41 protein-coding genes, 1 other RNA gene and 1 pseudogene are annotated in these 56,558 nt (G+C 71.7%); 10 read left to right on the top strand and 33 right to left on the bottom strand.

Annotated elements, in window-relative coordinates; translation table 11 throughout:
- Positions 1 to 90: 90 nt before the first annotated feature.
- From AB0J04_RS25500 to AB0J04_RS25450, 11 genes are all read right to left on the bottom strand, one after another.
- Positions 91 to 1,335: an SUKH-4 family immunity protein gene (locus AB0J04_RS25500; protein WP_363170860.1), complete on the bottom strand. Its 1,245-nt coding sequence runs from the start codon at positions 1,333 to 1,335 to the stop codon at positions 91 to 93.
- 188 nt (positions 1,336 to 1,523) lie between these two features.
- A complete protein-coding gene (locus AB0J04_RS25495) occupies positions 1,524 to 1,691 on the bottom strand; it encodes a hypothetical protein (protein ID WP_363170859.1) in 168 nt (55 codons plus the stop codon).
- Positions 1,688 to 3,997: a molybdopterin cofactor-binding domain-containing protein gene (locus AB0J04_RS25490; RefSeq protein ID WP_363170858.1), complete on the bottom strand. Its 2,310-nt coding sequence runs from the start codon at positions 3,995 to 3,997 to the stop codon at positions 1,688 to 1,690. The genes AB0J04_RS25495 and AB0J04_RS25490 overlap by 4 nt, the downstream gene beginning before the upstream one ends.
- On the bottom strand, positions 3,994 to 5,763 hold the full coding sequence (locus tag AB0J04_RS25485; RefSeq protein ID WP_363170857.1) for a 2Fe-2S iron-sulfur cluster-binding protein: 1,770 nt from the start codon (positions 5,761 to 5,763) through the stop codon (positions 3,994 to 3,996). The genes AB0J04_RS25490 and AB0J04_RS25485 overlap by 4 nt, the downstream gene beginning before the upstream one ends.
- Positions 5,760 to 6,653: an FAD binding domain-containing protein gene (locus tag AB0J04_RS25480; protein WP_351911802.1), complete on the bottom strand. Its 894-nt coding sequence runs from the start codon at positions 6,651 to 6,653 to the stop codon at positions 5,760 to 5,762. Before AB0J04_RS25480 ends, AB0J04_RS25485 begins: the two co-directional genes overlap by 4 nt.
- 237 nt (positions 6,654 to 6,890) lie before the next feature.
- A complete protein-coding gene (locus AB0J04_RS25475; RefSeq protein WP_363170856.1) occupies positions 6,891 to 8,507 on the bottom strand; it encodes a beta-N-acetylhexosaminidase in 1,617 nt (538 codons plus the stop codon).
- A gap of 6 nt (positions 8,508 to 8,513) precedes the next feature.
- Positions 8,514 to 9,338, bottom strand: a complete 825-nt coding sequence (locus AB0J04_RS25470) for a carbohydrate ABC transporter permease (protein WP_363170855.1) — start codon at positions 9,336 to 9,338, stop codon at positions 8,514 to 8,516.
- The gene (locus AB0J04_RS25465; protein WP_363170854.1) at positions 9,335 to 10,210 is read right to left on the bottom strand and encodes a sugar ABC transporter permease; all 876 of its coding nucleotides are present in this window, start codon (positions 10,208 to 10,210) and stop codon (positions 9,335 to 9,337) included. The genes AB0J04_RS25470 and AB0J04_RS25465 overlap by 4 nt, the downstream gene beginning before the upstream one ends.
- A gap of 104 nt (positions 10,211 to 10,314) precedes the next feature.
- Positions 10,315 to 11,610 carry an extracellular solute-binding protein gene (locus tag AB0J04_RS25460; RefSeq protein WP_363170853.1) on the bottom strand — a complete coding sequence of 432 codons (1,296 nt, stop codon included), beginning with the start codon at positions 11,608 to 11,610 and terminating at the stop codon, positions 10,315 to 10,317.
- 248 nt (positions 11,611 to 11,858) lie between these two features.
- Complete coding sequence (locus tag AB0J04_RS25455; RefSeq protein ID WP_351911809.1) at positions 11,859 to 12,146, bottom strand: DUF3039 domain-containing protein; 288 nt, start codon at positions 12,144 to 12,146, stop codon at positions 11,859 to 11,861.
- Between the two features lie 64 nt (positions 12,147 to 12,210).
- Complete coding sequence (locus tag AB0J04_RS25450) at positions 12,211 to 12,783, bottom strand: YqgE/AlgH family protein (RefSeq protein WP_363170852.1); 573 nt, start codon at positions 12,781 to 12,783, stop codon at positions 12,211 to 12,213.
- A 293-nt stretch (positions 12,784 to 13,076) separates the two neighbouring features.
- On the opposite strand from AB0J04_RS25450, the gene murA reads away from it, so the two are divergent.
- Positions 13,077 to 14,423 (top strand): UDP-N-acetylglucosamine 1-carboxyvinyltransferase, encoded by a 1,347-nt coding sequence (gene murA / locus AB0J04_RS25445; protein WP_363170851.1) that lies wholly within the window; start codon positions 13,077 to 13,079, stop codon positions 14,421 to 14,423.
- A gap of 123 nt (positions 14,424 to 14,546) precedes the next feature.
- Here the strand turns inward: murA and AB0J04_RS25440 are convergent, their stop codons facing one another.
- The 18 genes and pseudogenes from AB0J04_RS25440 to ftsE form a co-directional block, all read right to left on the bottom strand.
- Complete coding sequence (locus tag AB0J04_RS25440) at positions 14,547 to 14,828, bottom strand: HU family DNA-binding protein (protein WP_004000874.1); 282 nt, start codon at positions 14,826 to 14,828, stop codon at positions 14,547 to 14,549.
- A gap of 312 nt (positions 14,829 to 15,140) precedes the next feature.
- On the bottom strand, positions 15,141 to 16,559 hold the full coding sequence (locus AB0J04_RS25435) for an NAD-dependent malic enzyme (protein WP_363170850.1): 1,419 nt from the start codon (positions 16,557 to 16,559) through the stop codon (positions 15,141 to 15,143).
- Positions 16,560 to 16,943: 384 nt separating this feature from the next.
- On the bottom strand, positions 16,944 to 19,340 hold the full coding sequence (locus AB0J04_RS25430; RefSeq protein ID WP_363170849.1) for a UvrD-helicase domain-containing protein: 2,397 nt from the start codon (positions 19,338 to 19,340) through the stop codon (positions 16,944 to 16,946).
- A gap of 69 nt (positions 19,341 to 19,409) precedes the next feature.
- Complete coding sequence (locus AB0J04_RS25425) at positions 19,410 to 20,192, bottom strand: zf-HC2 domain-containing protein (protein ID WP_363170848.1); 783 nt, start codon at positions 20,190 to 20,192, stop codon at positions 19,410 to 19,412.
- 50 nt (positions 20,193 to 20,242) lie between these two features.
- Positions 20,243 to 20,764, bottom strand: coding sequence for a sigma-70 family RNA polymerase sigma factor (locus tag AB0J04_RS25420; RefSeq protein WP_010039908.1), 522 nt, complete (start codon positions 20,762 to 20,764; stop codon positions 20,243 to 20,245).
- A gap of 318 nt (positions 20,765 to 21,082) precedes the next feature.
- Positions 21,083 to 21,661, bottom strand: a complete 579-nt coding sequence (locus tag AB0J04_RS25415) for an ABATE domain-containing protein (protein WP_363170847.1) — start codon at positions 21,659 to 21,661, stop codon at positions 21,083 to 21,085.
- Between the two features lie 195 nt (positions 21,662 to 21,856).
- Positions 21,857 to 23,032 carry a uroporphyrinogen-III synthase gene (locus AB0J04_RS25410; RefSeq protein ID WP_363170846.1) on the bottom strand — a complete coding sequence of 392 codons (1,176 nt, stop codon included), beginning with the start codon at positions 23,030 to 23,032 and terminating at the stop codon, positions 21,857 to 21,859.
- A gap of 101 nt (positions 23,033 to 23,133) precedes the next feature.
- Positions 23,134 to 24,531 carry a nitrate/nitrite transporter gene (locus tag AB0J04_RS25405; RefSeq protein WP_363170844.1) on the bottom strand — a complete coding sequence of 466 codons (1,398 nt, stop codon included), beginning with the start codon at positions 24,529 to 24,531 and terminating at the stop codon, positions 23,134 to 23,136.
- A 162-nt stretch (positions 24,532 to 24,693) separates the two neighbouring features.
- Positions 24,694 to 25,600, bottom strand: a pseudogene (locus AB0J04_RS25400) (hypothetical protein).
- A 159-nt stretch (positions 25,601 to 25,759) separates the two neighbouring features.
- Entirely contained in the window at positions 25,760 to 27,034 is a 1,275-nt protein-coding gene (locus AB0J04_RS25395) for an acyltransferase family protein (protein ID WP_363170843.1), read from the bottom strand.
- Complete coding sequence (locus AB0J04_RS25390; protein WP_363170842.1) at positions 27,034 to 29,160, bottom strand: bifunctional polysaccharide deacetylase/glycosyltransferase family 2 protein; 2,127 nt, start codon at positions 29,158 to 29,160, stop codon at positions 27,034 to 27,036. Before AB0J04_RS25390 ends, AB0J04_RS25395 begins: the two co-directional genes overlap by 1 nt.
- Before the next feature lie 462 nt (positions 29,161 to 29,622).
- The gene (locus AB0J04_RS25385) at positions 29,623 to 30,330 is read right to left on the bottom strand and encodes a hypothetical protein (RefSeq protein WP_363170841.1); all 708 of its coding nucleotides are present in this window, start codon (positions 30,328 to 30,330) and stop codon (positions 29,623 to 29,625) included.
- 659 nt (positions 30,331 to 30,989) lie between these two features.
- Entirely contained in the window at positions 30,990 to 31,592 is a 603-nt protein-coding gene (locus AB0J04_RS25380; protein WP_363170840.1) for a hypothetical protein, read from the bottom strand.
- A 69-nt stretch (positions 31,593 to 31,661) separates the two neighbouring features.
- Positions 31,662 to 32,049: a transfer-messenger RNA gene (ssrA, locus tag AB0J04_RS25375) on the bottom strand.
- A 90-nt stretch (positions 32,050 to 32,139) separates the two neighbouring features.
- On the bottom strand, positions 32,140 to 32,676 hold the full coding sequence (smpB, locus tag AB0J04_RS25370) for an SsrA-binding protein SmpB (protein ID WP_363170839.1): 537 nt from the start codon (positions 32,674 to 32,676) through the stop codon (positions 32,140 to 32,142).
- An 86-nt stretch (positions 32,677 to 32,762) separates the two neighbouring features.
- Positions 32,763 to 33,947 carry a S41 family peptidase gene (locus AB0J04_RS25365; protein WP_363170838.1) on the bottom strand — a complete coding sequence of 395 codons (1,185 nt, stop codon included), beginning with the start codon at positions 33,945 to 33,947 and terminating at the stop codon, positions 32,763 to 32,765.
- A 67-nt stretch (positions 33,948 to 34,014) separates the two neighbouring features.
- Positions 34,015 to 34,932 (bottom strand): permease-like cell division protein FtsX, encoded by a 918-nt coding sequence (gene ftsX / locus AB0J04_RS25360; protein WP_351917128.1) that lies wholly within the window; start codon positions 34,930 to 34,932, stop codon positions 34,015 to 34,017.
- 30 nt (positions 34,933 to 34,962) lie between these two features.
- Positions 34,963 to 35,652 (bottom strand): cell division ATP-binding protein FtsE, encoded by a 690-nt coding sequence (gene ftsE, locus AB0J04_RS25355; protein WP_351917130.1) that lies wholly within the window; start codon positions 35,650 to 35,652, stop codon positions 34,963 to 34,965.
- A 270-nt stretch (positions 35,653 to 35,922) separates the two neighbouring features.
- On the opposite strand from ftsE, the gene AB0J04_RS25350 reads away from it, so the two are divergent.
- Positions 35,923 to 36,117 carry a hypothetical protein gene (locus AB0J04_RS25350; RefSeq protein WP_363170837.1) on the top strand — a complete coding sequence of 65 codons (195 nt, stop codon included), beginning with the start codon at positions 35,923 to 35,925 and terminating at the stop codon, positions 36,115 to 36,117.
- Positions 36,118 to 36,217: 100 nt separating this feature from the next.
- Here AB0J04_RS25350 and AB0J04_RS25345 read toward each other — a convergent pair whose 3' ends face one another.
- Complete coding sequence (locus tag AB0J04_RS25345) at positions 36,218 to 36,412, bottom strand: LPXTG cell wall anchor domain-containing protein (RefSeq protein ID WP_363170836.1); 195 nt, start codon at positions 36,410 to 36,412, stop codon at positions 36,218 to 36,220.
- A gap of 22 nt (positions 36,413 to 36,434) precedes the next feature.
- Here AB0J04_RS25345 and AB0J04_RS25340 point away from each other — a divergent pair, with 22 nt between their 5' ends.
- The gene (locus tag AB0J04_RS25340; protein WP_363170835.1) at positions 36,435 to 37,184 is read left to right on the top strand and encodes a hypothetical protein; all 750 of its coding nucleotides are present in this window, start codon (positions 36,435 to 36,437) and stop codon (positions 37,182 to 37,184) included.
- A 241-nt stretch (positions 37,185 to 37,425) separates the two neighbouring features.
- On the opposite strand, the gene prfB is transcribed toward AB0J04_RS25340, so the two are convergent.
- The 3 genes from prfB to AB0J04_RS25325 all read right to left on the bottom strand — a co-directional run bounded on the left by prfB (position 37,426) and on the right by AB0J04_RS25325 (position 41,721).
- Positions 37,426 to 38,532 (bottom strand): peptide chain release factor 2, encoded by a 1,107-nt coding sequence (gene prfB, locus AB0J04_RS25335; protein WP_363170834.1) that lies wholly within the window; start codon positions 38,530 to 38,532, stop codon positions 37,426 to 37,428.
- 78 nt (positions 38,533 to 38,610) lie between these two features.
- Entirely contained in the window at positions 38,611 to 39,849 is a 1,239-nt protein-coding gene (locus AB0J04_RS25330; protein WP_363170833.1) for a serine/threonine-protein kinase, read from the bottom strand.
- 156 nt (positions 39,850 to 40,005) lie between these two features.
- Positions 40,006 to 41,721 (bottom strand): serine/threonine-protein kinase, encoded by a 1,716-nt coding sequence (locus AB0J04_RS25325; RefSeq protein WP_363170832.1) that lies wholly within the window; start codon positions 41,719 to 41,721, stop codon positions 40,006 to 40,008.
- A 338-nt stretch (positions 41,722 to 42,059) separates the two neighbouring features.
- Here AB0J04_RS25325 and AB0J04_RS25320 point away from each other — a divergent pair, with 338 nt between their 5' ends.
- The 7 genes from AB0J04_RS25320 to AB0J04_RS25290 all read left to right on the top strand — a co-directional run bounded on the left by AB0J04_RS25320 (position 42,060) and on the right by AB0J04_RS25290 (position 56,455).
- Positions 42,060 to 45,530, top strand: a complete 3,471-nt coding sequence (locus AB0J04_RS25320) for an FHA domain-containing protein (protein ID WP_363170862.1) — start codon at positions 42,060 to 42,062, stop codon at positions 45,528 to 45,530.
- Between the two features lie 304 nt (positions 45,531 to 45,834).
- Complete coding sequence (locus AB0J04_RS25315; protein ID WP_363170831.1) at positions 45,835 to 47,217, top strand: ABC transporter substrate-binding protein; 1,383 nt, start codon at positions 45,835 to 45,837, stop codon at positions 47,215 to 47,217.
- Between the two features lie 7 nt (positions 47,218 to 47,224).
- Positions 47,225 to 48,568 carry a sugar ABC transporter permease gene (locus tag AB0J04_RS25310; protein WP_363170830.1) on the top strand — a complete coding sequence of 448 codons (1,344 nt, stop codon included), beginning with the start codon at positions 47,225 to 47,227 and terminating at the stop codon, positions 48,566 to 48,568.
- A gap of 71 nt (positions 48,569 to 48,639) precedes the next feature.
- Positions 48,640 to 49,497 (top strand): carbohydrate ABC transporter permease, encoded by an 858-nt coding sequence (locus AB0J04_RS25305; protein WP_363170861.1) that lies wholly within the window; start codon positions 48,640 to 48,642, stop codon positions 49,495 to 49,497.
- A 168-nt stretch (positions 49,498 to 49,665) separates the two neighbouring features.
- Positions 49,666 to 51,948 (top strand): bifunctional glycosyltransferase family 2 protein/CDP-glycerol:glycerophosphate glycerophosphotransferase, encoded by a 2,283-nt coding sequence (locus AB0J04_RS25300; protein ID WP_363170829.1) that lies wholly within the window; start codon positions 49,666 to 49,668, stop codon positions 51,946 to 51,948.
- Between the two features lie 59 nt (positions 51,949 to 52,007).
- On the top strand, positions 52,008 to 54,197 hold the full coding sequence (locus AB0J04_RS25295) for a CDP-glycerol glycerophosphotransferase family protein (protein ID WP_363170828.1): 2,190 nt from the start codon (positions 52,008 to 52,010) through the stop codon (positions 54,195 to 54,197).
- 5 nt (positions 54,198 to 54,202) lie between these two features.
- On the top strand, positions 54,203 to 56,455 hold the full coding sequence (locus AB0J04_RS25290; protein WP_363170827.1) for a bifunctional glycosyltransferase family 2 protein/CDP-glycerol:glycerophosphate glycerophosphotransferase: 2,253 nt from the start codon (positions 54,203 to 54,205) through the stop codon (positions 56,453 to 56,455).
- Positions 56,456 to 56,558 lie beyond the last annotated feature (103 nt).

Below are 56,558 nucleotides of genomic sequence, written 5' to 3'. Positions count from 1 at the left end.
TCCTCGTAGCGGAGCTACTAGGGCTTTCGCCCGGTGCGGCGAGAGTGCGTGCCGAACGCCGCGACGCCGCGGAGATCCATCAGAAGCCCCCTAGGCGGACAGCCCGCCGCCCTGCTCGTCCTCGAACATCCCCGGCCAGTAACGCCAGCCGTCGTCCGCGGGGTTGTTCGGGGTCGGGTCGCAGGCGACCGGGTCGACGGCGGCCAGGGTGCGCGACATCGTCTCGGCGAGCTGGTCGTAGGCCTCGGTCAGCTCGTGGACCGCGTCCAGCGCCCGCTCGCGCTGTATCAGCCAGAGGGTGAACGCCAGGGTGGAGATGTCGGCGTTGAGCGGACGCAGACCGAGGTCCGGCTCGCTCCAGCTCAGCACCGCGCCCGTCGCGCCGTCCACGACCAGGCTGGTGTCCTCCAGGAGGTGGCCGAGGCGGATCAGGCGGTCGGCGTTCGCCGGGAGCCGCTCCTCGGTGAGGACGCCGCCGCGGTCGTCCGCGCAGTACTCGGCGAGGGTCTGCAGCGGCATGTCGGTCTCCAGCGAGAACCAGACGACCTCCTCCGGCAGGCCCGTCTCGCGCAGGAAGCGGCGGGTCGGGGCGTGCGTGAGCACGTTCGGGAAGTCGACGTCCTCGAAGCGGACGATCTCGCCGGAGCCGAACTCCTCGTCCAGCAGCCGGACCGGGAGGTCCAGCGCCAGGCCGGACGTCGTGCCCGGGCCGGCCACCAGGGCCAGCGGGCGGATCACCGCGGCCAGCTTCCAGAAGAGCCCCGAGTCGCCCTCCCGGTCCCCCGCCGTGGCCGCCGCGGCCTCGGCGCCGTCCGCGGCCTCCTCGAACACCGCGAGCAGCTGCCGGGTCGCCTCCGCCACCGCCTTCGGTCCGAGGCGGCCCGCGTAGGAGGCGAACTGGCCGCGCAGGGCCGCAAGTTCGTCCACCGCGGTCGCGTAGCGCACCAGCTTCTCCAGGGAGGGTGCGAGGGGGCGGGTGTCCATCAGGCCGGGGCGGTCGTGCAGGAAGTACGTCGTCGAGATCTCGCCCGTCATCCCGTCGAGCAGGACCGACTCGGTCTCCCGGCCGTCGGCGCCCAGGATTCCGCCTATGACCAGCCGGTCGCGCAGCTCCGCCGCCAGGAGGCCCTCGGGGTCGCCCGTGGAGTCCGCGACCGTGCGCAGACCGTCCGTGCGCAGCGCCTCGAACGTCATCAGGGCGCCGTCGCCCGGCAGGGCCGGCAGGCCGGGGCCGGTCAGCCAGCGGCGCGTCGGCGCGTGCGTGATGTACGGGTTCAGCTCGTCCTCGGTGAAGGTGATCGTCGGTTTGGCGGTGGTGGTCCTGGTGGTGCTCATCGGGTCCCCCGTGCGGAAAGTTGCGTGCGCCGTCCCACTGCTCCGCAGCCTACGCGGCACCACTGACAACGGCCCCGACCAGCGACAACACCCGACACCGGACGCCGACGCCGGTCCCACGCACTGACAGACGTCGAAACGCCCTCGTGCGTTCCCTCGGTGGCTCGGGCGGCGACCCGGGCGGCGACTCAGGTGAGGTACACGCCGCCCAGCACCACGACCACCGCGGCCACCACGAACAGCAGGATCCAGCCCAGCAACTTGCCCACGCTCGGCGGGGGTTCGTACTGCCGGGCGGCCGGATCCGACGCCGCCGGAGCCGAAGCCGAAGCCGAAGCCGGATCCCGCTCGCTCACCGGTCCGTCACCACCGCGGCCTGGGGCCTTATCGGCAGCCGGTTCACCGGACGGCCGGTCGCGGCCCGTACGGCGGAGGCGATCGCCGCCGGCGAGGTCACCACCGGGACCGCGCTCGCGGCCTTCGCCCCGAACGGAGCGACCACATCCCGCTCCTCGACCAGTTTGACGATCTGGATGTCCGGGGCGTCCAGGGCCGTCGGCAGCGCGTAGCCGGTGAGGTCGGGGTGGCGGATCAGGCCTCTGGGGGTGCGGAGGTTCTCGGTGAGGGCGATGCCGACGCCCTGCGTCACGCCCGCCTCGATGCGGGCGGCGAGCTGCGCCGGGTTGAGGATCCGGCCGACGTCCTGGGCGACCGCCAGTTCGACGACCCGCACCGACCCGAGCTCGATGTCGACGTCGACGACCGCGCGGATCGCGCAGAACGCCAGGCCGACGAAGGCGTCGCCCTGGCCGGCCGCGTCCAGCGGCTCGGTCGGGTGCGGGCGGCACTGTGCCGTCGCCCACAGCTCCTTGCCGTGCATCTCCTCCGTGACGGTCGTCGACAGGACGCCGTCGTAGGAGGTGATCTTGCCGTCGGTGATCTGGAGCAGCTCCGTGGACATGCCGAACTTGTGCGCCAGGGGCTGGAGGAGCTGGGTGCGGACCATCTTCGCCGCCCGTTCCACCGCGCCGCCCGAGACCCACGTGTGGCGGCCCCGGCAGCCGGGGCCCGCGGGGGGCTGGTCGGTGTCCACGGGCGCCACGTGCACCTCGTCGACGCCGAGCGTCTCCTGGACGATCTGGCGGGCCAGCGTCGTGAAGCCCTGGCCCGTCTCGACCGCCGCGCACAGGACCGTGGCGATGCCGTCCTGGACCTTGACGGTCGCCGTGGAGACCTCGTCCGCGCCCTCCGCGCCCAGCATGTGCACCATGCCGAGGCCGTAGCCCACGCCCCGGCGCACCGCGCCCGGTTCGCCCGCGCCCTCGGGGCCGCCGGGCAGCAGCCAGTCCCCCTCGGGCGTGTCCTTGGGGAGGGCGGGCAGCGGGAACTCCTGGACGGCCTGGAGGAGTTCGGCGACGGGGGCCGGGCAGGTCACGGTCTGGCCGGTCGGCAGGACGTCGCCGGTGGCCATGACGTTGCGCAGCCGCAGCTCCGCCGGGTCGACGCCGAGCTTCTTCGCCAGCTTGTCCATCTGCGCCTCGTAGGCGGCGCACACCTGCATCGCACCCTCGCCGCGCACATGGCCCGACGGCGGGTTGTTCGTACGGACCGCCCAGCCTTCGATGAAGGCGTTCGGCACGACATAGGGGCCGCAGGCGAAGGAGACGGCGGCGGCCAGGGCCTCGGCGGAGGTGTCGGCGTAGGCGCCCGCGTCCAGCAGGATCTGCGCCTCGACCTTCACCAGCCGGCCCTCGGCGTCCGCGTGGTGGCGGTAGCGCAGCAGGGTGGGGTGCCGGTGGGCGTGGCCGAGGAACGACTCCTCGCGCGTGGCCGTCAGTTTCACCGGGCAGCCGGTCTTCAGGGCGAGCAGGCCGAGCGGGAGCTGGAAGCCCTGGTCCTCGCGGTCGGCCGTCGCGCCGGGCACCCCGGTGACGACGATCTTCACCCGTTCGGGTTCGAGGCCGTAGCAGGCGGCGGCCGTGTCCCGGTCGGTGTGCGGGTCGGTGGAGGCCAGGTAGAGCTCCACGCCGCCGTCGGGACGGGGCACGGCGAGGCCGGCCTCGGCGCCGATCGGGGCGGGGTCGGCGCGGCCGATGCGGTACTGGCCCTCGACGACGATCTCGCCGGCCGCGGCCGGGTCGCCGTGGTGCAGCGGGATGTGCCGGATCAGGTTGCCGTCGGGGTGCAGGGGCTCCGCCTCGAAGGCCTGCTCGGGGTCGATCACCGGGTCGAGTGCCTCGTACTCGACGATGACGGCCGCGGCGGCCATCCGCGCGGTGTCCGGGTGGTCGGCGGCGACGGCGGCGATGGGCTCGCCGTGGTGGCGGACGACGTCGGAGGCGAACACCGGCCGGTCGGCCTTGCCGCGCCCGTGCAGGGCGCGCCCGGGGACGTCCTCGTGGGTGACGACGGCCCGTACGCCGGGCATCTCACGCGCGTGGGACGTGTCGATGGACACAATGCGCGCGTGCGGGTGCGGTGAGCGCAGCACGGCCGCCCAGAGCAGGCCCTCGGCCCACAGGTCGGCCGCGTACGGGAAGGTGCCCTCCGTCTTGGCCCGCGCGTCGGCGGGCTGGAGGGACGCGCCGAGGCCGTGCGGGATCGGCTCGGAGGCCGGGGCCGCCTCCGCGGGGGTCGTCGCGGTGGCTGCTTCGTTGCTCACGCCTGGCCTCCGTCCTGGCCCTGGCCCTGGCCGTACGCCGGGTCGTTCGGGTGGGGCTGTGCCGGGTTCTCGAACGCCGACGCGTGGACGCCGCCCGCGCCCGGGCCGGCCTGGTGGGGAATGCGGGCCTCGTCGCCGTTGGACTCGGCCTCGGCGTGCGCCTCGCGTTCGGCGACGACGTCCTTGACGGCCCGCAGGACGCCCCGGTAGCCGGAGCAGCGGCACAGGTTGCCGCAGAGGGCCTGGCGGGTCTCCAGCTCGGTCGGCGCCGGGTTGCCCTCGAGCAGGTCGTGCACGGTCATCGCCATGCCGGGCACGCAGAACCCGCACTGCACGGCCCCGCACTTGGCGAGCGCCCGCTGCACGTCCGAGGGCTGCCCGTCGACGGCCAGGCCCTCGACGGTGCGGATCTCGCTGCCGGCGGTGGTGACGGCGGGCACCAGGCAGGAGGCGACGAGCCGTCCGTCGACCTGGACGTTGCAGGCCCCGCACTCGCCCTGCGAACAGCCGTCCTTTGCGCCGGCGAGGCCGAGGCGCTCGCGCAGGACGTAGAGCAGCGACTCGCCGATCCAGGCGTCGGTGACGGGGCGGTCGGAGCCGTTGACGCGCAGCACGTAGCCGGCGAGGGGGTGTTCGTCGTGGAACGGCGACGGCGTGTCTTCGGGCGCGTCGGCGGCCTCGGTGGTCTCGTCCGCCTCCGTGTCCGCCTCGGACGGCGTCTCGCCTTCGGCGAGTTCGTCGGCGGCGGGCGCGTCGTGCGCGTCCGCCGGGTCGCCGTGGTCCTCGCGGGGGTCTCCGTGCGCGGCCGCGGGTTCGGCAGACGGCTCAGCGGGGCCGTGGGCGGCCTCGTGGGCGTGTTCCGGGCCCCCGGGGGCCTCGGTCGCCCCCTCGGCCTCAGCGGCCCGCCGAGCGGCCTCCACGGGGTCGTTCGGGGACACCGTGTAGGCCTCTGCGGAGATCTCCGGGGCGAACGTGCCGGCGGGGTGGGCGTGGTCCTCGGTGTGCCCGGTGTAGTCGGGCGCGGGGTGGTGGCGGTCGTGGTCCGCGGCCGGCGTGTCGTGCTCGGGCGCGTAACCCGTCCCGTGCGCGGGCGTGTGCTGCGGCGCGAGTCCGTACGGGGGCGTGTCCGTCGTCGGCGGCGCGGCCGGGTCGGCCTGGTCCGTGGGCCGGCCCCACGCCTGGTTCGCGGTGCCGGTCGTGTCGGTCGTGCCCGTCGCCCAGGGCGCGGGCGCGCCGCCGGGCAGGGTGGCCGGGGGCGTGCCGCCCCACTGTTCGACCAGGGCCGATGTGGTGAACTCGCCCGATTCGTCCGGAAGGTCGCCGCCCGCGACGGGGATCGACCACTGGCCGGTCACGTCGTGGCCCGGGGCGGACTGCGGTGCGCCCTGGGCCGCCGAGGCGTCGTCGAAGGACCACTGACCGGTCGAGCCCGGGCGGTACGAGAACCGGTCGTCGCCCACCGTCTGCGGGGTGCCCTGCGGGGCGGGCCAGTCGGCGCCGCCGGGCGGGGCCGCCCAGGCGTCGTCCGTCGGGGGCGCGACCGCTATCTGCGGCGGCACGTACCCGTGACCCGGCGCGGCGAGCGGGTCGGCGCCGCGGGCGGCCAGCAGGGCGTCGATGCCGCCTTCGGGGAGCTTCACGAAGGCGGTCGCGCCGTCGTCGTAGTCCCCCTGGGGCAGCGGGTCCCAGCGGCCGCCGCCCTGCGGAGCGTCGCGCTCCCGCCCGGGGTCCTGTCCGTGTCCGGGTGCGTGCTGGTCGTCGGTCACGACAGCGCCCTCCCCAGTGCTCGTCGGGCCAGCGCGGCGACGGTGCGCCGCAGGTGCAGTACGGCAGGCGGAAGTTCCGGTACGGAGCCGTCCACGCCCGGCACCGGGTCGGGGATGCAGGCGGCTGCGACGTACTCCCCGAAGGCGGTCAGCGCCTCCGGGACGATCGTGCGGTTGTTGTCCCAGTCGATCAGCCGGGCGACCCACTGCTCGGCCTCCAGGGGCCGCAGCGGCATCGGCGCTATGGCTCCGACGGCGCACCTGACGCCACGCCGGGCGGGGTCGAGGACCAGCGCCACGGAGGCCACCGCACGGCCCGGGCCGGTGCGGCCGGTGGCCTTCAGGAAGACCTGCGGGGCGTGCAGCAGCGGCACGCGCACGTACCCGATGAGCTCGCCGCCGCGCAGCATCTCCATGCCGGCCAGCAGGTGCGACACCGGGATCTCCCGGCGGGCTCCGCTCTGGCCCGCGATGATCAGGGTCGCCTCCAGCGCGGCCAGCACGGGCAGCGCGTCGCCCGTGGGCGCGGCGGAGGCGATGTTGCCGCCCAGGGTGCCCGCGTTGCGGATCTGCGGCGGGCCCGCGGCGCGCGCGGCGGCGGCGAGCGCCGGGATCAGCGCGGCGAAGTCGGGGCGGCCCATGCGCGCGTGGGTGAGTCCGGCGCCGAGCAGCGCGTGGCCGTCCTGGTACTGCCAGCCGCGGATCTCGCTGATCCGGCCGAGGCCGACCAGGCCGGCGGGCCTGAGCTGCCCGGAGTTGACGGCGGCCATCAGATCGGTGCCGCCGGCCACCGGCACGGCCGCGGGCATGGCCGCGAGCGCCGCCACGGCCTCGTCCAGTGACGTGGGCAGCGTGACGGCCTGCGCCGCCTGCGGTGCGTGCGTGCTCAAAACCGGCTGCCCCTTCCCGCTGCCCCACCTGGTCCCACCTGTGTTGCCGTACGGTACGTGCTGACAGGGCGGACGTGGCAACTCTGGCACATCTTCGCAACACCCGAACGCGGGGGTCCGCTAGGAGGCATTCGCCCACCTCATTGCGGAGATGGTCCGTTTTCGTACGGCATCACCGATACGCATGAATTGCCACTCTTCGGTGACCCTGCCAGGGTTTTTCCGTGACGCGCGGTATCACCGGTTCGGGGGCGGACCGTCGATCGGACGCCCGAGGACACCGGGCCGCCGCTGCCACGGCCGGGGCCCGGCCGGCGGCCGGTAGCCGACGCCCAGGGCGTCAAGTCGCCCGTAGTGGGGCGCCATCCGTCGTTCGAAGTCGGCGAAGTCCCGCTCCCGCGAGGCAGGCAGGGAACTCCAGGCGACCTCGGCGAACGCGGCGAGCCGGGGGAAGGCCTGGTAGTCCACGCGCGCGTGGTCCTCCATCACCTCGGTCCACAGGTTGGCCTGCGTGCCGAGCACGTGCCGCGCCTCCTCGGCCGTCAACTCCCCGGGAACGGGCTCGAACCGATAGACGTCCTCCAGGGTGCGCACGAAACCGATCGGTACCGGCTCGTCCTCGCCGGGCGCCTGCCGGTGGTCCAGGTAGACCTGCTGCTCGGGGCACATCACGACGTCGTGTCCGGCCCGCGCGGCGGCGATCCCGCCCGCGTAACCACGCCAGGACGACACGGCCGCGCCCTCCGCGAGGCCGCCCTCCAGGATCTCGTCCCAGCCGATGAGCCTGCGCCCGCGCGCGGAGAGCCACGTGTCGAAGTGGCCGATGAACCAGGACTGCAACTCGTCCTCGTCCGCGAGGCCGAGTTCCCTCATGCGCGCCTGCGCGGTCGGCGACTGCCGCCACTGGTCCTTGGGACATTCGTCACCCCCGACGTGAATGAACTCCGAGGGGAACAGCTCCAGCAGTTCCTCGAAGACCCCCTCGTAGAAGCGCAGGGTGTTGTCGGTGGGGGCGAGTACGTTGGGATTGATCCCCCAGGTGTCCCACACGGAGAGGACCGAGGTGCCGATGACGTCGGTGTTGCCGAGTTCCGGGTACGCGGCGATCGCGGCCTGCGAGTGGCCCGGCAGATCGATTTCGGGGACGACGGCGATATGCCGCTCGGCGGCGTAGGCGACGATCTCCCGGATGTCGTCCTGCGTGTAGTAGCCACCGTGCGGCTTCTCGTCCCACAGCGGTGAGGCGCGATGGCCGAATTTCGTCCGCGCCCGCCAGGAACCGACCTCGGTCAGCCGGGGGTGCCTCCTGATCTCGATCCGCCAGCCCTGATCGTCCGTCAGATGGAAGTGGAAGACGTTGAGTTTGTGCGCCGCCATCAGATCCAGGTAGCGCAGAACGCCTTCCTTGGGCATGAAGTGCCGGGCCACGTCGAGCATGAGCCCGCGCCAGGGGAAGCGGGGGCTGTCCTCGATCGTGACCTCCGGGAGGTCCCAGTCCTGCCCGGGGCGCAGCGGAGCCCGGCGGAAGGCGTCGGGGCCGAGCAGTTGCCGGAAGGTCTGCGCACCCCAGAAGACGCCTGCCGCGCTGCCGCCCCGGATCAGGCGGTGCCGCCCTTCGAGGGACAGGCGGTAGCCCTCCGGGGGCAGTGCGGGGTCGATGGCCAGCTCGATACGCCACTCGCTGTCGCCGTGCTCCGGCAGGGGGAAGCCGGTCGCCGCGCCGACCGTCGCCCGCAACCAGCGCGCGACGCCCTCGGTGCCGGGCCCCGCCTCGAGCCGGGTCCCCTCGTCCAGGCGGACGCGGCCGGCACGGTCGTAGGTGATGAATCGGGGCGCCGGAATCAGTTCAGTCATGTCGGTTCAGTCCTTGACCGCTCCGCCCAGCCCGGAGACCAGTCGTCGCTGTACGAGTACGAAGAACACCAGCACCGGAATCGTCATCACCGTGGAGCCGGCCATCACACCGCCCCAGTCGGGGTCGTCCGGTTTGTAGAAGACCAGCAGGGCCATCGGCAGCGTGGACTGCGAAGTGTCGCTGATGATGAAGGACTTGGCGAAGAGGAAGTCGTTCCACGCGGAGATGAAGGAAAACACGCTGGTGGCCACCAGCCCCGGCAGGACGAGCGGAAAAAGGATCTGCCACAGAAAGCGTGTGCGACTCGCCCCGTCGAGGTACGCGGCCTCCTCCAACGCCTCCGGAACCGCTTTCACGAACCCCCTCAGCATCCAGATCGCGAAGGGCAGCGAGAAGGCGATGTGCGGCAGGATCAGCGACCCCAGGGTGTTCAGCTGGCCGAAGTCCCGCATGAGGAAGAACAAGGGGATCGTCAGCGCCTCGACGGGCACCATCTGGGCCACCAGGAACATGATCAGCAAGGTGGTCCGGAAGCGGAACCGGAATCGGGTCACGGCGGTCGCGGCGAGAAACGCGATCAGCCCGGAGACGATCACCACCGCACACGCGACGATGAGGCTGTTGAGGAAGTAGCGACCGAATTCCTGCTGTCCGAAGACGCGCCGGAAGGAATCCAGAGAGGGCGTCAGAGTCCATGGCCGGGGCTTGCTGGACTCGATCTCCCCGGCCGGTTTGAAGGCGCTCAGCACCATCCAGTAGAGCGGGAAGGCGACCACGACGGCGACGAGCAGCGCCACCGCGTCGGAGATCCATCGCCGGGAAAGGTTCACAGTTCCTCCCCCTGCCGCCGCAGCAGCCGCAGGTAGACCAGGGTGACGGCGAGCAGGATCAGCAGCATCACGACGCCGATCGCCGCGCCGAGGCCGTACTGCGAGGACGCGAAGGCCTGTTGGTAGGCGTAGACGTTCAGGACGAGGTTCTGCCCGGCGATGCCGCCGCCGTTCGTCATCACATAGATCTGGGTGAAGACCTTGAAGTCCCAGATGACCGACTGGATGGTGACGACCACGAGGATCGGCCGGAGCATCGGCGCGAGCACCGACCGCCAGATCCGCCACTGAGAGGCGCCGTCCAGCTCGGCGGCCTCCAGCACCTCCGACGGCACGGCGCGGATCCCCGCGTAGACGGTGACCATCACGAACGGGAAGGAGCACCACACCACTTCGAGGAGCACCAGGAAGAAGGCGCTGTAGCGGCCGTAGGTCCAGGAGTGGTCGCCGAGTCCCAACAGCCGGTTGACGGGGCCGAAGTCGGGGTCGAACAGCAGCAGCCAGACCGTGGAGCCGGTGACCGCCGGCGTCGCCCAGGCGCCCAGCGCGGCCAGCATCAGCGCGAGCCGGGGCACGGCACGCACGCGCGTGAGCAACACGGCGAGCGCGCAGCCGACGGCGAGGGTGGAGACGACGCAGGCGGCCGCGAAGACGACCGTCGACAGGAGCACCTGCCAGAACTGATCGTCCGAGAACACGTCGGCGTAGTTCCCGAACCCCCGGAACACAGTCGGCTGCCCGCCACTGACCTGTGCCTGGGTGTACCGGAAGAGCGAGATCAGCCCGAGCTGGTAGACGGGATAGGCAAGGAGCGCGGCAAGAACGACAAGAGCGGGGGCCAGATAGAGCCAAGGAGTACTGGAGCCTGCCAAGGGGCGCGGGGCTGTACTGAATTTGCGGCTACCGCCGCGTGGGCGCGACCAGCCACGGCTGACCCTCAGTCGCCCACGCGCCGCAAGCCCCGAGTCATGAGGCGTCACCCGATGGAGCCGAACGCCGTGTCCATCTTCTTCGCCGCCTCGGTCGAAGCCCCCGCCACATCCTTCTTGCCGCTGATGACCTCCTGGAACATGGTCGGCACGACCAGCTGGGAATCGATCTGCGACCAGGCGGGGGACGCCGGCACGAACTTGGTGCCGGCGGCCAGCGTCTGCACGAACGGCTTCACGAACGGCTCCTTCGCGGCAGCCGCGTCCCGGACGTCCGTGAAGGTGGGCAGGAAGCCCATCGCGTCGAACAGCGAGGCCTGCGTCTTCTTCGAGGCGAGGGCCTCCATCAGCTGGACGGCGAGCGTGCGGTGCGTCGTGCTCTTCAGCACGCCGATGTTGTTGCCGCCCGCGAACGCCGGAGCGATCGAGCCGGCCGTCACACCCGGCAGCGGCACGACGGCGTACTTGCCCTTCACCGCGCCCGCCTCCACGGCCGTGTGGCTGAAGTCGCCGCCGATGACCATGCCCGCCTTGCCGGCCGCGAACGCGGTGACGCTGTCGTTGCCGCCCATGCCCGCGCACTTGGCGGCGGGGCAGTTGTCGTCGGAGAAGAGCGAGGTGTACGCGGTGATGCCCTTCCGGGCGGCCGCGCTGTCGATGGCGGAGGCGTAGGAGCCGCCCTTGCCGTTGGCGAGCTCGCCGCCGTTGGCCCAGACGAAGGGCATCGCGCCGTAGGTGTAGGCGCCGCCGACGACCAGGCCGTACAGGTCGGGCTTGGCGGCGCGGATCCTGCGGGCGGTCGTCGCCAGCTCGGCCATGGTCTTCGGGACCGTCAGGCCGAGTTCCTCGAAGACGTCCGTGCGGTAGTAGAGGGCGCGGACGCCGACGTAGAAGGGGGCGCCGTAGAGCTTGCCGTCGACGGTGACGGACTGTTTGGCGGTGGGGTCGGTGTCCTTGGTCTCGCTCCAGTCGCCGAAGTCCTTCGTGACGTCGAGGAGTCCGCCGTCATGGACGTATCCGGCCGTGTCGGTGTTGCCGTACTCCATGACGTCGGGGGCCGACTTGGGGTCGTTGAAGGCGGCCTTGACGCGCTGGGCGCGGGTGTCGATCGGGATGTACTCGACGGCGACCTTGGTGCCCTTGTGGGCCTCCTCGAAGGCGGTGACGACCGAGTCGACGACCTGTTCCTTGGGCTTGTTGCCGACCTCCTGGAAGAGCCAGACACGCAGGGTGCCCGTCTTCGCGTCGGTGTCGGAAGAGGAGTTGTCGGACGTCTGGGGGGCACATGCGGTGGCGACCAGGGCGGCGGCCGCGAGCACGGCCAGTCTGATGGGGAGCTTCATCGAGCGATCCTCCGAGCGTTGCAACATACGCAATGGCTGTTTTGCTCTGCACAACACCCCGGAGGCTAGGGACTACATGAACACGTCGACAAGAGGTCTCAACCACTCTGTGACCACGTGACGCATCCCGTGCAACGCAAGCCCCACGACAAATACGCCGAAGGCCCCCGAAGCGCGCCAAAACGCGCCCCGGGGGCCTTCGGAGGTGAGAGCGGAGACAGCCGGGCGGGCCGGCTGCTTCCGGCCGGCTACTTCTTGTCGCCGCCCTTGCCCTTGTCGTCCCCGCCGCCCGCCATGGACTCGAAGATCTCCTTGCACATGGGGCAGACGGGGTACTTCTTCGGGTCGCGGCCGGGCACCCAGACCTTGCCGCACAGCGCCACGACGGGCGTCCCGTCGAGGGCGCTCGCCATGATCTTGTCCTTCTGGACGTAGTGGGCGTAGCGCTCATGGTCCCCGTCGCCGTGCGACACCTGCGGCGTCGGCTCTACGAGGGTCCCCGTACCAGTCCCGCGCTCGGGCTCAAGAGTGCTCATACGGCCAAGGGTACTGAAGGCGGGTAGCGAAGCTCACGCGCCTCACACATGCCTCGCCCGCGCATCAGTTGAGCGAGGCGTCGTCCGGATAGGTCGCCACCATCGCCAGCTCGCTGCGCTGGCGGCGCAGCACCTCGCGCCAGAGTCTCTCGGGGGACGGCGAGGAGACGTCGCCGGGCTCGGACTCCACGACGTACCAGGCGCCCTCCAGCAGTTCGTCCTCCAGCTGGCCGGGGCCCCAGCCGGCGTACCCGGCGAAGATCCGCAGGGAGCCGAGGGCCGAGGCGAGGAGTTCCGGCGGGGCCTCCAGGTCGACGAGGCCGATGGCGCCGTGCACCCGGCGCCAGCCGAGCGGGGCGCCGTCGAGGCCCGTGCCGCCCGGGATGACGGCGACCCCGAGGGCGGAGTCGAGTGACACCGGGCCGCCCTGGAAGACGACGTCGGGCTCGCCGGTGAGGTCGGCCCAGCCCTCCAGGATGTCGCTCACGCCCACCGGGGTGGGCCGGTTGAGGACGACACCCAGGGAGCCCTTCTCGTCGTGGTCGAGAAGGAGCACCACCGCACGGTCGAAGTTCGGGTCCGCCAGGGCGGGCGTTGCCACGAGCAGCCGCCCTGTGAGCGAGGACACCTCGGTCATGCCAGACATGATCCCGCATCTTCCCGTGAATGGGGGAGGCAATCGGGGCTCGGGGGCGAGGAGCAGGTCGAGCGCACGGATGCCGTCCGGGCGCACGAACGGAACGGGCCGCGACGGTGACCCCATGTGCTCGGCGGGAAACCGTTCGTGTTGTGACACAGCTATGACGTTGCTGGGCGGTCCTTGGGCTTACGGGAGAGGGGTCGACGGCGATTACTCTGTCTCCTCTGGCCCCTGCCCGACCCAATGGCCCTTGCCCCAGCCCAATCCACCATCCATGGAACGCGAGATACATGACCGTCAACGGCTCTGACGACGTACTGCTTGTCCACGGCGGAACCCCGCTCGAGGGCGAGATCCGTGTCCGCGGTGCGAAGAACCTCGTGCCCAAGGCCATGGTCGCCGCCCTGCTGGGCAGTGCGCCGAGTCGGCTGCGCAACGTTCCGGACATCCGTGATGTGCGGGTCGTACGCGGCCTGCTCCAGCTGCACGGGGTGACGGTCCGTCCGGGCGAGGAGCCGGGCGAGCTGGTGCTCGACCCGACCTACGTCGAGAGCGCCAACGTCGCCGACATCGACGCCCACGCGGGCTCGAGCCGGATCCCGATCCTCCTCTGCGGTCCGCTGCTGCACCGTCTCGGCCACGCCTTCATCCCCGGCCTCGGCGGATGCGACATCGGCGGCCGGCCCATCGACTTCCACTTCGAGGTGCTGCGGCAGTTCGGCGCGACGATCGAGAAGCGGGCGGACGGGCAGTACCTGGAGGCGCCGCGGCGGCTGCGCGGCACGAAGATCCGGCTGCCGTACCCGTCCGTCGGCGCGACCGAGCAGGTGCTGCTGACGGCGGTGCTGGCGGAGGGCGTCACCGAGCTCTCGAACGCGGCCGTGGAGCCGGAGATCGAGGATCTCATCTGCGTGCTCCAGAAGATGGGCGCCATCATCGCGATGGACACCGACCGCACGATCCGCGTCACCGGTGTGGACAAGCTCGGCGGTTACAACCACGCGGCCCTGTCGGACCGGCTGGAGGCCGCCTCCTGGGCGAGCGCGGCGCTGGCGACGGAAGGCGACATCTACGTCCGCGGCGCCCAGCAGCGCTCGATGATGACGTTCCTGAACACCTACCGCAAGGTGGGCGGCGCGTTCGAGATCGACGACGAGGGCATCCGCTTCTGGCACCCCGGCGGCCAGCTGAAGTCCATCGCCCTCGAAACGGACGTGCACCCCGGTTTCCAGACCGACTGGCAGCAGCCGCTGGTGGTCGCGCTCACGCAGGCCACGGGGCTGTCGATCGTCCACGAGACGGTCTACGAGTCCAGGCTGGGCTTCACCTCGGCGCTCAACCAGATGGGCGCGCACATCCAGCTCTACCGCGAGTGCCTCGGCGGCTCCGACTGCCGCTTCGGGCAGCGCAACTTCCTGCACTCCGCGGTCGTGTCGGGCCCCACGAAGCTCCAGGGCGCCGACCTGGTCATCCCCGACCTCCGAGGCGGCTTCTCGTACCTGATCGCCGCCCTCGCGGCCCAGGGCACCTCCCGCGTCCACGGCATCGACCTCATCAACCGCGGCTACGAGAACTTCATGGAGAAGCTCGTGGAACTGGGCGCGAAGGTCGAACTGCCGGGCAAGGCACTCGGCTAGGGACGGTGACGACCGGCCCGGCCGGCGTTCGAGGCCCTTCCTGACCGCAACGACGAGGGGGCGGCACCCGGAGTCCCGGGTGCCGCCCCCTCGTGGTTGACCACGGCGCTCTCAGCGGAGCGCTTACTTGCCCTTGGCCGCTTCCTTGAGCTTCGAGCCCGCGGAGACCTTCACGCTGTAGCCGGCCGGGATCTGGATCGGGTCGCCGGTCTGCGGGTTGCGCGCGGTGCGAGCGGCACGGTGGGTGCGCTCGAAGGTCAGGAAGCCGGGGATGGTGACCTTCTCGTCGCCCTTGGAGACGATGTCGCCGACGACCTCGGCGAACGCGGCCAGCACTGCGTCGGCGTCCTTGCGGGTCACCTCGGCGCGGTCGGCCAGCGCGGCCACCAGCTCACTGCGGTTCATGTTGTTACTCCCGTGTTCTTCTTGCCGTTGAGGCGTGCCACGCGGCGGAGCCGCATGTGGGGCACAGCGAAGTCGTTGTGCTCGCGCCCAGAGACGCATCCTGCCCCTACCTGCGGCGGGAAAGCCAATCCGGCACCCGCACGGAGGCGTGAGACAACCCATGTGTGTCACACGTAGGGCCCAGGACCGCCGGGCGGGTCCTGGTTCGGGCGCAACCCTAAGGGGCCGCCGGCGGCACGAGGTTATGCGACGCGCCGTCGCGGGGGCTTGCGTGGTGATCCTCACAGCCCCCGCACACTCCGTGGGCAGAGCCTACGAGGCCGACGCGCCCGCCGCCTTCGCGGCGTCCCGCACCGCGCCCGCCACCGCTCCCGCGACCTTGTCGTTGAAGACGCTCGGGATGATGTAGTTCGCGTTGAGCTCGTCGTCGCTCACGACCTCCGCGAGGGCCTTCGCGGCCGCGAGCATCATCTCGGTGTTGACCGTGCGGGACTGCGCGTCCAGCAGGCCGCGGAAGACACCCGGGAAGACCAGCACGTTGTTGATCTGGTTGGGGAAGTCGGAGCGGCCGGTGGCCACGACAGCGGCCGTCTGACGGGCGACCGTCGGGTCCACCTCGGGGTCCGGGTTCGCAAGCGCGAACACGATCGCGTCCTCGGCCATCGCGGCCACGTCGGCGCCGTCGAGGACGTTCGGGGCGGAGACGCCGATGAAGACGTCGGCGCCGCGCACGGCCTCCTTCAGGGTGCCGGTGAGGCCCTCGGGGTTGGTGTTGTCGGCGATCCAGCGCAGCGCCGAGTCCTGGGCCGCGTCGACGAGGTCGGAGCGGTCCGCGTGGACGACGCCGTGGATGTCGGCGACGACCGCGTTCTTCACGCCGGCCGCCAGCAGCAGCTTGAGGATGGCCGTGCCGGCGGCGCCGGCGCCGGACATGACGACCCGTACGTCCCCTATGCCCTTGCCCACGACACGCAGGGCGTTCGTGAGGGAGGCGAGGACGACGATCGCGGTGCCGTGCTGGTCGTCGTGGAAGACCGGGATGTCGAGGGCCTCGCGCAGCCGGGCCTCGATCTCGAAGCAGCGGGGGGCGGAGATGTCCTCGAGGTTGATGCCCGCGAAGCCGGGGGCGATGGCCTTGACGATCTCGACGATCGCGTCGGTGTCCTGGGTGTCCAGGCAGAGCGGCCAGGCGTCGATGCCGGCGAACCGCTTGAAGAGGGCCGCCTTGCCCTCCATGACCGGCAGCGCGGCCTTCGGGCCGATGTTGCCGAGGCCCAGCACGGCCGAGCCGTCCGTCACGACCGCAACGGAGTTGCGCTTGATGGTGAGGCGGCGGGCGTCCTCGGGGTTCTCGGCGATCGCCATGCAGACCCGGGCCACACCCGGGGTGTAGATCATCGAGAGGTCGTCACGGTTGCGGATGGGATGCTTGGACTGCATCTCGATCTTGCCGCCGAGGTGCATCAGGAACGTACGGTCGGAGACCTTGCCGAGGGTGACGCCCTCGATGCCGCGCAGCTGCTCGACGATCTCGTCGGCGTGTGCGGTGGAGGTGGCGGCGATGGTGACGTCGATGCGGAGCTTCTCGTGACCGGACGCGGTGACGTCGAGGCCGGTCACCGAGCCTCCGTGGGACTCCACGGCCGTGGTGATCTGGGAGACCGCCGTTCCGCTCGCGGGCACCTCCAGACGGACCGTGATCGAGTAGGAGACGCTGGGCGCCGTTGCCATGGCCGACTTCCTCTGCACTGCTGGGTGGCGGGATTGCCGTCCGATCGTCGCACCTACCCCCGAGTACGCGGTAGCCGCCCTGGCATTGCGGACGTTTTGTTCACGGGACGGGGATCCAGTGCAACTTCGGAAAACAATTTCCACCATACGAGAGCCGGCCGGGCAACGAAAGAGGCCCACGTCACTGATGTGATGTGGGCCTCTTCCACGTAGGTGACACCGACCCGCCATGCTCGCCTCGCGGCAAGTGGTCGCTCGTAGCGACGAAGGTTGGGCCCGGGGGCTTGGATCGAGCCGGTGTCACGACCAGGCTAACAAACGGATGCCCGAACACCATTCCCGTCCGGGGAGTTCACAGGAATCAGTCCCCGACTCGGCCCCGGGTCAGTCTCTGAGGAGGTCGGGCACTCCGTTCGCGTCCGGGTCGTCACGGTCCGCCGAGACCACCGTCAGCTGCTGGGTGGCCCGGGTCAGGGCGACGTACAGCACGCGCAGCCCGGCCGGGGACTCGTCCGCGATCTCCGCCGGGGAGACGACGACCGTCGCGTCGTACTCCAGGCCCTTGGCCTCCAGGCTGCCGAGGGCCACCACGCGGTCGCCGAGGCCGGTGAGCCACCGTCGGGCCTCCTCGCGGCGGTTCATGGCGACGACGACGCCGACGGTGCCGTCGACCCGCTGCAGCAGCCGCTCGGCCTCCGCGCGGACGGTCGCGCCCAGGGTGCCGTGCAAGGCGGTGAAGCGGGGCACGACGCCCGTGGAGCGGACCGCCGAGGGGGACTCGGCGCCGGGCATGGCCAGCGCCAGCACCTTGGCGGCCAGTTCGGCGATCTCGGCCGGGTTGCGGTAGTTCACGGTCAGCTGGAAGCGACGGCGCGGGCGGCTGCCGAGGGCCTCGTCACGGGCCTCGGCGGCCTCGTCGGGGTCGGACCAGGAGGACTGGGCCGGATCGCCGACGACCGTCCAGGTGGCGTGCCGGCCTCGGCGGCCGAGCATGCGCCACTGCATCGGCGTGACGTCCTGGGCCTCGTCGACGATGACGTGGGCGTACTCGACGCGCTCCTGGGCGAGCCGCTCGGCGCGCTCGCGCTGCGACTCCTCGCGCACCGGCATCAGCTCCTCCAGGCCGGTGAGCTGGTCCAGCGGGTCCAGCTCGCGCCGCTTCTTCGGGCGGGCCGGGGCGCCGAGGATCGCCTGGAGCTCGTCGAGCATGGCGATGTCGTGCACGGAGCGGCCGTCCCGCTTGAGGGAGCGGGCGACCCTGCGGACCTCGCCGGGGTTGAGGATCCGCCGGGCCCAGCGGCCGAGCCGCCGCTCGTCGGCCATGGCGGTGAGGACGGCCTGCGGGGTCAGCTCGGGCCACCAGGCGTCGAGGAAGGCGATGAACGCGTCCTCGGTGGTCACGTCCTCGTCGAAGGACGAGCGCAGCTCGGCGGCCAGCTCGGGGTCGGAGTGCCGGCCCGCCGCGCCGGAGCGCTCCCACAGGGCGTCCAGGAGGAGCTTGCGGGCGCGCGGGCGCAGCAGGTTGACGGGGGCGGTGCCGCTGAGGGCGATCTGCCGGACGCGGTCCAGTTGGGCGGCCTCCAGCTCCAGCCGGCGGCCGAAGGCGACGACCCGCAGACGGGTGGGCGTGCCGACGGGGGCGAGGGGCTCGTCGAGCTCCTCGGCCTCGTCGGTCTCACCGAAGGACAGCTGACCGGAGCCGCCGCCCCGGCCATGACCGCTGCCGCTGCCGCCGGCCTCCAGCGCGCCGCGCGCGGCCTTCCGGAGCACCTTCAGCATCCGGTACGAGCCCTTGGCCCGGGCCACCGCCGGGGAGTCGTACAGGGTGGCCTCGGCGCCGTCGACGAGGGAGCCGATGGCGCGGATGGCGACCTGGCCCTCCTCGCCGAGGGAGGGCAGCACGCCCTCGGTGTAGGCGACCAGCAAAGGCGTGGGCGAGACGATCAGGATGCCGCCCGCGTACCGGCGCCGGTCCTGGTAGAGCAGGTAGGCGGCCCGGTGCAGCGCGACGGCCGTCTTCCCGGTGCCCGGGCCGCCCTCGACGTACGTGACGGAGGCGGCGGGGGCCCGGATGACCAGGTCCTGCTCGGCCTGGATGGAGGCGACGATGTCGCGCATGGTGTGGCTGCGGGCCTGACCGAGGGCGGCCATGAGGGCGCCGTCGCCGATGACGGCCAGTTCCTCGCCGTCCAGGAGGGCCGTCAGCTCGGGGCGCATGAGGTCGTCCTCGACGCCGAGGACGCGACGCCCCTTGGAGCGGATCACCCGACGGCGCACCACGCGCCCCGGGTCGACCGGGGTGGAGCGGTAGAAGGGCGCGGCGGCGGGCGCCCGCCAGTCGATGACGAGCGGGGCGTACTCGGAGTCGAGGACGCCGATCCGGCCGATGTGGAGTGTTTCGGCGATGTCGGCCGTGTTGTCGGGCCTGACGGTCCCCTCGGCGGGCTCGACGGCGGTGTAGGCGCCGTCCGGGCCCTTCTTGCCGTCCTTCCCGAGGAGGAGGTCGATCCGTCCGAACAGGAAGTCCTCGAACTCGTTGTTGAGCCGGTTGAGGTGGACTCCCGCGCGGAAGACCTGCGCGTCCCGCTCGGCGAGCGCGCCGGGCGTGCCGACCTGGCCGCGCTTGGCCGCGTCGGTCATGAGGAACTCAGCCTCGTGGATCTTCTCCTCGAGACGCCGGTACACCCGGTCGAGGTGTTCCTGTTCGACGCTGATCTCGCGCTCTCGGACCGAGTCGGACGCGGCGCCGACCGCGGTTTCCTGCTGAGCCTGTACGGCCACCGGGCCCCCTTCTGACGTGCTGGGCAGCCGTCAACCGTACGCGAAGGGGACCCGGCAAAGCTACGTACGCTACGCGTCGATCTGGACGAGCTTCTTGCCGTCGAAGGTCATGACCTCGAAATGATCGATCTCGTTGGTGCTGAAGGCGGCGCCGCCGACGACGTAGAGCGGGTTCTTGGCCTGCTCGGTCTTGGCATCGGCGATGCCGTAGCCCCACTCCGGAACGGCCCAGGAGGAGACCGTCTCGCGCTCGCCGTTCTTGCCGACGGCGATGAGCGAGCACTTCTCCGGACCGGTCACGTTCTTCAGTTCGACGCCGATCTCCGTGCCCCACGCCTTCTCGCCCATGGCGACGGTCGCGGTGACCTTGGAGGCGGGGTCGGTCGCGGAGACGCGGTCGGTGAGGGTCGCGAAGGTGTCCTTGGCGGAGTTGGCCGACTTGGTGGCGCTCGCCTCGGTGCCCTTGGTGCCGTTGTCGCCGCCGGTCGCGGCCAGCACGGTGAGCGGGCCGCCGATGATCAGCGCGGCCGCGGCCGCGACCAGGAAGAAGGAGCGGCGACGTTTCTGCGCGCGGCGGTCGGACACCTCGTCGACCAGCCGTTCCGCGAGGCGCGGGCTGGGACGGGCGGACAGGGACTCGCCGATCGCGGGCGTGCCGGTGCCCGGCAGGTCCGCGAGGGCGGCCAGCATGGGCTCCATGCCGGCGAGCTCGTCGAGCTGCTGGGCGCACCACTCGCAGCCGGCGAGGTGCATCTCGAAGGCGGTCGCCTCGGCGTCGTCGAGGATGCCGAGGGCGTAGGCGCCGACGGTCTCGTGCTCGCTCGGGCTCGGAGATCCCACTGATCCCTGCATGGGGCCAGACATACCCGAACCACCTGATCCGAATCCCCCGTAACCGCTCATCACGCCGTCACCCCCCGCTCCTCAAGAGCCAGCTTCATCGACCGCAGGGCATAGAACACCCGTGAGCGCACGGTGCCGCTGGGTATGCCCAGCGTCTCGGCCGCCTCGTTGACGGTACGCCCCTTGAAGTACGTCTCGACGAGCACCTCCCGGTGGGCCGGTGTCAGGTCGTCGAGCGCATCGGACAGCGTCATCAGCCACAGCGCCTTGTCGATCTCGTCCTCCGCAGGAATGACCTCCAGCGGCGACGGGTCGACCTCCTGCGGCCGGGCCTGCCGGCTGCGGTGGCCGTCGATGACGATGCGGCGTGCGACCGTCACCAGCCAGGGGCGTACTGATCCGGTCGCTCGATTGAGCTGACCGGCGTTCTTCCAGGCACGGATGAGTGTCTCCTGCACTACGTCCTCGGCACGCTGCCGATCTCCGGCAACCAGGCGCAGGACATACGCAAGCAGGGGTCCGGCATGCTCCCGATACAGAGCACGCATCAGCTCCTCGTCAGGTTCCGAGGGCTGGGACATGCGATGTCGGGCCCTCGATCCACGTTCATTGGCCACGGCCGCATCCTTGCGCACGCCCACCTCCGGTGTCCGGGGGTTCCCCCAGTCGGTCGCTCGACGACGGGTACGGAGACGGGGTGTTGAGTGTTCAAACCGTGGGGACAATTTTCTTCCGGGTGTCATGACGAGGGGGACATGGGGGCACATTCCCCCCTCGTTTTCTTTACATTTCCACCACAGCGACAAGATCGGGCCGACTGCCCGACGGTCGACACGAGTAAACGACGTGTAATCGAAATCACTTCGACGCCCGCTCCACAGAAGGGACATAACGCCCCCTCAGGTGCGGGCGAGCGCCGCCCGCCGCCGGTGCCGAGCCACCCTTTCCCGGTTCCCGCAGACCTCACTGGAACACCAGCGCCGACGACGTCCCCGGGAAGTGTCGAGGTACACGATGGGGCAGTTGTCCCCCGCGCACTGCCTCAGGTCCGCCCGGGCGACAGGATCGGTCAGCAGCTCCACGGTGTCCCGAGCGACGGCCGCGAGCAAGGCGGCGCACCCGGGCGGCCGGTCCAACGCCCGCACGAGCACGCCGTCTTCGCCACGCACGGCACGAGGGGTCGGGGGCGCGACCCGAGCGAGGTCGTTGACCCGGGCCAGGGCGAGGTCGTACGGCCCGACGGCGTGGTGCACGACCCACCCCTGCACCAACTGTCCGACATGCCGCCGAAGTTCCCGGAACGCCACCGGCCACGCCCCGTCGACATGCCCGAGCGACGTGTGCGGCGGCACGAGCCCGGCCCCCCGGATCCAGGCGCACAACGGCGCGACGGAGTCCAGGTGTTCCTGCGGATGACTGGTCGCCAACAGATCGAGACAGGGCCGTCCGGCATCGAACCGCAGCTCTTGGAACTCCATCCGCCACCACCTCGGGCGTCGTCCGGGGAGAACAGTTCCCCTCACAGTGCCAGCGCAGGTTGGTGATTCATAGCCTGTCCGGGGGTCCCCCTCCGGGGGAGCTTGAGGGCGAGGCCGTTCAGGCCGGCCGAACCGGGGGTCTGGGGGCGGAGCCCCCAGGGGCGGAACGGCGATCGGCGGCGAGGCAAGAACCGCCTAACCGACGGAGTACTTCGCGTCGGCCGCCGGATCCAACGCCAGCCGATACCCCCGCTTCACCACGGTCTGGATCAACTTCGGCGCCCCGAGAGCCGTCCGCAACCGGGCCATCGCCGTCTCGACGGCATGCTCGTCCCGCCCGGCGCCCGGCAACGCCCGCAGCAGATCGGCCCGCGGCACCACCCACCCCGGCCGCCGCGACAGCGCCCGCAGCAGCGACATCCCGGCCGGCGGCACCGGCTTCAGACACCCGTCCACCAGCACCGCATGCCCACGGATCTCCACCCGGTGCCCGGCCACCGGCAGCGCCCGGGCCCGCCCCGGCAGCTCCCTGCACAGCAACTGCACGAGCGGCCCGAGCCGGAACCGCTCCGGCTGGACGGTGTCCACGCCCCGCGCCTGGAGCGGCAGCGCGGTGACCGGGCCGACGCAGGCGGGCAGGACGTCGTGGTGCAGGGCGGTGAGCAGCTCGGACAGCAGCCCGCGCTCCTCCGCCCGCGACAGCAGCGAGGCGGCGGCAGGCGCGCTGGTGAAGGTGATCGCGTCCAGTCCGCGGGTGACGGCGGCGTCGAGGAGCCGGTCGAGCGGCGCGATGTCCTCCGGCGGCATCCACCGGTAGACGGGCACGCCCACGACCTCCGCGCCGGCGGCCCTGAGCGACTCCACGAACCCCGGCAGCGGCTCGCCGTGCAGCTGGACGGCGACCCGGCGTCCGTCGACGCCCTCCTCCAGGAGCCGGTCGAGCACCTCGGCCATGGACTCGCTGGACGGCGACCACTCCTCCGTCAGCCCGGCGGCCCGCACCGCGCCCTTGACCTTGGGGCCGCGGGCGAGGAGCTCGACGCCGTCGAGCCGGGCGAGCAGCTGTTCGCCGAGCCCCCAGCCGTCGGCGGCCTCGACCCAGCCGCGGAAGCCGATGGCTGTGGTGGCGACCACGACGTCCGGCGCCTGGTCGATGAGGTCCTTGGTGGCGGCCAGCAGCTCGCCGTCGTCCGCGAGCGGCACGATCCGCAGGGCGGGCGCGTGCAGCACCGCCGCCCCGCGCCGCTGGAGCAGCACGCCGAGCTCCTCGGCCCGGCGCGCGGCCGTCACGCCCACGGTGAAACCCGCGAGGGGTCCGTGTTCGACGGCGGCCTGGGGGCTGATGGCCGGTTGTTGCTGTTCCTCGTACATAGCTCTCGTTCCGCACTCGAGTCGCATTAACACCTACATGCCGACGAGCCTGTCAACGGTCCGTGACAGGCTCGGTTCGGCTACATGTCGCCAGTGTTACGTCACACCTCGGCGTAGCTGAGCTGCGGCTTCGCCTCGGAGGAGGTATTCGACGACGTCACCCGGCCCGCCGGGCGGCGAAGGTATACAGCCCAGGTGACCGCGAAGCAGGCCGCGTAGAAGGCGAGGAAGGCGACGAAGGCGCCGGTTCCGGAGCCGTAGGAGAGGAAGGACTGCCGGAAGGCCAGGTTGATGCCGACGCCGCCGAGCGCGCCGACCGCCCCGATGAGCCCCATGGAGGCCCCGGAGAGCCGACGTCCATAGGCGGCGGCCTCCTCGCCCTCCAGCCCCTTGGCGACGGCCTTCGCCTGGAAGATGCCGGGGATCATCTTGTACGTCGACCCGTTGCCGAGGCCGGTGAGCACGAACAGCACCACGAAGACGGAGACGAACAGCGGCAGCGACTTCTGCATGCTGGCGAAGACCAGGACGGCGGTGGCCGCGGCCATGCCCACGTAGTTGTAGAGCGTGATGCGGGCGCCGCCGTAGCGGTCGGCCAGCCAGCCGCCGACGGGGCGGATCAGGGAGCCGAGCAGCGGGCCGATGAAGGTGAGGTAGGCCGCCTGGAGGGGCGTCCGGCCGAACTGGTTCGTCAGGACCTGCCCGAAGGCGAAGCTGTAGCCGATGAACGACCCGAACGTGCCGATGTAGAGGAAGGACATGATCCAGGTGTGGGCGTCCTTCGCGGAGTCGATCGCGGCGCCGGTGTCGTTCTTCACGGACGACAGGTTGTCCATGTACAGCGCGGCGAGGGTCGCGGCGATCACGATCAGCGGAATGTAGAGCCCGAGCAGCACGCGCGGGCCGCCGCTGGCGCCGATGACGGCGAGGCCGGCCAGCTGCAGGACCGGCACACCGATGTTGCCGCCGCCCGCGTTCAGGCCGAGCGCCCAGCCCTTCTTACGGAGGGGGAAGAAGGCGTTGATGTTGGTCATGGAGGAGGCGAAGTTGCCGCCGCCGATGCCCGCGAGCAGGCCGACCAGCAGGAACGTGTTGAAGGATGTTCCCGGCTCCATCACTGTGAACGCGGCGATCGTGGGGACCAGCAGCAGCGCGGCGGAGACGATCGTCCAGTTCCGGCCGCCGAAGATCGCGACCGCGAAGGTGTACGGCACCCGGACGACCGCTCCGACCAGCGTCACCATCGACGTCAGCAGGAACTTGTCGGCCGGGGTGAGGCCGTACTCCGGGCCCATGAAGAGCACCAGCACGGACCACATGGTCCAGATCGAGAATCCGATGTGCTCGGAGAGGACGGAGAAGACCAGGTTACGACGGGCGATCTTCTCGCCCTTCTCGTTCCAGAAGGCCTCGTTCTCCGGGTCCCACTCCTCGATCCAGCGGCTCCCCTTTTTCGTCGGGGACGACGCGGGTGCGGGGGCTGTACTCGGGGCTGTCATGACGCCTCCACGGTGCTCCGGGGCTCGGGTGGTTCGGGGGGATGAGCGGTGATGAGTCCCGAAGGTAGGGAGGGCGCGTTTCCGGGCTGTGGCTGTGGGTGACCGGAAAGGAACGTTGCTCTCACCTTGCGAGAGCGCCCGGTGAGAGGTTTTGGGGAGAGCTCAGCGCTGCGGCGGCCGGCCGTAGGGGTTGGGGGGCTGCGGCCGGCCCTGCGGGTGGGGCGGGTACGGGGCCTGGGGCTGCTGAGGATACGGCTGAGCCTGGGCTTGAGGGTACTGCTGGGGATACGGCTGCGGCTGAGCGTACGGCCCCGGCTGCTGATGGGGCCGGCCGTACGGTCCGGGCTGCTGGTGCGGCTGGGGCTGCGGGTGTCCGTAGCCGCCGGGGCCCGCGGGGGCGGCGCCGTACGGTCCGTACGGGCCCGGGGGGGGCCTGCCCCGGGTGACCGCCGTAGGCGTGCTGGCCGTGTCCGGCGGCCGCGCCCGGCGGCAGATACCGCACCCGGCCCGTCTCGTCCGTCAGCGGCGTGAAGCCGGCGGCCTGGAGACGGGCGGCGAACTTGGCGTTGCGGTGCCGGGTGACGACAAGGCCGATGCCGAGGAAGCCCATGAGGACGGCCCAGATGACACCGGCGATGGCGAAGTCCGTTCCCGTGGCGCCGAGCCGGATGCCGATGATCGCGCAGCCCGCGGTGGCGCCCAGCGCGCCGTACCCCATCCGCTTCTCTGCGTTCTTGCCGGTGAGGTCGAAGTTGATACGGGCCTTGAGCAGCTCGAAGGCGTCCGGCACGACGGGCGGCAGGGAGACGCCGTCGGAGGCGTTCGGGTACTGCGCCCAGTTCTGCGCGGCACGCGCGCGTGCCTGCGGGCTCGGGTCCGGGAGGATCAGCATCACCAGCGCGGTGTTGCGGCCGCCGCCCTGCCGTACGTCCGCGTACTCGTACCCGAACTGCTGGGCCACGAAGGCCAGTCGGGCCAGCTTCTTCACCGAGGCCATGGCGCTGGTGAGCTCGACGGGCTCGCCTCCCGCCATCAGCCGAAGCATCTTCCGTATCTGCCGCTTGCTCACCGGCACTCACTCCCCCGTCGCCCGTCGGCCGGGCCACTGTTCACTTACGCAACGCGAGGCAGTCTTCCACACGCCCCCGACACCGGGAATCGACGGCCGATCCCCCTTGACCTGCCCTTTACGGGCGTCAGCTCAGGCATCTCGGGCGCCTCGGGCACGTCAGGCGCGGTGCGACGCCTTCGTCGCCCGTCCGTCCGGCCACAGGCGGGGCTTGCGGCGGGCCGCCAGGTCCTCCACCCAGCCGAAGCAGACGACGCAGGCGGCCGTGAGCAGCCAGACGGCCGGCAGTTGCGGCCACGGGCTCTCCAGGAGCCAGCGGGCGTCGGCTTCCAGCCACGCGATGTTCCACAGGCGGTCCCACAGGGCCGCCACCACTCCGATGCACACGCTGTGCCACAGGTAGATCGTCACGGCACGGGAGTTGAGCAGGGTGATCAGCCGGTCCCAGCGGCGCAGCCGGGCCGGCCACTTCGACCAGGACGGGCTGATGTGCAGGAGCAGCAGGACCGCCGCGAAGGACCACAGGGACTGGGCGAACGGCATGTCGTCCAGGTCGTGGCCCTCCCGCAGGTTCTGGCTCAGCGCGTACCAGAGGCCGACCCCGGCGACCGCCGGCGCCAGCGAGGGGACGACATAGCGGGGCAGCCGGCGCAGGATGCCCTCCTGGTGCGCCATGCCCAGCAGCCAGCACGCGCCGAACGCGCCGAAGTCGACGAGGCCGGACTCCAGCCGCCACCCCGGCACCGAGAGCGCGCCGAACTCCAGGGCGGCGGACAGCGCGATCGGCGCGAGGATCGTCGGCCAGGGCAGCCGGCGCAGGGCGCGCAGCAGGAGCGGGGAGAGCAGGACGAACCAGAGGTAGGCGCGGAGATACCACAGAGGCACGCCCATGTCGGCGGCCCAGTCGTCGCCGATCAGCCCGTGCACGCCGGGCACGCTGTCGCCGTAGGGCGGGTCGCCCAGCGGCACGATCCAGAAGGCGAGCTGGAGCCACCACCAGGCGGAGTTCCCGTCGTCGTCCGGGCCCCAGCCGCCCGCCAGCATGCCCGTCAGGCCGACCGCGCCCAGCAGCCACAGCGGGGGCAGCAGCCTCCGCAGCCGTCCGCGGGCGACTTCCAGCGCGGGGCGTCTGGCCAGCGAGCGGGCCATGAGGTTGCCGGCGAGCGCGAACATCACGCCCATGGAGGGGAAGACGACGGGCAGCCAGGCCCAGCCCATCAGGTGGTAGAAGACGACGCGGAAGAGGGCGACGGCCCGCAGCAGATCGAAGTAGCGATCACGCCCACCGCCCTTCTTCGCCCCGTCCTGCTCCGCGCTCCCCTGCTCCGCGCTCCCCTTCTCCGGGGCCTCCTTTTCGAGGCCGGACAGGTCGAGGGCGGCCGTCGTCTCCGTCGGCTCGGTCGTCTCCGTCGGCTCGGTGCTCTGGGTGCTCATCAGGCCACGCCTCCGTCCATGCTCGCTGCCGATCCGCCCGGCGGGGCCGCCACCTGGCCCTTGCGGCGCAGCTTCTGCCAGCGCAGGCGGCCGCCGGTGAGGGCGGTGATCCAGGACTGGAGCAGGACCATGTACATCAACTGTCGGTAGAGGAGTTGCTGGAGCGGGAGCGAGATCAGCGGGGTGAGGCGTTCGCGGTCCAGGACGAAGGCGTAGGCCGCGCAGCCCGCCTGGACTGCAAGGACGCCGAACCAGGCCGCGATCGTCTTGCCGGTCGGGCCGAAGAGCAGGCCGTAGACGAGGAAGAGGTCGATGAGCGGGGCGAGGAGCGGCGCGACGACCATGAAGAGCGAGACGAGGGGCAGCCCGACCCGGCCGAAGCGCCCGGAGGGACCGCTCTCGACCAGCGCCCGGCGGTGCTTCCAGATCGCCTGCATGGTGCCGTAGCACCAGCGGTAGCGCTGGGACCACAGTTGCTGGACGGACTCGGGCGCCTCGGTCCAGGCCCGCGCCTTCTCCGCGTACACGACGTGCCAGCCGTCGCGGTGGATGGCCATGGTGATGTCGGTGTCCTCGGCGAGGGTGTCGTCGCTCATGCCGCCGACCCGGTCCAGCGCGGAGCGGCGGAAGGCTCCCACCGCGCCGGGGATGGTCGGCATACAGCGCAGGACGTCGTACATCCGGCGGTCCAGGTTGAAGCCCATCACGTACTCGATGTGCTGCCAGGCGCCGATGAGGGTGTCCTTGTTGCCGACCTTGGCGTTGCCGGCGACGGCCCCGACCTGCGGGTCGGCGAAGGGCTGGACGAGCTCGCCGACCGTGGAGGGCTCGAAGACCGTGTCGCCGTCCATCATCACGATGAGGTCGTGCCTGGCGTTGGCGATGCCTCGGTTGAGAGCGGCGGGCTTGCCCGCGTTGAGCTGCCGGACGACGCGCACGCCGGGCAGTCCGAGGTCCTCGACGATCCGGGCGGTGCCGTCGCTGGAGCCGTCGTCGATGACGAGGATCTCGATCGGGTGCTCGCTCTTCATCAGCGAACGCACCGTGCTCTCGATGCACTTGGCCTCGTTGTAGGCCGGCACCAGCACGGACGCCGGTTCGGTGACGGGCGCGTCGGGACCCCAGACGAAGTCCTTGCGGCGGGTACGGCGGGTGTGCATCGCGGAGAGCAGCAGCATCAGGCCGAAGCGGGCGAAGACGAGGACGCCGATCACGGCGAGGCCGACGACCAGGACGGCGGTGATGTCGTCGGAGGCCGCGACCAGGAAGACCCAGGCCCTGCCCTTCCACAGGTCGAGTCCGCCGACCGGGGTGTGCGCGCTGGGCGCGTTCAGGGCCTCGGTGAGGTTCTCGAACTCGTAGCCCTTCTGCTGGAGTTCGGGCAGGTAGGCGTCGAGGGCCCGGACGGTCTGGGACCGGTCGCCGCCGGAGTCGTGCATCAGGACGATCGCGCCCTTGCCGTCCGCCGGGGTGGAGTTGCGGATGATCTCCCGCACGCCCGGCCTGCGCCAGTCCTCGCTGTCGGCGGTGGTGAAGACGGTGAGGTAGCCGCGGCTGCCGACGAACTCGGTGACCGGCCAGGTCTCGTCGTCGAGGGCGTCCGTGCTGGAGGAGTAGGGCGGCCGGAAGAGGGAGGTGCGGATGCCCGCCGCGCCCTCCAGGGCCAGCTGGTTCTGGGTGAGCTCCCAGTCGATGCGCTTGTTCGACTGGTAGGAGAGGTCGGGGTGGTTGAAGGTGTGCAGCCCGATCTCGTGGCCCTCGTCCACCATCCGCCGGACCAGGTCCGGGTAGCGGGAGGCCATGGTGCCGGTGATGAAGAAGACGGCGTGCGCGTGGTGTTTCTTGAGGACGTCGAGGACCACGGGGGTCCACTTCGGGTCCGGCCCGTCGTCGAACGTGAGCACGATCCGGCCGTCCGGCACGTCCAGGCTGGTCTGCCGTCCGCTGCGGGTGTCGACGACCGGCCCGCCCTCGCGGATCAGCTCCGGCACCTTCTCGGCGGCGGCCTCGGGGCGGACGCGGTGGTCGGCGAGGATCTCGCTGTGCACATAGCCGCGCAGCATCAGCATCGCCATCATCGCGAGCAGCACCAGCATCGGCAGCAGGTGCCGCAGCCGCAGCGGCATCGACCGACGGCGTTCGGGAGGCGGCGGGGCCCCGTGCCCGGAACCGCCGGCGGCGTGCCCGGGGGCCCGTCCCCGTCCCTGCCGCCGGCCGGACCGCCGCCCGTGGGCGTGCGCCCCGCCGCCCGGCTCACCCCCCGATGAGCCCCCCGACGACGGGGAGGACGACGAGTGCGCGGGCTGCCCGACAGCGGACCGTCGGGCCGAACGTCGGCTGGTACGTGGTGCCATGAGAGGTGGTTCTCCGGGGACGAGATCGGGCAAAAGGGACCCACGCCACACACTCGTGCGGCGCGGAGTGAAGGTGATCGCCTGAGGCGAGTGGGAGGCCGGGGCGCGACGGACGAGCAGTCGGTCCGACACCGACCGTCGGCATCGACTGCCGGCATCGACCGCCGGCATCGACCGCCGGCATCGGCGCGTCGGCCGACGCGGGCCCGGCCCCCCCAGGGGCCGGTATGCCGTTCAGGCCGCGGGGCTCGAGGCGGCCGGGGCCGGTTCCGGCGGGCCGTCGGCGACGGTGTTGGAGGCTCCTCCGGCCGGGGACGGCGAGGAGGCGGCCGTCGGCGACGCGGCGGGCGAGGACGCCGGCGGCGGCGGCGAGGAGGCCGGCGGCGGCACGACCGGGGCGCTCGGGCCGGGCGGGGAGGGAACCGAGGCCGGCGGCCCGGCGCTGGGCCGGGCGCTTCCGCTCGCCGAGGGCTGCGCCGCGGCGGACGGCCCGCTCGACGGAGCCGCGCTCCCCGACGCACCCGGCGCCGCGCTCACACCCGGCTTGCCCGGCACCGCGCCCGGCGTGGACGCGGTGATCCCCGCGCCGCCCGGCAGCATCTCGCCCGGTTCGCCGGGTCGCGGGGTCGTGGAGTCCTCGGGCGTCTCCGAGTCGTCGACCTTGCCGGCCGCCGGCTTGTCGTCGGCCTTGCCCGGCACCGGTACCGGCAGCCAGGGCGCGCCCGCGTTGCCCGACAGCAGCGTGGCCACGATGACGACGGCGTACGCGCCGCACGCGGTGCCCACGAGGATGCCGATGCGGCGGAACGTCCGGCTGCGGCGGCCCGACTCGTCGACGAACACCGGGACGTCGGAGGCGGCGTCCGCGGCGTCGGCGCGCCCCTTCTTCAGGGGGTCGAGCTGGACGGTCACCTCGCGCGGATCGTTGCCCTTGCCGTCCACGCCGCCGGGCTCCTCTCCCCAGGGATCCCGGAGATCGCTCGACCGTTCGTTTTCGGAAAGGCTGTTCGAGGCATTCGAGGTCGCGGATGAACCGCTTTCCTGCTGTACCTCCAGCAATGACCGGTACCTCTGGGATCCGGCACCCATGACCGGAACATCCCGAGTCGGCGGCGCCGCCTCCGGCCACTCCGGTTGGGCGTCTTCTCGCCAATTCTTCACGTGCGCTCTTCCCCCCACGGAACTGTTCTGGGTACACCTACGACTCCGAGCCCACGTCGATGGAACCGGGCCCCCACCCAGTCCCCGCGCCCCATTTACCCCATTGTGCTCAGGTCGATGAATCTAGCGCAGGCGTGGGCCCCGTGTTCGCGATGTGTCATTTATGGACAGAAGTCATGTTCATGCCTATGTCTGAAAACATCCCCTTGACGCAGCACCGAGAAGCGGGGAGACAGACATCTTTCGCCACACCAGTGACACAGGAGGACCCGGAAGCCGCGCCGGGAGGAGCGCGGAGCACAGCCGCAGGCATGGCCGGAAAGTTCAGCGACACGAACAGCGAATTGCCCATGTTTGTCCGCGATCGAATAAAACCTTCAACTCGGGTGAATTCCCGTACGCCCCGTTGACGCACTCACGCCCGACACCGGGTCGGCGGATCAGCGGGTCACCGGGTCGGTGAGCCGGGTGCCGAAGACCGCGCAGGACACACCCTGGACGCCCTCGTAGGTCACGGTCCGGCCGGGGCCGAGTTCACCGGCGAGGCGTTCGGCGAGCGTCTCGCCGGCTTCATGGAGGCGCCGGAACGCGGATTCCCGGCGGGCGTCTTCGCGGTCGCCCAGCCAGGCGTCCATCGCCGCGTCGATGCCCCTCGCCCAGGCGGACAGGTCGGCGACCAGCGCGTCGGACAGCCCGAGCGCGGCCGAGGCGTCGTCCGGGGCGAAGTCGTCGTGGGCGCCCTTGCGGAGCGGGTGGGCGTGGTACTCGCCGAGGAGGGTGATGTGCAGGGGGTGGTGCGGCGGGTCGCCGTAGGCCTCGAAGGTGAGGAAGACCTCCCCGCAGCCCCAGCACACGAAGCGCTCGTCGCCCCGCCGCTCGTCCCGGTACCGCACCGCCCACGCGGGACCGAGGTACGCGGCCAGCTCCCGGGCCACCGCCCGGGTCCGCTCGACGTGCCGGCGCAGCTCATGCTTCGTCGGCACCGGACCTTCGGCGTCGAGGGGAAGCCGGACGAGAACGCTCCGCGGACGCCCGTCGTTCATGAAAAGCCTCCGAAACGGCAGAGAACCCCGCCCCTCGAAAGGGGCGGGGTTCTCTGTCACATGGGATATGAGTGGAGATGGCGGGAATCGAACCCGCGTCCAACGGTGCAGAATCAGGGCTTCTCCGTGTGCAGTTCGCTGTGATTTTCTCGGCCCCGGTGATCACGCGAACAAGTCGCCGACGGGCCCAGTCACTGTTTGATTTCCCTCTTCACCCCGTGACCGAGATCAAGGTTTAGTTCCCTAGATTATGCCAGGATCCGGATCGGGAACACTCCCGGGCTGACACCCATTAAGGGTCCTACACTCACTGCTTATTAGGCAGCGAGGGCGTAGGACTGGGAATCGCTCTTGGTATTGGCGATTATTTTTTGCGACATATGGTTTACGAGATCATTGCCGCTTCCTCGACACGCTTCCCCTGCTTCGACAGCCGCTGTCGAAACCGATCATCCCCATGTTGATTTTTCAATGCGCACACCGGTCGCCCGGTGTTGCTGCCATCGTACGTGACCAACGCCCGACGATGCCACCGTATTCCCCGCGGCTACGCGTGACGCTGCTTGCGCTTGGCCGACGCGATCGCCCGGTCCGTCTCCCGGCGGTCCTGCTGCTCGCGCAGGGTCTGCCGCTTGTCGTACTCCTTCTTGCCGCGCGCCAACGCGATCTCGGCCTTCGCCCGGCCGTCCTTGAAGTAGACGGCGAGGGCCACGATCGTGTGGCCCGTCTCCTCCGACTTCACCGCCAGCTTGTCGATCTCCTCGCGGTGCAGGAGCAGCTTGCGCTTGCGGCGCGCGGAGTGGTTGGTCCAGCTGCCCTGGAAGTACTCGGGGATGTGCGCGGCGTGCAGCCACGCCTCGTTCCCCTCGATCTGGACGAAGGCGTCGGTCAGCGAGGCGCGTCCCTCGCGCAGCGACTTCACCTCGGTGCCGGTGAGGACGAGACCGGCCTCGTAGACGTCGATGATCGCGTAGTCGTGCCGGGCCTTCTTGTTCTGCGCGACGATCTTGCGCTTGCCGTCCTTGGCCTTGGCCGTGGCGGCCGCCCCGCCCTGCTTCGGCTGGGACTCCTTCGGTACGTACATTCCCTTGCTCATAGTCCCGCCATTTTCGCACCTGGAGGGGCCCGGGGGGAAAGCCGATTACGGAGCCGCCGGCCACAGGGCCGGATCTACGGGGCCGACGCGTCCCCGAGGCCGCCCAGTACGGTCTCGGCGCGCTCCAGCGCCCCCTCGTCGGCCTCCAGGTCGGGGGTGATGCCCCGGCCGTCGACGCTGTGCCCGGAGGGCGTGCGGTAGTGCCCGACGGTCAGTTCGGCGACGGAGCCGTCGGGCAGCCGGCTCGGCATCTGGACCGACCCCTTGCCGAAGGTGCGAGAGCCCACGACGACCGCGCGACCGCGGTCCTGAAGGGCGCCGGTGAGCAGCTCGGCCGCGCTCATCGTGCCGCCGTCGACGAGCGCGACCAGGGGTCTGCCGGTGTCGCCGCCGGCCTCGGCGTGCAGGGCGTGCTGGGCGCCCTCGACGTCGTAGGTGGCGACGAGACCGCCGTCGAGGAAGGCGGAGGCGGCCGCGACGGCCTCCGTGACCAGGCCGCCGGAGTTGCCGCGCAGGTCCAGGACGATCCCGGCGCCGACCGGCGCCTGCCGGACGGCGGTCCGCACGCTGTCGCCGACGCCCTTGGTGAACGCGGCGACGGCAATGACGGTGACGCCGCCGGGGAGACTGCGGGCGGTGACGGAGTCCGTGGAGAGGAGGGCCCGGCGCAGGGTCTCGGTCCACGCGCGCGTGCCGCGCTCCAGGCCGAGCCGGACGGCGGTGCCGGCGGACGCGTCCTCGCCGTCACCGCGCAGTAAGGAGACGACGTCGGTGACCGGCAGCCCGTCGACGCTACGGCCGTCGACCGTGCGCAGCCGGTCGCCGGAGCGGATCCCGGCGGCGGCCGCGGGCGATCCCGACTGCACCTTGGTCACCTCGATCCGGCCGTCCCGCTCGCTGCGCGCCTCCAGGCCGACGCCGGTGTAGCGGCCGTCCAGGGACTCCGCGAACTCCTCGTACTCGCCCTCGGAGTAGACGGCGGCCCAGCGGTCCCCGCTGCGGCTGACGGCGCGCTCGGCGGCCTCCATCGGGGACTTGCCGCTCGCTGCGGCCTCCTCGGCGGCCCGGGTGACGTCCTCGGAGTGACCGGCGGGGGCGGTGGCGGGAGCGGCGCCCGAGGCGCTGGCACGCCCCTCGCCCGGCTCCCGCGGCAGCGCTCCGGTCGCGGCACCGGCGACGAGCACACTCGCGAACACCAATGTCAGGGCGGCCCCGCGGCGGAAACGGCGGGGCTGGCAGAACAGGTCGCGGCCTGACATGGCGGTGAGTCTAGGGGAACGCGAAGGGCCGTACGGTCGGTTGACCGTACGGCCCTCGGGGCGTGCGTCACACCTTGAGGTACTTGCGCAGCGCGAAGAAAGCGGCCAGCGCGGGCATCAGCAGGCTGGTGGCGAGGATGAGCGGAAGTTTCGTCAACACGGCGTCCCAGCCGATGAAGTTGATCAGATTCAGCTTCTCGGACAGGGCCAGGCCGTGGTCGATGATGAAGTACCGGGCGATCACCAGGAATCCGCAGGCGACCGTGCCGCCGATCAGCCCGGCGACCGCGGCCTCGGCGATGAACGGCGCCTGGATGTAGAAGCCGGATGCGCCGACGAGCCGCATGATCCCGGTCTCCCGCCGCCGGCTGAAGGCCGAGACGCGCACGGTGTTGACGATCAGCATCAGCGCGACGACCAGCATCAGCGCCATCACCGCCCGCGCCGCCCAGTTCATGCCGTTGAGCAGTCCGAAGAGGTTGTCCAGGATGCCCTTCTGGTCCTGCACCGACTGCACGCCGTCCCGCCCGTCGAAGGCGGTAGCGATGACCTGGTACTTCTCCGGGTCCTTCAGCTTGATGCGGTACGACTCCTGCATCTGGTCCGGCGTGAGGGAGCTGGCCAGCGGGGAGTCGCCGAACTGCTCCTTGTAGTGCTTGTACGCGTCGTCCTGCGACTCGTACGTCACCGAGTCGACGACGCCCATCTTGTCGAGGTCGGACTTGATCTGCTTCTTCTGGTCCGCGGTGACCGCGCCCTTGGCGCAGTTCGGGTCGGACTCGGCGTCGCTCTTGTTGCAGAGGAAGACCGAGACGTTGACCTTGTCGTACCAGTAGCCCTTCATCGTGGTGACCTGGTCGCTCATCAGGAGCGACCCGCCGAAGAGCGCCAGGGACAGGGCGACGGAGACGATGACGGCGAAGGTCATCGTCAGGTTGCGGCGGAGACCGACGCCGATCTCCGACAGTACGAACTGGGCGCGCATGGCGAGTTGTTCAGGCCTTTCCGGGGACGGTCAGTGCTGGTAGCCGTAGACGCCGCGCGCCTGGTCGCGGACGAGCCGGCCCTGCTCCAGCTCGATGACGCGCTTGCGCATCTGGTCCACGATGTTCTGGTCGTGCGTCGCCATCACGACGGTCGTGCCGGTCCGGTTGATCCGGTCCAGCAGCTTCATGATGCCGACGGAGGTCTGCGGGTCGAGGTTGCCGGTGGGCTCGTCCGCGATCAGCAGCTTGGGCCGGTTCACGAAAGCCCGCGCGATGGCCACGCGCTGCTGCTCACCGCCGGAGAGTTCGCCCGGTCTGCGGTCCTCCTTGCCGCCGAGCCCGACGAGGTCGAGCACCTGCGGCACGGACTTGCGGATCTCGCCCTTGGACTTGCCGATGACCTCCTGCGCGAAGGCCACGTTCTCCGCGACGGTCTTGTTCGGCAGCAGCCGGAAGTCCTGGAAGACCGTCCCCAACTGGCGGCGCATCTGCGGCACCTTCCAGTTGGAGATGCGCGCGAGGTCCTTGCCCAGGACGTGCACCTGGCCGTGGCTGCACCGCTCCTCGCGGAGTATCAGCCGCAGGAAGGTGGACTTTCCGGAGCCGGAGGACCCGACGAGGAACACGAACTCGCCCTTCTCCACCTCGAGGGAGACATCCCTGAGTGCGGGGCGGGTCTGCTTGGGGTAGACCTTGGAGACATTGTCGAATCGGATCACGGATGCACCACGGGTCGCCGGGGGTAGATGAGCGTGACCATACGCGAACCGAGGAGGGCGGCGCAGGCGTCGGGAGGGGTTGGGTGGGGCTTGTGCGTTTTTGTACGCGACTTTGTACGGCACCCGCACTCCGGGCCGCGCTCCGGTCGCTCCGCGGTCGCTCTCCGGGGGAGCCGCGCACCCTCCGGAGGAACCTGGCACAGTGGAGGGGGAACGTTCCCGTTCCCGCAGGCGTTGTGTACGTGGAACCGGTGCAAGGAGGGCGAGCGCATGACGTACGACCGGCTGGTGTGCGCTAACTGCGCGGCTCCCGTGAGCGAGGGCCGGTGCCCTGTGTGCCGCGCCAACCGCGAGCGGTTGCAGCAGCAGGAGAACTTCTTCGCGGGCCTGAACCCGATGACGCTGATCGCGCTCCTGGTGGTGCTGGTGGCAGCGATGGCGCTGCTCGCCCACCAGACCGCGTAAGCAGACCGCGCAGCCGCGGGGCACGGACGACAAGGGGCCCGGAGCGAACAGCTCCGGGCCCTTGCCTGTGTACGTCACGTACGGGTACGGCTACCTACCGTCAGGCAGCGGCTCCGCCACGGCCCGCGACGAGACGCGGGAGCACGCGGAAGCCGACGCCGCCGGCGATCATCGTGGCGGCGCCGATGACCAGGAACATGGTCTGACCGGCACCGGTCTCGGCCAGCTCCTTGCCACCGCCCTGGGCGACGGCCTCGGCGTTGTCCGAGGTGTCGGTCAGCGCGGAGCTGCCCACCTCCTGGGTGGAGGTGCCGTCGGTGTCGGTACCGGTACCGGCAGAGCTGCTGCCGGACGAGGACGAACCGGCCGTGGTGCTGCCCGCCGAGGTGTTGCCCTCCGAGGACGAGCCGGAGGACGTGTTGCCCTCCGAGGACCCCGAAGAGGTGTTGCCGGACGAGGTGCCGGACGACGTACCGGTCGAGGTACCCGTCGACGTGCCCGCCGAGGTCCCGGTGGACGTACCCGCCGAAGTACCCGCCGAGGTCCCGGTGGACGTGCCCGCCGAAGTACCGGTGGACGTACCCGCCGAGGTCCCGGTGGACGTGCCCGTCGAAGTACCGGTGGAGGTACCCGTGGACGTGCCCGCCGAAGTACCGGTCGAGGTGCCGGTCGAGGTGCCCGTCGAAGTACCGGTGGAGGTACCCGTGGACGTGCCCGCCGAAGTACCGGTCGAGGTGCCGGTCGAGGTGCCCGTCGAAGTACCGGTGGAGGTACCCGTGGACGTGCCCGCCGAAGTACCGGTCGAGGTGCCGGTGGACGTGCCCGTCGACGTGCCGCCATCGGCGCAGACCCCGACCGGGCAGGGCTCCTCACCCGTCTGTACGGTGACTTCGCCGGACGTGGACACCAGGCCACTCAGGCCGTCCTCGTCACCGGCGGCCGAGGCGACGCCGGCGACCGTCAGTGAGGCGCCCGCGGCGATCACGGCGCCGGCGGCTATGCGCGCGACCCTGATCCGCGTCTTCTTGGTCATATGGTTGCTACCCCCAGTAGCTGATCGTCGATGAGGCCGCGCTCGGGACTGTGATCGACGGGGGCAGCTGAGATGTAGCTGAAGCCAAGTCCCCCGGTTCACATACGTCCCGGAGATACGCATGCCACACTGCACCCTCCCCATTTTTCAAAGCAACGTCAAGGTCGTTGCGGGCGCAATGTCCAGGTCGGGGGGCTTTGCGAGACGGTGATGCTGTGAATGTGATGTAAAAAGCAACCGCCCCCGATTCGAGGGCGGTTGCCTTGTCGACAAACCTACTTCTCCTGCTGCTTGCGCCAGCGAATTCCGGCTTCCAGGAAACCGTCGATCTCACCGTTGAACACGGCCTCGGGGTTGCCCACTTCGAACTCGGTGCGCAGGTCCTTCACCATCTGGTACGGGTGCAGGACGTACGAACGCATCTGGTTGCCCCAGGAGTTGCCGCCGTCGCCCTTGAGGGCGTCCATCTTGGCCTGCTCCTCCTGCCGGCGCCGGTCGAGGAGCTTCGCCTGGAGGACGTTCATCGCGGACGCCTTGTTCTGGATCTGCGACCGCTCGTTCTGGCAGGAGACGACGATGCCGGTGGGGAGGTGGGTCAGACGCACCGCGGAGTCCGTGGTGTTGACGCCCTGGCCGCCGGGTCCGGAGGAGCGGTAGACGTCCACCCGCAGCTCGGACTCGTCGATCTCGATGTGGTCGGTGGTCTCCACCACGGGAAGGATCTCGACACCCGCGAAGGAGGTCTGCCGGCGCCCCTGGTTGTCGAAGGGCGAGATGCGCACGAGACGGTGCGTGCCCTGCTCGACGGAGAGCGTCCCGTAGGCGTAGGGGATCTGCACGGCGAAGGTGGTCGACTTGATGCCGGCCTCTTCGGCGTACGACGTCTCGTAGACCTCGGTCTTGTAGCCGTGCTGCTCGGCCCAGCGCAGGTACATGCGCTGGAGCTTCTCCGCGAAGTCGGCGGCGTCGACGCCACCGGCCTCGGCGCGGATGTTGACGAGCGCCTCACGGGAGTCGTACTCGCCGCTGAGCAGCGTACGGACCTCCATCTCGTCCAGCGCCTTCTTGACGGCGGTGAGCTCGGACTCGGCCTCGGCGCGGGTGTCCGGGTCGTCCTCCTCCTCGGCCATCTCGAACAGCACGGCGAGATCGTCGATCCGGCCGCGCAGCACGTCCGCCTTCCTGACCTCGGCCTGGAGGTGGGACAGCTTGCTGGTGATCTTCTGCGCCTCGTCCGGGTTGTCCCACAGGGACGGCGCGGCCGCCTGCTCCTCGAGCACGGCGATGTCTGCCCTCAGCTTGTCGAGGTCCAGAACGGCCTCGATCGACTCCATGGTCGAGGAGAGGGACTTGAGCTCTTCGGATACATCGACGACTGCCACGCCTCCAGCGTAACGGCTCCGCCAACCGGGGAGTGCCGGTGACCGTGCCTTGCCTGCTCACCGGCCTCGCCGAGGAGGTCAGGGCGTCGCCGGCGTCGAGTTCTTCGTGTCCTGCGGGGGCGCGTCCTCGCCCGACGTGGCCGCCCACGTCCCGGCGCCCACCGCGGCGACCAGCGCCACCGCCGCCACGCCCAGCGTGATCCGGCGGCGCCGGGTGACGGAACGGTTCCGTGCCGAGCCGGGGCGCGGGGTGCCGGCCGCCCGGGGGACCCGTGCCGTGCCGTGCGCGCCGCCCGCGAGCTCGTCCGGGGCGGGCACCCGCATCGAAGTGTGGGTGTCCCGGTTGGAGTCCGGTTTCGCGCCCGGCACCAGCGGGACCGAACCCCGCCGCACCCGCCCGGAGGGGGCCGCCGGGGCGGACGTGGCGGGCGCGGCCTCGGTCGGCTCGTCCTCCTCCTCGGTGTCGGGCTCGTCCACGTCCAGCGGCGGCATCCCCGCGAGCATCGGCAGCTGCTCGCGCAGCCGGGCCGCCAGCTCGGAGGCCCGCAGCCGGGACGCCGGGGCCTTCGCCAGGCACTGCACGATCAGCTGCCACAGCTCGTCCGGGATGCCGGGCAGGGGAGCGACGGACTCCGTGACATGGCGGCGCAGCACCGCGCCCGGGTGGCCGCCGCCGAACGGCGTGAAGCCCGCGAGCAGCTCGTAGAGCACCGTCGCCAGGGCGTAGATGTCGACCGAGGCGCGCGGCGGCAGGCCCTCCACGATCTCCGGCGCCAGGTAGTCGGGGGTGCCGATGATCTTCGTGGCACGGGTCCGTTTGGGGGTGTCGATCAGTTTCGCGATGCCGAAGTCGGTCAGCAGGGCGCGGTGCGAGCCGCCGGGGCCGAGCGGGCCCTGCATGTCGAGGAGCACGTTCTCCGGTTTGACGTCGCGGTGCACGACCCCGGCCGCGTGCGCGGCGGCCAGTCCCTCGGCGATGTCCGCGACGATCGCCACGGCGGCCTCGGGCGCGAGCCGCCGGTCCCGTTCGAGCCGGGTGCGCAGGTCCGTGCCGCGGACCAGGTCCATGACGAGAGCGAGGTCATTGCCGTCGACCACCAGGTCCCGGACGGACACCACGTGCGGGTGCTCCAGGCCGAGCAGTGCCGTGCGCTCCTGCACGAAGCGGCCCACGAGCTCCTCGTCGGAGGCGAGGTCCTCGCGCAGCAGCTTGACGGCGACGGGCCCGTCCGGTCCCTCGCCCAGCCACACCGTGCCGGCGCTGCCCCGTCCCAGGATCTGGTGGGCGGTGTACCGGCTGCCGATCTTCCGTGCCAAGACTGCTCCTACAGACGCGTGTTGCCCATCAAAGTACGCGTCCGAAGAGCCAACCTTCACCGCGGAGACGGAAATCACCCGCCAGGTGTCGACAAGTCCATAAACCCGCGGTCGTCCGGGCCGGTCTGCGTGCCTCGCGGCGGGCCGGCCGGCGGGTCAGTTCCCGGGGGTGCCCGAGCCGCTGCCCGAGTCGCCGCCGAGGTCGCTGATCCAGCCGGTGACGTCCCCGATCCAGCCGGTGACCAGGTCCCAGTAGCTCTTGCCCGTGCCGATCCACCCCTGAAGCGGGCTGAACTCCCAGATCAGCCATCCGGCCACGAACAGGATGACGATCGTGAACAGACACCCCTTCAGACAGCCGAGACCGGGGATCCGCATCGGGTTGGCGGTGCGCTGCCTCGGCTCGCGCGGCTGCCTGGGCTCCGGCGCGGGCCGCTGGCTCGGCTGCGGCTGGGGCGGCGGCGCATACCGCTGCGGCTGCTGGGGCTGCTGCGGCGCGTACTGCTGTTGCTGCGGCGGTGGCGGCCCCTGATACCCGTATCCGGGCGGCTGCTGGGGCTGCGGCCGCTGCTGAGGCCGCTGCTGAGGCCGCTGTTGGTGCTGCTGCGGCGGGTACGGCTGCTGTTGCTGCGGCGGCTGCTGCTGCGGGCGGGCGACCTGCCGCTGGGGGCGGCGGCGCAGCGGGTCCTCGCCGGGGTCCAGGTACTGCTGGACCTGGGTCTGCTCGTTGCGGTCGCGGGCCCCCTGCATCTGGGTCGCCCAGGGATGCGGCTGCTCGGGCTGCTGCCCCGGCTGGTGCGGCGGCACCGGCGGCAGGACGGCCGTCGGATCGGCCGCGCCCGCACCGCCCGTGTGCGGCAGGACGGCGGTGGGGTCGGCGGCCCCCGCCGGGCCGGAGGTGTGCGGCAGGACGCTGGTCGCGGCGTTCGGGTCGAAGGCGCCGCCCGGCACGGTCGCGGGCGCCGGGTCGGGCGCGAGCACATGGCCGACGCCCTCCGCCGCGGCGATCTGCATCGAGTTCGCGTGCACCCCGATGCCCTCGGCGACGATCCGCAGCCCGCGCGCGAGGTTCTCGGCGCTGGGCCGGTCGTCGGGGCTCTTGCGCAGGCAGCGCTCGATGACCGTCCACAGCGGGTCGGGGACGGTGGACGGGCGGCGCGGCTCGGCGCTGAGATGCTGGTGGAGGACCTCCAGCGCGGAGCCGCCGGAGAACGGCGGACGGCCGGTGACCAGCTCGTAGAGCAGGATGCCGGCGCCGTAGATGTCCACGGCGGAGGTCTGCGGGCGGCCCTCGGCGGACTCCGGCGCGATGTACGCGGGCGTGCCGACGAACTCGCTGGTCCGGGTCAGGCCCGGGGAGTCGGCGAGGCGGGCGATGCCGAAGTCGGTGAGCAGCGGGTGCATCTGCCCGCCGTCCTGCATCAGCAGGACGTTGGCCGGCTTCAGGTCGCGGTGCACCACGCCGTCGGCGTGGCTGGCGGCGAGCGCGTCGGCGACCTGGGCGGTGAGCAGGGAGGCGGCGACCGGCGTCAGGGGGCCGTTCTCGCGCAGATAGCGGTGCAGGTCGGGGCCGTCGACGAGGTCCATGACCAGCGCCAGCAGATCGCCCTCGACGACCAGGTCGCGGACCCGGACGATGTTCGGGTGGGTCAGGCGCAGCAGCACGGACCGCTCGCGCAGGAAGCGCATCACGACGTCGGGGTCGCCCGCGAGCTCTTCCTTGAGGACCTTGATCGCGACGGTCTCTCCGGGCTGGCCCGGCACGGCCGCCTCGGCGCCCGCGGTCTCGCGCTGGCGGGCTCGCCAGACGGTGCCCGTGGCGCCGCGTCCGAGCGGCTCCTCGAGCAGGTACTTGCTGCCGACTGGCCGCACGTCACGCGCTCCCTGCTGCTTGCTTGCCTGTTCCTGTCCGATGTTCCGACCCACTGTAGTGCCGCTGTGCGGACACCGGGCTGTCGTCTTTGTTCGAAGGAAAGACGCTTCGCCCGGTCTTCTTGGTTGCCGGAGCGGGACGTGACCGATCTCAACTGATCACCGGCGACGCGCTTGTCCGGCACTTTTGCGGGCAGAGCCGACCAATCAAGATCACTTGCCACCGGGTGTGGGGCGCGTTGTCAGTGACAGGTGCGAGGATGCCTTCAGTACTGGCCGCTGTACTCGTGTGGGGTGGGGGGAAGTCCGCGCCCGTGCAGAAGGGACCGCTGACGGCGATGCAGATCCGGCTGACCGTCGTAGACCCGCAGGGTGCGCACCCCGATGCGCGGGCCCGCGCCGCGGCTTGCGACGTGCTGGTCACGGCGCCCGCCGGCACCGCCCTGGCCGCGGTGGCGTCCGCGCTGGCCGCGGCGGTCTCCGGGGAGGGCGCTCCGTCGTCCTCGTCCGCGGCGGCGATCGTGCTCTACGCGGGCGTGGAGCGGCTCGACTCACAGCGCTGCACCCTCGGCGAACCCCCGCTGATCGACGGCGCGGTGCTGTCCCTCGGCGCACCGGCCGACCCCGAACCGCACCCGGAGGTCGACGACGCCCCGGCCCGGCTGCACGTGGTGGCCGGACCGGACGCGGGCGGGGTCCACCTGCTGCACGGCGGTCAGGTCCGCGTCGGCCGCTCCGCCGACGCCGATGTGCCGATCGACGACCCGGACGTCTCCCGGCTGCACTGTGCGGTGACGCTCGCCCCCGAGGGCCGTGTCACGGTCGCCGACCTCGGCTCCACCAACGGCACCACGCTGGACGGCACGCGCGTGCAGACCCGCCCCGTCCGTCTCACCCCCGGCGCCCTCCTGCGCGTCGGCGAGTCGGCCCTGCGGCTGGCCCCACCCGGCGGCCCCGGCCCGCGGGTGCCGACGACCCCGGACGGCGAAGGCCATGTCCGGGTGCCCTGCGGGGGGACGACGGCGGAGGCCCCGGAGTCGAACACGGGCTCGGACTCGGGCACGGGCACCGGCACCGGCACCGGCTCGAACTCGGTCGCAGGCTCCGGATCGGTCCCGGAGAAGGACACGGACCACGCGCGCGTGACGGGCGCCGGGCCGAACGGACCCACCGGCCATGCCCACGGCACCGTCGACTGGAGCGGCACGGCGGAGGCCCGGGGCGAGCGGTTGCGCGGCTCCAGGGAGATTCCGCTGCCGCCGCACGTGGTTCCCGGCCAGGGCGGGGCACCGCACATCGAGAGCACGCCCGGCACCGCCGCCGGCACGGGCGCGGGTTCCGGCTCCATGAACACCCATGCCGGCCGCGCCGGCCTCGGCTCCTTCACCGCGCCGCACGACGAGGACGTCCGCGGCCCGCACACCGCGCCCGACGACTCCCCCTACGAGCCGTCCGCCCGCCGCAAGGGCACCCCCCTGCGCGGCACCGACGTCCCCCCGGGCGTGCGCAAGCGCGGGGGGCTGTCCGCGTGGGCGCGGCGGCTGGCCGGCGGTCGCGGCGGCGCCCCGGACGACCCGGTCGTCCCCGGGACCTACGACGAGGAGACGGTCGGAGCCGAGGCGCAGCCGATCGCCGGCCCGCCCCCCGCGCCCGAGACCTGGCCCGACCCGGCGGCGCTGCTGCTCACGGCGCTGGGTCCGGGCCCCCGGCTGTGGGAGCGCGCCCCCGGGCACCCGGAGGCGCTCACCGTGCGGCTCGGCACGGCCGACCGGGCGGCGCCCGACGGCTCGGGCCTGCTGCCCGCCGTACCGGTGACGGCGGGGCTGCGCGAGGTCGGCGCGCTCGGCCTGGCCGGGCCGCGCCCCCGGCTGTCCGGGCTGGCGCGCGCGGTGCTGGCCCAACTCGCCGCGCTGCACTCCCCCGACGCCCTGGAAATCGTCCTGATCAGCACGGACCGCGCGCGTTCCGAGGAGGAGCGGACCGCCGAGTGGTCCTGGCTGGGCTGGCTTCCGCATCTGCGCCCGGGACACGGCCAGGACTGCCGGCTCCTGCTCGCCTACGACCGCGACCAGGCCGCCGCCCGCGCGGACGAACTCCTGCGCCGCCTGGAGGACCACCTCACCGACAGCGCGAGCGGTACGGGTGACGCGACCGGCCCGGCACAGATCCCGGCGCCCCGTGGCTCGGCCCGCCGTCCCTCCTGGGCGGTGGCGGAGGACTCTGCGGACGGCGCGTTCCCCGGCCCGTACACGGTGGTCGTCGTGGACGGCGATCCCGGCGGCGCCGATCTGCGGGAAGCGGTGGCCCGGCTGGCGGTGGCCGGTCCGCGGGCCGGGATACATGTCGTCTGCCTGGCCGAGACGCCCGCCGCCGCCCCCTCCGCACCGGCGGCAAAGACGTACGAGGCGGCCTGCGCGGCGGCGCCCACGTTCCGCGCGTGCGGGGCGGTCGCCCTGCTCAGCGGGGACGTGGCGACGGCGCTGCGGCTGGTACGGGTGGCGTCGCCCGGGGCGGAGACGGAGCGGCCCGGCCCGGTGGGACCGGGCACGGTCGGCGCGGTGGACGCCGTCTCGCCGGCCTGGGCGGAACGCTTCGCGCGGGCGCTCGCCCCCCTGCGGCCGGACGGCGCGGGCGGCGGGGAGCGGCACACGCGTGTGTCCGCACCGCTGCCCCAGTCGGCGCGGCTGCTGGACGAACTGGGCCTGGCCCGGGCCACGCCCGCCTCCCTGATGGCCCGCTGGGCGGACGCGGCCGACGACGCCGAGGCGCTCGGCGGCCGGGCGTGGGCCGTGCTCGGGGCCGGTCCGCGCGGCCCGGTGGGCGTGGACCTGGTCGCCGAGGGCCCCCACCTGCTGATCGAGGGCCCGCCCGGCAGCGGGCGGTCGGAACTGCTGCGGGCGGTCGTCGCCTCGCTGGCCGCCGCCGAGCGGCCGGACCGGCTGAGCATCATCCTGCTGGACGGCCGCGACACCGTCGGCAAGGGCGGCGGCCACGGCGACGGACTGCGGGTCTGTACGGACGTACCGCATGTCACCACCCACCTCACCGCCAACGACCCGGTCCGGATGCGGGAGTTCGCGCAGTCGCTGAGCGCCGAGCTGAAGCGGCGGGCCGAGTTGCTGGGCCGCGCCGGTTTCGCGGAGTGGCACACGCACCGCGCGGTGTCGGGCCGCATGGTCCCGCAGCGGACGCCGAACACCCCGCCCACGGCGGGAGCGGGCGCCGCCGACCTCGACACCCCGCCCAGCACCACCCTCCGGCTGCGGCCGGGGGCGGCCGCCCGTCAGCGGGCCGAGGCCGAGCCCCCGCTGCCCCGTCTGGTCGTGGTGGTCGACGACCTGGACGCCCTCGTCTCCCCCGCCCTCGGCTCTCCCGGCCGGCCCGCCGCGGGCTCGGTCATGCGCGCGCTGGAGGCGGTGGCCCGCGAGGGCGAGCGGCTCGGGGTGCACCTGGTGGCGGCGGCCGGTCCGGGAGGCCGTACGGCGGAGTCGGAGCCGGCCCGGATGTCCACCGTTCGGATCAGTCTCGACCCTCCGGGTTCCGGCACGGACGAACCGGCGCCGGGCCGCGGCCGCCTCCGGGGCGCGGACGGCCGTCTCACCCCCTTCCAGGGCGGCCGGGTCACCGGCCGCATCCCCCGCACGGCGACCCAGCGCCCCACGGTCGTCCCGCTGGAATGGCACCGCATGGGCGACCCCCCGACCCGCCGCCCGGTACGAGAACTGGGCAACGGCCCCACAGACCTGGCCCTCCTGGCCAGCGCCCTGGACCGGGCCTCCCGCCGATCCACCCCGTCAAACGTCCACTGACAAGTCCGACGTCCACCGACAAACACCGGTCAGGGCACTCCAGCCCGTCCGGTGTCCACCGACAAGCACCGGTCAGGGCACTCCAGCCCGTCCGGCGTTTGAGGACATGGCCCTTTCGGGGCCGATGGGGGTCTGGGGGCACAGCCCCCGGTGACGCTCACACCGACACCCGCACCCATCACGACGCGATCACGATCCCCCTCTTGACAGCGCGGGCGCTCTTGCCGAGCCCAGGCACCCGGCGTAGACCAGTGCCACGGGACAGCGCTCGAACGTTCGACGAGGAACGAAGAACGGGGCAGTGATGCGCAGCACGAGCAACACCATCCGGACACGCAGGACCGTGAAGGCGGCCGCCACGCTCCTGGCGGGAGCGCTCGCGCTCTCGCTCACGGCGTGCGGCAGCGACGACGACAAGAGCGGCGGCACCGGGAGCGGCACCGGAACCAAGGACTCCGGCAGCACCCTCACCCTCCCCAAGCTCGACGGCACCACTCTCGAAGTGGCCGCCGTATGGACCGGCACCGAACAGGCGAACTTCAAGAAGGTCCTCGCCGAGTTCGCGAAACGCACGGGCGCGAAGGTCACCTTCGTGCCCGCGCAGGACCCGATCATCAACTTCCTCGGCTCGAAGATCGCGGGCGGCTCACCGCCGGACGTCGCGATGCTGCCGCAGCCCGGCGCCGTCAAACAGGCCGCCGACAAGGGCTGGGCCAAACCGCTGGGCGCCGAGGCCCAGGCGGAGCTCGCGAAGAACTACTCACAGGGCTGGCAGGACATCGGGAAGGTGGGCGACAAGCAGTACGGCGTCTACTACAAGGCCGCCAACAAGTCGCTGATCTGGTACAACGCCAAGGTCTTCGAGAACGCGGGCGCCACCGACCCCGCGACGTGGAAGGATCTGCTGACCACCGCGCAGACGGTGTACGACTCCGGCGTCACCCCGTTCTCGATCGGCGGCGCCGACGGCTGGACCCTCACCGACTGGTTCGAGAACGTCTACCTCTCCCAGGCGGGCCCGGAGAAGTACGACCAGCTCGCCCAGCACAAGATCAAGTGGACGGACCCCTCCGTGAAGGAGGCCCTGACCACCCTGGCCCAGATCTGGGGCAAGAAGGACTGGGTGGCGGGCGGCGCGAGCGGCGCGCTCCAGACCGAGTTCCCCGCCTCGGTGACCCAGACCTTCACCGGCGGCGACCAGCCGAAGGCGGCCATGGTCTACGAGGGCGACTTCGTACAGGTCAACATCGCCGACACGAAGTCGAAGGTCGGCACGGACGCCAAGGTGTTCCCGTTCCCGAAGGTCGGTGACACCGCGCCGGTGGTCTCCGGCGGTGACGCGGCCGTCATCCTGAAGGACTCCAAGGGCGCGCAGGCACTGGCGACCTTCCTGGCCTCGCCGGACGCGGCGGAGATCCAGGCGAAGCTCGGCGGCTATCTCTCGCCGAACAAGAACGTCGATGTCTCCGTGTACCCGAACGAGGTCCAGCAGACGATCGCCAAGGCGCTGATCGCGGCCGGCGACGACTTCCGCTTCGACATGTCCGACCAGGCCCCGCAGGCCTTCGGCGGTACCCCCGGCAAGGGCGAGTGGAAGGACCTCCAGGACTTCCTGAAGAACCCGACGGACGTGGCCGGCATCCAGGCGAAACTGGAGTCGGACGCGGCAGCGGCGTACGGGAACTGACGCGGAGATGGCGACGCCCGCGGCGGCGGGGGCTCCCGGAGCCCCCGCCCCTCCTCGCTCGCGCAAGAGTGTGACCGGCACCCGAAGGACCGTGGCCGCGCTGTTCCTGCTGCCCGCCCTGGTGCTGCTCGGCGCACTCGTGGTCTACCCGATCGGGTACTCGGTCGTGCGCAGTTTCTACGACCAGTCCGGCGACGGCTTCGCCGGCGTCGACAACTACAAGGCCCTCTTCACGGACGACGGCATCCGTACCGCCCTCAAGAACAACGTGATCTGGGTGGTGTTCGCGCCGACCGTCGCGACCGCGCTCGGTCTCATCTTCGCGGTGCTGACCGAACGGGTGCGCTGGGGCACCGCGTTCAAGCTGGTCGTCTTCATGCCGATGGCGATCTCGATGCTCGCCGCCGGCATCATCTTCCGGCTGGTCTACGACCAGGACCCGGACAAGGGCGTCGCCAACGCGGTGTGGGTGGGCGTCCACGACACGTTCGCCGAGTCGTCGGCGTTCCCGAAGGCCCACCCGGGCCGTGACTCGCCGCTGCGACCGCAGGACGGCGGCTTCGTCACCAAGGCCCCGGTCCGCACCGGCGTCCCGGTCGCCCTCCCGCTGGTCGGCGTCGCCCCCGACCAGATGCCCGGCAGCGCGGAGAAGGCCGTGCAGGCGCGGCCCGAACAAGGGGAGATCACCGGGACCGCCTGGCAGGACTTCACCCGCGGCAAGGGCGTCGGCACCCTCGGCGCGCCCGACCCGTCCGAACTGGGCTACGCCGGAATGAAGATCGAGGCGGTCAGGGACGGCAAGGTGGTGGCCTCGACGAAGGCGGCCGACGACGGCACCTTCACGCTTCCCGCCAAGGCCGACGGCGCCCGACTCCGGCTGCCCGCCGACAACTTCAAGGAGGCGTACAACGGTCTGGACTGGCTCGGCCCGTCGCTGGTCACGCCGGCCATCATCGGCTCGTACATCTGGATGTGGGCGGGCTTCGCGATGGTGCTGATCGCGGCCGGCCTGGCGGGGATTCCGCGGGAGCTGCTCGAAGCGGCCCGGGTGGACGGCGCCAACGAGTGGCAGGTGTTCCGCAGGGTCACCGTGCCGCTGCTCGCGCCGGTCCTCGCGGTCGTCGCCGTCACCCTGATGATCAACGTGCTGAAGGTCTTCGACCTGGTCTTCATCATCGCCCCGGGGTCGTCGCAGGACGACGCGAACGTGCTCGCCCTGGAGCTGTACCGCAAGGGCTTCTCCGAGGACCAGCCGGGCATCGCCAGCGCGATCGCGGTGTTCCTGCTGCTCCTGGTGATCCCGGTGATGTGGTTCAACGTACGTCGGCTCAGGCGGGAGGTGCGGAGGTGACGGCTACGACGGGGACGACCGCGACGACGGGGACCACGGGGACCACGGGGACGACCGGGACGACCGGGACGATGGGGACGAAGAAGCGGCTCGAATGGATCATGGAGAAGCTCAACGGCGGTCTGGTGCGCGCGTTCCTCATCGTCGTCGGACTGTTCTGGCTGGTGCCGACCATCGGACTGCTCGTCTCCTCGCTCCGCTCCCCCGAGGACATGAGCGCCGACGGCTGGTGGAACGTGTTCAGCGAGCCGTCCCGACTCACCTTCGACAGCTACCAGAAGCTGCTGGAGAACGGCGACATCACCGGTTCCCTCGTCAACACCGTGCTGATCACGGTGCCGGCGACGGTCCTGGTCGTCGTCATCGGCGCGCTCGCGGGCTACGCGTTCGCGTGGATGGAGTTCCCGGGCCGCGACTGGTGGTTCCTGGGCGTCGTGGGACTGTTGGTCGTGCCCGTGCAGGTGGCGCTGATCCCGATCGCCGAACTGTTCGGCAAGATCGGCCTGTTCGGGAACATCCTGGGCGTGATCCTGTTCCACGTCGGGTTCGGACTGCCCTTCGCGGTGTTCCTGCTGCGGAACTTCTTCGCGGAGATCCCGCGCGAACTGCTGGAGGCGGCCCGGCTCGACGGGGCCGGTGAACTGCGGCTGTTCGCCCGGGTCGTAATGCCGCTGGGCGGCCCGGCGATCGCCTCCCTGGGCATCTTCCAGTTCCTGTGGGTGTGGAACGACATGCTGGTCGCGCTGGTGTTCACCAACGCCGACAGCCAGCCGATCACGGTCGCCCTGCAGACCCAGGTACGGCAGTTCGGCAACAACATCGACGTGCTCGCGCCCGGCGCGTTCATCTCGATGGTGATCCCGCTGGCCGTGTTCTTCGCGTTCCAGCGGCAGTTCGTGTCCGGGGTGATGGCGGGCGCGGTGAAATAGCCCTGAGTTCCGGGCGAGAGGGGCGGGCCGAGTCATCGGCCTGCCCCTTCGCGTTCACCGGAAATCCCCCGTATGCCTCGAAAACCGTAACCGATTCACTCCATCGGCCGTTCCCGGGCAAGGCCCTGTCCACCGCCTCTACCGCCCGCGCCGACCCATGGATGTCCCTTGCCCAGGTTCAGTGTCATCGTCCCCGCGTACAAGGTTCAGGCCTACCTGCACGAGTGCCTCGAATCGGTGCTGTCCCAGTCGTACGGCGATCTCGAACTGATCGCCGTCGACGACCGTTCGCCGGACTCCTGCGGCGAGATCATCGACGAGTTCGCGGCCCGGGACGCGCGGGTGCGCGGCGTGCACCTGCCGGAGAACGTCGGTCTGGGGCCGGCCCGCAACGCAGGGATGGAGGCGGCGACCGGCGACTACCTGCTGTTCCTCGACTCCGACGACACGCTCACCCCGGACGCGCTGCGCACGATCGCCGACCGGCTGCGGGAGACGGGCGAGCCGGACGTCCTGGTCTACGACTACGCACGGACGTACTGGACGGGCCAGACCGTGCCCAACAAGTTCGCGGCGCAGCTCAGCGAGGAGGGCCCGGCGCCGTTCCCCCTCAAGGACCGTCCGGGGCTGCTCAGGGTGCTGATGGTGGCCTGGAACAAGGCCTACCGGCGGGAGTTCGTCGAGCGCGAGGGCCTGCGCTTCCCACCCGGCTACTACGAGGACACGCCGTGGACGTACCCGGCGCTGATGACGGCCAAGACCCTCGCGACCCTGGACCGGGTCTGCGTGCACTACCGCCAGCGCCGCCGGGGCAACATCCTGTCCACCACCAGCCGCGGCCACTTCGACGTCTTCGAGCAGTACGACCGGGTCTTCGCGTTCGTCGAGCAGCGGCCCGAACTCGCCGAGTGGCGGCCGGTGTTGTTCCGCCGCATGGTCGACCACCTGTCGACGGTGTTCACCAAGCGCGACCGGCTCCCGCGCGGCACGCGCGCCGAGTTCCTGCGCATGGCCCGCGCCCACTACCGCCGCTACCGCACCCCGGGCGCCTCGGTCTCGCTGCGCTGCCATCTGCGCCACACGCTGGTCCACTTCGGCGTGCACCGCACCTACCGGACGCTCCAGGGATTCATCACCCTGCTCCGGCGCACGCACAAGGCGGCCTCGAAGCTCACCCGGGCGCTGCGGGCGGGCGTCCTGCAGGCCCACTACCGGATCCAGCTGCGGCTGCCGCTGCGCGCCGACCGGGCCGTGTTCGCCGCGTACTGGGGCCGCGGGCACGGCTGCAACCCGGGTGCGCTGGAGGCCGCGTTCCGCACCTTCGCGCCGCAGGTGCGCACGGCCTGGATCGCCCGCCCCGAGCACCGGCCGGCCGTCCCGCCCGGCCCGCGTCACGTGCGCCCGGGCACGGCCGCCTACTGGACGGCGCTGGCCCGCTCCAAGTACCTGGTGAACAACGTCAACTTCGACCGGCGGCTGGTCAAGCGCCCCGGCCAGGTCTTCGTGCAGACCCAGCACGGCACCCCCCTCAAGCACATGGGCCTCGACCTCCAGGAACGTCCGGCGGCCGCCCGGGACATGGACTTCGCCCGGCTGCTGGGCGGCGTCGACAAGTGGGACTACGTGCTGTCCGCCAACCGCCACACCACGCTCACCTGGGAGCGCGTCTACCCGGGCCGCTACGAGACCCTCGAGTACGGCTATCCCCGCAACGACGTGTTCCAGCAGGCGACTTCGGCGGACGTGGCCCGGCTGCGGGAGTCGCTCGGCATCCCGCGCGACACGGTCGCCGTCCTCTACGCGCCCACCCACCGCGACTACCGCCGCGTCCAGCGCTCCCACCTGGACCTGGAGCGCCTGCTGCGCCGGCTGGGCCCGCGCTTCGTGATCCTGGCCCGCGCCCACTACTGGCAGGAGGCCCCGCCGGTCCGTGAGGTGCCGGGGGTCATCGACGTCAGCGACCACCCGAGCGTGGAGTCCCTGTGCCTGGCCTCGGACGCGCTGGTCACCGACTATTCGTCCCTGATGTTCGACTACGCCAACCTGGACCGGCCGATCGTGATCCACGCCGACGACTGGGAGGCGTACGAGGCGGCCCGCGGCACCTACTTCGACCTGCGGGCCTTTCCGCCCGGCGCGGTCGCGCGCAGCGAGGACGAGCTGATCGACATCTTCGCGACCGGCCACTGGCGCGGCTCCCGCTCGGCGCAGCTGCGCGCCGCGTTCCGCGAGCGGTTCTGCCCGCACGACGACGGCCGCGCCGCCGAGCGGGTCGTCCGGCGGGTGGTGCTGGGCGAGACGGAGCTGCCCGCGATCGTGCCGCTCGCCGAGCGCCGCCCGGTGCCGTCGGCGGCGCAGACGGCGGCCTCGACGCAGCCGGGGCGCGCGCCGAGCGCCATCGTGCCGCGGCCCTCCGCCGAATCCCAACCGGTCGCCGACACCGCCCTCTGAAACATCCGAGACGTCTGAAACAGAAGCAGAAACAGAAGCAGCGAGAGAGAAAGAGCAGCATGCCCCGCTTCAGCATCATCGTCCCGTCGGCGCCCCGGCGGGGCACGCTGGACTCCGTCCTCGCCCAGTCCTTCGGCGACTTCGAGCTGATCCCGGTCGGCGACGCGCCCGACGCGCCCGCCGTGCGGGACTCCCGGGTGGTTCCGGTGCGGTCGCCGCGGTCCTCGGGCCCCGCCGGGGCGCGCAACGCCGGGCTGCGGGCGGCGACCGGCGCGTATCTGCTGTTCCTCGACGGCGACGACTCACTGGCCCCGGGCGCGCTCGCGGCGCTGGACGCCCGGCTGGCCGAGACGGGCGACGTGGACGTCCTGTACGCCGAGCACGAGCGCGTCCCCTGGTGGGAGGGCCAGCCGGCCAACCCGGCGGCGGCGCTGCTGGCGACGACCCCGCAGGACGCCTTCTCCCCGGCCGAGGCGCCACAGCTGACCGGGGTGCGGCTGCCCGCGTGGGGCACGCTCTACCGGCGGTCCTTCCTCGCCGAGCACCGGCTCGACTTCCCCGACGGGCACTTCACGGACGTCGGCTTCGGCGGCCTGGTCACCGTGCACGCCGCCCGGGTCGCGGTGCTGCGCTCGGTCGTCGTGCGGCATCTGCTGCGGCGGCAGGGCGAGCGGGAGAACGAGCCGGGCCGGCACCATGCGGAGCTCTTGGACCGGACCGAGCTGGTGCTGGACCGGGCGGCCGAGCTCGGGCTGTCCGAGGACCGGTCGGGGCCGCTGTTCGAGCAGCTCTTCGCGGCCGTCCTGAAGACCGCCGCGCATCCGACCCGGCTGCCGCGCCTGCGCCGCCGGGCCTTCTTCCGGCGCGCGGGCCGGCTGTACCGGCGCCACCGCCCGGCCGGTTTCCGCAGGCCGGCCGGGAGCCTGGGGGTGCAGCACCGGCTGCTGGCGGCCGGCGCGTACACGGCGTTCCACGCACTGCACACCGCCCGCCGCAAGGCGTCGGCGGCCGGCCGGCGCGTCCCGCGCGCCAAAGGGCTGCGCACGCGCCTCCACTACCGCCGCCAGCTGCGCCGCCGGATCGATCCCGACCTGGCGGTGTACTGCGCCTATTGGGGCCGCGGCTACGCCTGCAACCCGGCCGCGATCCACGCCAAGGCGGCCGAACTCGCCCCGCACATCCGCTCGGTGTTCCTCGTGACGGCCGACCAGGTGCCCGCGCTGCCGGCGGGCGTCGACCACGCCGTCATCGGCAGCCGCCGGTACTGGCAGGTGCTGGCGCGCGCCAAGTACCTCGTCAACAACGCCAACTTCGAGGGGGCGGTCGTCAAACGCCCGGGCAGCGTGCATCTGTCGACGCAGCACGGCACCCCGCTGAAGAAGATGGGCGTCGAGCAGGCCGCGTACCCGGTGGTCGCCGCCGCCACCGGAAGCTTCGACCGCCTCCTCGGCCGGGTCGACCGCTGGGACTACAACCTCAGCTCGAACCGGCTCTCCACCGAGGTGTGGGAGCGGTCCTTCCCGGCCCACTACGAGATGCTCGAATACGGGTATCCGCGCAACGACGTCTACTACACGGCGACCGCGGACGACGTCCACCGCGTGCGCGCGCAACTGGGCGTCCCCGAGGGCCGTACGGCGCTGCTGTACGCGCCGACGCACCGCGACCACCGCACCGGCTTCGACGGCCGGCTCGACCTCGGCGCGCTGTGCGACGCCCTCGGCGACGACTTCGTGATCCTGCTGCGCGCCCACTACTTCTACGACTCCCCCGACGACGACCGCGCCCGTCCGCGCGACGAGCGGATCATCGACGTCACCGGGCACCGCTGCGCCGAGGACGTGTGTCTCGCCGCGGACGCCCTCGTCACCGACTACTCCTCGATCGTCTTCGACTACGCCAACCTCGACCGGCCCATCGTCGTGTACGCCGACGACTGGGACGTGTACCGCGAGACGCGTGGAGTCACCTTCGACTTCCTGGGCGCGCCGCCCGGCGCGGTCGCCCGCACCCCCGACGAGCTGACGGCCGTCTTCCGCTCCGGCCGCTGGGCGGACGCGGAGGCGGCCGAGCTGCGCGCCCGGTTCCGGGCCCGGTTCTGCGAGTTCGACGACGGGCGCGCCGCCGAGCGCGTCGTACGCCGGGTGCTGCTCGGGGAACCGGCCGAGCGGATCGAGCCCGCCGTGCCGCTCGCCCGCCGCACGCCCGCGCCCGCCGCCGTGCCGACCGCCGCCCTCACGAGGAGCTGACCTTCGTGCCCCGCTTCAGCGTCATCGTCCCTGTCTTCAAGGTGCAGGGCTTCCTGCGCGAATGCCTGGACTCCGTCCTCGACCAGTCGTTCGACGACCTCGAGGTGATCGCCGTCGACGACTGCTCGCCCGACGGCTGCGGCGCGATCCTCGACGAGTACGCGGCCCGCGATCCCCGGGTGCGGGCCGTCCACCTGCCCGAGAACGTGGGCCTGGGCCGCGCCCGCAACGCCGGCCTGCCGCACGCCACCGGGGACTACGTCCTCTTCCTCGACAGCGACGACAAGTACACGCCCGGGCTGCTGCGGGCGGTCGCCGAGCGGCTCGACGCGACCCACGACCCCGACATCCTGGTCTTCGACCACGTCCGCACCCACTGGTGGGGGCGCGCGGGCCGCAGCGACGCCGCCGGCCTCCTCGAACAGGCCGGCACCGACACCTTCGCGCTGCGCGAGCACCCCGAGTACCTGCATCTGTTCCTGGTCGCCTGGAACAAGGCGTACCGCCGGGACTTCTTCCTGGGCCACGGCTTCGCGTACCGGCCGGGGCTGTACGAGGACGCGCCCGTCACCTACCAGACGATGGTCACGGCCGAGCGCATCGCCTGTCTGGACCGGGTGGGCGTCGAGTACCGGCAGCGCCGCCAGGGCGCGATCACCCGCACCCCCGGCCGCAAGCACTTCGACATCTTCGAGCAGTACGAGGGGCTCTTCGCCTTCCTCGCCGAGCGGCCCGGCCTCGACTGGGCCCGACCGCTGCTGTTCGAACGGGCCCTGGACCACATGCTGTTCGCCGTGGCCCGCCCCGAACGGGTCCTGCGGGGCGACCGCAGGGAGTTCCACCGGCGGATCCGGGCCTTCTACCGCAGGCATGTTCCGCCGGGCTTCGCCCCGCCCGCGGAGGCCCGCCGTACGGAGATCCGGCTGCTGGCCCGCGCCCCCTACTCCGCCCACCTCGCCCTCGGCGTGCTGCGACGCGTCCGCCGGGCGCTCGGGCGGAGGGCGCAGCGGATGCGCGAGCTGGTCGTCCGGCGCCTCAAGCAGTCCTGGTACCGGCTCCAGCTGCGGCGGGCCCTCGACCCGGGGCTCGCCGTGTACTCCGCCGGACACAGCCGCGCCGTGAACGGCGATCCCCACGCGATCAGCCTCCGGGCCGCCGAACTGGCGCCGCACGTGCGGGGCGTGTGGGCGGTGCGGCCCGAGGCGGTGGGGCTGGTGCCCCCGGGCACGGAGTACGTGACGACGGGTTCCTGGCGCTACTACCGGGTGATGGCGCGGGCCAAGCACTGGATCAACGACTGCAACTGGGCCGGTGAACTGGTGAAACGTCCCGGTTCGGTGCATGTCCAGACGCACCGGGGCACGCCGCTCAAGTACATGGCGCTGGACCTGCGGAGCCGTCCGGGGGCCCGGCACGGCACCGATCTGCGCGGCATGCTGCGGCGCAGCGACCGCTGGGACGTCAGCCTGGTGGCGAACCGGCACTCGGAGGAGGTCTGGCAGCAGGCCTATCCCTGTCACTTCACGTCGCTGCGCAGCGGGTGCCCCCGCAACGACGTCCTGGTCGGAGGCGGGGCCGGGGACGCGCGCGGCGCCGGGCTGCGCGAGCGGCTGGGCGTCCGGCCGTCCGAGACGGTGGTGCTGTACGCGCCGACGCTGCGCGACTATCGCAAGGGCCGCCATGTGTGGCGGGTCGACCTGGAGGCGCTGGCCGGTTCGCTCGGCCCCGGGTACCGGCTGCTGGTCCGGCTCCATCCGAGCCTGGCCCGGCATCACGAACGGGCGCTGCTGCTGCGCGATCTGCACCGGCGCGGTGCGCTGACCGACGTCACGGACGAGCCGCACGTCGAGGACGTCCTGCTGGCCTGCGACGCCCTGATCACCGACTATTCGGCGCTGATGTTCGACTACGCCAACCTGGACCGGCCGATCGTGATCCACGCCGACGACTGGGAGGCGTACCGGGCGACCCGGGGCGCGTACTTCGACGTCACCGCCGAGCCGCCGGGGCATGTGACGCGCTCCGACGCGGAGCTGGCGAAGGTGTTCCACTCCGGCGTCTGGCAGGACGCCGAGTCGACCCGGCTGCGGGCGGCGTTCCGGGAGCGTTTCTGCGAGTACGACGACGGGCGGGCCGCGGAACGCGTCGTGCGGCGGATCCTGCTGGGCGAGGCGCAGGACACGGATGCCGGTGCGGGGCATGCCGTCCGCATCCCCGCGCCCGTCGACCGCTCGGCGCGGCTGCCCGAGTACCGCTGACCCGTGCGGCCTAGTGCCGCGGCAGGCAACGTTCGCCCCGTCGCGACGCCCGGCACGCACTCTCGCCGCACCGGCCGAAAGCCCAAGTACGTCCAGTACGAGG

The organism is Streptomyces sp. NPDC050263 (genome assembly GCF_040655955.1).
GTDB lineage: Bacteria > Actinomycetota > Actinomycetes > Streptomycetales > Streptomycetaceae > Streptomyces.
Note: the sequence above shows the minus strand (reverse complement) of the source record. Positions and strands in the feature narration are given on the sequence as shown.

Coding starts and splice junctions, on each gene's coding strand:
- AB0J04_RS25310 (WP_363170830.1), top strand. CDS start 47,225: ATGGCGACGCCCGCGGCGGCGGGGGCTCCCGGAGCCCCCGCCCCTCCT.
- AB0J04_RS25405 (WP_363170844.1), bottom strand. CDS start 24,531: ATGACAGCCCCGAGTACAGCCCCCGCACCCGCGTCGTCCCCGACGAAA.
- AB0J04_RS25475 (WP_363170856.1), bottom strand. CDS start 8,507: ATGACTGAACTGATTCCGGCGCCCCGATTCATCACCTACGACCGTGCC.
- AB0J04_RS25315 (WP_363170831.1), top strand. CDS start 45,835: ATGCGCAGCACGAGCAACACCATCCGGACACGCAGGACCGTGAAGGCG.
- AB0J04_RS25295 (WP_363170828.1), top strand. CDS start 52,008: ATGCCCCGCTTCAGCATCATCGTCCCGTCGGCGCCCCGGCGGGGCACG.
- AB0J04_RS25500 (WP_363170860.1), bottom strand. CDS start 1,335: ATGAGCACCACCAGGACCACCACCGCCAAACCGACGATCACCTTCACC.
- smpB (WP_363170839.1), bottom strand. CDS start 32,676: ATGTACGTACCGAAGGAGTCCCAGCCGAAGCAGGGCGGGGCGGCCGCC.
- AB0J04_RS25415 (WP_363170847.1), bottom strand. CDS start 21,661: ATGGAGTTCCAAGAGCTGCGGTTCGATGCCGGACGGCCCTGTCTCGAT.
- AB0J04_RS25390 (WP_363170842.1), bottom strand. CDS start 29,160: ATGCCGCTGCGGCTGCGGCACCTGCTGCCGATGCTGGTGCTGCTCGCG.
- AB0J04_RS25395 (WP_363170843.1), bottom strand. CDS start 27,034: ATGAGCACCCAGAGCACCGAGCCGACGGAGACGACCGAGCCGACGGAG.
- AB0J04_RS25380 (WP_363170840.1), bottom strand. CDS start 31,592: ATGAACGACGGGCGTCCGCGGAGCGTTCTCGTCCGGCTTCCCCTCGAC.
- ftsX (WP_351917128.1), bottom strand. CDS start 34,932: ATGCGCGCCCAGTTCGTACTGTCGGAGATCGGCGTCGGTCTCCGCCGC.
- murA (WP_363170851.1), top strand. CDS start 13,077: ATGACCGTCAACGGCTCTGACGACGTACTGCTTGTCCACGGCGGAACC.
- AB0J04_RS25305 (WP_363170861.1), top strand. CDS start 48,640: ATGGGGACGAAGAAGCGGCTCGAATGGATCATGGAGAAGCTCAACGGC.
- AB0J04_RS25460 (WP_363170853.1), bottom strand. CDS start 11,610: ATGAAGCTCCCCATCAGACTGGCCGTGCTCGCGGCCGCCGCCCTGGTC.
- AB0J04_RS25435 (WP_363170850.1), bottom strand. CDS start 16,559: ATGGCAACGGCGCCCAGCGTCTCCTACTCGATCACGGTCCGTCTGGAG.
- AB0J04_RS25425 (WP_363170848.1), bottom strand. CDS start 20,192: ATGCAGGGATCAGTGGGATCTCCGAGCCCGAGCGAGCACGAGACCGTC.
- AB0J04_RS25410 (WP_363170846.1), bottom strand. CDS start 23,032: ATGTACGAGGAACAGCAACAACCGGCCATCAGCCCCCAGGCCGCCGTC.
- AB0J04_RS25455 (WP_351911809.1), bottom strand. CDS start 12,146: ATGAGCACTCTTGAGCCCGAGCGCGGGACTGGTACGGGGACCCTCGTA.
- AB0J04_RS25450 (WP_363170852.1), bottom strand. CDS start 12,783: ATGACCGAGGTGTCCTCGCTCACAGGGCGGCTGCTCGTGGCAACGCCC.
- AB0J04_RS25350 (WP_363170837.1), top strand. CDS start 35,923: ATGACGTACGACCGGCTGGTGTGCGCTAACTGCGCGGCTCCCGTGAGC.
- AB0J04_RS25440 (WP_004000874.1), bottom strand. CDS start 14,828: ATGAACCGCAGTGAGCTGGTGGCCGCGCTGGCCGACCGCGCCGAGGTG.
- AB0J04_RS25420 (WP_010039908.1), bottom strand. CDS start 20,764: ATGTCCCAGCCCTCGGAACCTGACGAGGAGCTGATGCGTGCTCTGTAT.
- AB0J04_RS25320 (WP_363170862.1), top strand. CDS start 42,060: ATGCAGATCCGGCTGACCGTCGTAGACCCGCAGGGTGCGCACCCCGAT.
- AB0J04_RS25365 (WP_363170838.1), bottom strand. CDS start 33,947: ATGTCAGGCCGCGACCTGTTCTGCCAGCCCCGCCGTTTCCGCCGCGGG.